57 protein-coding genes and 1 riboswitch (2 of these 58 running past the window's edge) are annotated in these 55,928 nt (G+C 59.9%); of the genes, 25 read left to right on the top strand and 32 right to left on the bottom strand.

Going from position 1 to position 55,928, the window contains the following annotated elements; all coding sequences use genetic code 11:
• A protein-coding gene (locus ACR0AM_RS06230) for a glycosyltransferase (RefSeq protein ID WP_480622416.1) crosses the window boundary here: on the top strand, positions 1-394 show its end. It extends 1,484 nt beyond the left edge of the window; only the last 394 of its 1,878 coding nucleotides appear in the window; the start codon falls outside the window, past its left edge; the stop codon is at positions 392-394.
• A gap of 3 nt (positions 395-397) precedes the next feature.
• On the opposite strand, the gene ACR0AM_RS06225 is transcribed toward ACR0AM_RS06230, so the two are convergent.
• Complete coding sequence (locus ACR0AM_RS06225; protein WP_267363400.1) at positions 398-1,045, bottom strand: GntR family transcriptional regulator; 648 nt, start codon at positions 1,043-1,045, stop codon at positions 398-400.
• Positions 1,046-1,145: 100 nt separating this feature from the next.
• On the opposite strand from ACR0AM_RS06225, the gene ACR0AM_RS06220 reads away from it, so the two are divergent.
• The 3 genes from ACR0AM_RS06220 to ACR0AM_RS06210 all read left to right on the top strand — a co-directional run bounded on the left by ACR0AM_RS06220 (position 1,146) and on the right by ACR0AM_RS06210 (position 3,397).
• The gene (locus tag ACR0AM_RS06220; protein WP_480622415.1) at positions 1,146-1,790 is read left to right on the top strand and encodes a pyrimidine 5'-nucleotidase; all 645 of its coding nucleotides are present in this window, start codon (positions 1,146-1,148) and stop codon (positions 1,788-1,790) included.
• A gap of 87 nt (positions 1,791-1,877) precedes the next feature.
• Positions 1,878-2,126, top strand: a complete 249-nt coding sequence (locus ACR0AM_RS06215; RefSeq protein WP_480622414.1) for a hypothetical protein — start codon at positions 1,878-1,880, stop codon at positions 2,124-2,126.
• Between the two features lie 74 nt (positions 2,127-2,200).
• Positions 2,201-3,397 (top strand): UbiH/UbiF family hydroxylase, encoded by a 1,197-nt coding sequence (locus ACR0AM_RS06210; RefSeq protein WP_480622413.1) that lies wholly within the window; start codon positions 2,201-2,203, stop codon positions 3,395-3,397.
• 12 nt (positions 3,398-3,409) lie between these two features.
• Here the strand turns inward: ACR0AM_RS06210 and ACR0AM_RS06205 are convergent, their stop codons facing one another.
• Entirely contained in the window at positions 3,410-4,537 is a 1,128-nt protein-coding gene (locus tag ACR0AM_RS06205) for an aminotransferase class V-fold PLP-dependent enzyme (RefSeq protein WP_480622412.1), read from the bottom strand.
• A 230-nt stretch (positions 4,538-4,767) separates the two neighbouring features.
• Between ACR0AM_RS06205 and ACR0AM_RS06200 the strand changes: the two genes are divergently transcribed.
• Entirely contained in the window at positions 4,768-5,469 is a 702-nt protein-coding gene (locus ACR0AM_RS06200) for a GntR family transcriptional regulator (protein WP_480493423.1), read from the top strand.
• Between the two features lie 6 nt (positions 5,470-5,475).
• Here the strand turns inward: ACR0AM_RS06200 and ACR0AM_RS06195 are convergent, their stop codons facing one another.
• Both ACR0AM_RS06195 and ACR0AM_RS06190 read right to left on the bottom strand, forming a co-directional pair.
• Positions 5,476-5,934, bottom strand: coding sequence for an Lrp/AsnC family transcriptional regulator (locus ACR0AM_RS06195; RefSeq protein WP_209504239.1), 459 nt, complete (start codon positions 5,932-5,934; stop codon positions 5,476-5,478).
• Positions 5,931-6,386, bottom strand: coding sequence for an Lrp/AsnC family transcriptional regulator (locus tag ACR0AM_RS06190; RefSeq protein WP_480476554.1), 456 nt, complete (start codon positions 6,384-6,386; stop codon positions 5,931-5,933). Before ACR0AM_RS06190 ends, ACR0AM_RS06195 begins: the two co-directional genes overlap by 4 nt.
• A 131-nt stretch (positions 6,387-6,517) precedes the next feature.
• On the opposite strand from ACR0AM_RS06190, the gene ilvC reads away from it, so the two are divergent.
• A complete protein-coding gene (gene ilvC / locus ACR0AM_RS06185) occupies positions 6,518-7,540 on the top strand; it encodes a ketol-acid reductoisomerase (protein ID WP_480476552.1) in 1,023 nt (340 codons plus the stop codon).
• A 52-nt stretch (positions 7,541-7,592) separates the two neighbouring features.
• Here ilvC and ACR0AM_RS06180 read toward each other — a convergent pair whose 3' ends face one another.
• Both ACR0AM_RS06180 and ACR0AM_RS06175 read right to left on the bottom strand, forming a co-directional pair.
• Positions 7,593-8,042 carry an SRPBCC domain-containing protein gene (locus ACR0AM_RS06180; protein ID WP_480516644.1) on the bottom strand — a complete coding sequence of 150 codons (450 nt, stop codon included), beginning with the start codon at positions 8,040-8,042 and terminating at the stop codon, positions 7,593-7,595.
• Entirely contained in the window at positions 8,039-8,338 is a 300-nt protein-coding gene (locus ACR0AM_RS06175) for an ArsR/SmtB family transcription factor (protein WP_480622411.1), read from the bottom strand. Before ACR0AM_RS06175 ends, ACR0AM_RS06180 begins: the two co-directional genes overlap by 4 nt.
• A 90-nt stretch (positions 8,339-8,428) precedes the next feature.
• On the opposite strand from ACR0AM_RS06175, the gene ACR0AM_RS06170 reads away from it, so the two are divergent.
• Complete coding sequence (locus ACR0AM_RS06170; protein WP_267363378.1) at positions 8,429-9,331, top strand: DMT family transporter; 903 nt, start codon at positions 8,429-8,431, stop codon at positions 9,329-9,331.
• Here the strand turns inward: ACR0AM_RS06170 and glmM are convergent.
• The 9 genes from glmM to ACR0AM_RS06125 form a co-directional block, all read right to left on the bottom strand.
• A complete protein-coding gene (gene glmM / locus ACR0AM_RS06165) occupies positions 9,328-10,671 on the bottom strand; it encodes a phosphoglucosamine mutase (RefSeq protein WP_480622410.1) in 1,344 nt (447 codons plus the stop codon). The two genes, ACR0AM_RS06170 and glmM, sit on opposite strands and share 4 nt — an antisense overlap.
• Positions 10,672-10,704: 33 nt before the next feature.
• The gene (gene folP, locus ACR0AM_RS06160; RefSeq protein WP_480622409.1) at positions 10,705-11,703 is read right to left on the bottom strand and encodes a dihydropteroate synthase; all 999 of its coding nucleotides are present in this window, start codon (positions 11,701-11,703) and stop codon (positions 10,705-10,707) included.
• Entirely contained in the window at positions 11,700-12,620 is a 921-nt protein-coding gene (locus ACR0AM_RS06155) for a dihydroneopterin aldolase (protein ID WP_480476542.1), read from the bottom strand. The genes folP and ACR0AM_RS06155 overlap by 4 nt, the downstream gene beginning before the upstream one ends.
• A 100-nt stretch (positions 12,621-12,720) precedes the next feature.
• Entirely contained in the window at positions 12,721-14,094 is a 1,374-nt protein-coding gene (locus tag ACR0AM_RS06150; RefSeq protein WP_480622408.1) for a multicopper oxidase family protein, read from the bottom strand.
• A 104-nt stretch (positions 14,095-14,198) separates the two neighbouring features.
• Complete coding sequence (locus tag ACR0AM_RS06145; RefSeq protein ID WP_480476538.1) at positions 14,199-14,840, bottom strand: cell wall hydrolase; 642 nt, start codon at positions 14,838-14,840, stop codon at positions 14,199-14,201.
• Between the two features lie 187 nt (positions 14,841-15,027).
• A complete protein-coding gene (locus tag ACR0AM_RS06140; RefSeq protein ID WP_480476946.1) occupies positions 15,028-17,568 on the bottom strand; it encodes a putative PEP-binding protein in 2,541 nt (846 codons plus the stop codon).
• Between the two features lie 89 nt (positions 17,569-17,657).
• Positions 17,658-19,877: a glycine--tRNA ligase subunit beta gene (gene glyS / locus ACR0AM_RS06135; RefSeq protein ID WP_480622407.1), complete on the bottom strand. Its 2,220-nt coding sequence runs from the start codon at positions 19,875-19,877 to the stop codon at positions 17,658-17,660.
• Between the two features lie 9 nt (positions 19,878-19,886).
• Complete coding sequence (gene gltS, locus ACR0AM_RS06130) at positions 19,887-21,134, bottom strand: sodium/glutamate symporter (RefSeq protein WP_480622406.1); 1,248 nt, start codon at positions 21,132-21,134, stop codon at positions 19,887-19,889.
• Positions 21,110-21,631 carry a DUF6446 family protein gene (locus ACR0AM_RS06125; protein ID WP_480622405.1) on the bottom strand — a complete coding sequence of 174 codons (522 nt, stop codon included), beginning with the start codon at positions 21,629-21,631 and terminating at the stop codon, positions 21,110-21,112. The genes gltS and ACR0AM_RS06125 overlap by 25 nt, the downstream gene beginning before the upstream one ends.
• A 78-nt stretch (positions 21,632-21,709) precedes the next feature.
• Between ACR0AM_RS06125 and ACR0AM_RS06120 the strand changes: the two genes are divergently transcribed.
• Positions 21,710-22,342 (top strand): MarC family protein, encoded by a 633-nt coding sequence (locus ACR0AM_RS06120; protein ID WP_480622404.1) that lies wholly within the window; start codon positions 21,710-21,712, stop codon positions 22,340-22,342.
• 5 nt (positions 22,343-22,347) lie between these two features.
• Here ACR0AM_RS06120 and ACR0AM_RS06115 read toward each other — a convergent pair whose 3' ends face one another.
• Positions 22,348-23,280 carry a glycine--tRNA ligase subunit alpha gene (locus ACR0AM_RS06115; protein ID WP_267363360.1) on the bottom strand — a complete coding sequence of 311 codons (933 nt, stop codon included), beginning with the start codon at positions 23,278-23,280 and terminating at the stop codon, positions 22,348-22,350.
• A gap of 207 nt (positions 23,281-23,487) precedes the next feature.
• On the opposite strand from ACR0AM_RS06115, the gene ACR0AM_RS06110 reads away from it, so the two are divergent.
• Positions 23,488-25,227, top strand: a complete 1,740-nt coding sequence (locus ACR0AM_RS06110) for a serine protease (protein ID WP_480622403.1) — start codon at positions 23,488-23,490, stop codon at positions 25,225-25,227.
• Positions 25,228-25,297: 70 nt separating this feature from the next.
• Here the strand turns inward: ACR0AM_RS06110 and ACR0AM_RS06105 are convergent, their stop codons facing one another.
• The 5 genes from ACR0AM_RS06105 to metZ all read right to left on the bottom strand — a co-directional run bounded on the left by ACR0AM_RS06105 (position 25,298) and on the right by metZ (position 31,843).
• Positions 25,298-26,872: a 5-guanidino-2-oxopentanoate decarboxylase gene (locus tag ACR0AM_RS06105; RefSeq protein ID WP_480622402.1), complete on the bottom strand. Its 1,575-nt coding sequence runs from the start codon at positions 26,870-26,872 to the stop codon at positions 25,298-25,300.
• Positions 26,872-28,320, bottom strand: a complete 1,449-nt coding sequence (locus tag ACR0AM_RS06100) for a TrkH family potassium uptake protein (RefSeq protein ID WP_480476522.1) — start codon at positions 28,318-28,320, stop codon at positions 26,872-26,874. The genes ACR0AM_RS06105 and ACR0AM_RS06100 overlap by 1 nt, the downstream gene beginning before the upstream one ends.
• A gap of 59 nt (positions 28,321-28,379) precedes the next feature.
• Complete coding sequence (locus ACR0AM_RS06095; protein ID WP_480622401.1) at positions 28,380-29,018, bottom strand: hypothetical protein; 639 nt, start codon at positions 29,016-29,018, stop codon at positions 28,380-28,382.
• A gap of 283 nt (positions 29,019-29,301) precedes the next feature.
• The gene (gene folE2, locus ACR0AM_RS06090) at positions 29,302-30,405 is read right to left on the bottom strand and encodes a GTP cyclohydrolase FolE2 (protein ID WP_480476518.1); all 1,104 of its coding nucleotides are present in this window, start codon (positions 30,403-30,405) and stop codon (positions 29,302-29,304) included.
• A gap of 247 nt (positions 30,406-30,652) precedes the next feature.
• The gene (gene metZ, locus ACR0AM_RS06085; RefSeq protein WP_480622400.1) at positions 30,653-31,843 is read right to left on the bottom strand and encodes an O-succinylhomoserine sulfhydrylase; all 1,191 of its coding nucleotides are present in this window, start codon (positions 31,841-31,843) and stop codon (positions 30,653-30,655) included.
• 61 nt (positions 31,844-31,904) lie between these two features.
• Positions 31,905-31,982: riboswitch (SAM riboswitch) on the bottom strand.
• A 123-nt stretch (positions 31,983-32,105) separates the two neighbouring features.
• On the opposite strand from metZ, the gene ACR0AM_RS06080 reads away from it, so the two are divergent.
• Together ACR0AM_RS06080 and ACR0AM_RS06075 are read left to right on the top strand one after the other, a co-directional pair.
• Complete coding sequence (locus ACR0AM_RS06080; RefSeq protein WP_480622399.1) at positions 32,106-32,804, top strand: glutathione S-transferase N-terminal domain-containing protein; 699 nt, start codon at positions 32,106-32,108, stop codon at positions 32,802-32,804.
• 133 nt (positions 32,805-32,937) lie between these two features.
• Complete coding sequence (locus ACR0AM_RS06075; RefSeq protein ID WP_480604157.1) at positions 32,938-33,894, top strand: calcium/sodium antiporter; 957 nt, start codon at positions 32,938-32,940, stop codon at positions 33,892-33,894.
• A 148-nt stretch (positions 33,895-34,042) separates the two neighbouring features.
• Here the strand turns inward: ACR0AM_RS06075 and ACR0AM_RS06070 are convergent, their stop codons facing one another.
• Together ACR0AM_RS06070 and ACR0AM_RS06065 are read right to left on the bottom strand one after the other, a co-directional pair.
• The gene (locus ACR0AM_RS06070) at positions 34,043-34,540 is read right to left on the bottom strand and encodes a hypothetical protein (RefSeq protein ID WP_480493454.1); all 498 of its coding nucleotides are present in this window, start codon (positions 34,538-34,540) and stop codon (positions 34,043-34,045) included.
• Between the two features lie 240 nt (positions 34,541-34,780).
• Positions 34,781-35,152: an OB-fold nucleic acid binding domain-containing protein gene (locus tag ACR0AM_RS06065; RefSeq protein WP_480622398.1), complete on the bottom strand. Its 372-nt coding sequence runs from the start codon at positions 35,150-35,152 to the stop codon at positions 34,781-34,783.
• A gap of 127 nt (positions 35,153-35,279) precedes the next feature.
• Here ACR0AM_RS06065 and ACR0AM_RS06060 point away from each other — a divergent pair, with 127 nt between their 5' ends.
• Together ACR0AM_RS06060 and ACR0AM_RS06055 are read left to right on the top strand one after the other, a co-directional pair.
• A complete protein-coding gene (locus ACR0AM_RS06060; protein WP_209504265.1) occupies positions 35,280-35,603 on the top strand; it encodes a 2Fe-2S iron-sulfur cluster-binding protein in 324 nt (107 codons plus the stop codon).
• Positions 35,603-36,346 (top strand): FG-GAP repeat domain-containing protein, encoded by a 744-nt coding sequence (locus ACR0AM_RS06055; RefSeq protein ID WP_480516608.1) that lies wholly within the window; start codon positions 35,603-35,605, stop codon positions 36,344-36,346. Before ACR0AM_RS06060 ends, ACR0AM_RS06055 begins: the two co-directional genes overlap by 1 nt.
• 134 nt (positions 36,347-36,480) lie before the next feature.
• Here ACR0AM_RS06055 and purD read toward each other — a convergent pair whose 3' ends face one another.
• Entirely contained in the window at positions 36,481-37,749 is a 1,269-nt protein-coding gene (gene purD, locus ACR0AM_RS06050; protein ID WP_480622397.1) for a phosphoribosylamine--glycine ligase, read from the bottom strand.
• Positions 37,750-37,825: 76 nt separating this feature from the next.
• Here purD and xseA point away from each other — a divergent pair, with 76 nt between their 5' ends.
• Positions 37,826-39,310 carry an exodeoxyribonuclease VII large subunit gene (gene xseA / locus ACR0AM_RS06045; protein WP_480622396.1) on the top strand — a complete coding sequence of 495 codons (1,485 nt, stop codon included), beginning with the start codon at positions 37,826-37,828 and terminating at the stop codon, positions 39,308-39,310.
• A 3-nt stretch (positions 39,311-39,313) separates the two neighbouring features.
• Positions 39,314-39,955, top strand: coding sequence for a glutathione S-transferase family protein (locus ACR0AM_RS06040; protein WP_480554673.1), 642 nt, complete (start codon positions 39,314-39,316; stop codon positions 39,953-39,955).
• Here the strand turns inward: ACR0AM_RS06040 and ACR0AM_RS06035 are convergent, their stop codons facing one another.
• Complete coding sequence (locus ACR0AM_RS06035; protein ID WP_480622395.1) at positions 39,956-40,336, bottom strand: hypothetical protein; 381 nt, start codon at positions 40,334-40,336, stop codon at positions 39,956-39,958.
• 155 nt (positions 40,337-40,491) lie between these two features.
• Here ACR0AM_RS06035 and ACR0AM_RS06030 point away from each other — a divergent pair, with 155 nt between their 5' ends.
• The 5 genes from ACR0AM_RS06030 to ACR0AM_RS06010 all read left to right on the top strand — a co-directional run bounded on the left by ACR0AM_RS06030 (position 40,492) and on the right by ACR0AM_RS06010 (position 44,727).
• Positions 40,492-41,130, top strand: a complete 639-nt coding sequence (locus tag ACR0AM_RS06030; protein ID WP_480516598.1) for a lysoplasmalogenase family protein — start codon at positions 40,492-40,494, stop codon at positions 41,128-41,130.
• Positions 41,131-41,188: 58 nt separating this feature from the next.
• Positions 41,189-42,331 carry a signal recognition particle-docking protein FtsY gene (ftsY, locus tag ACR0AM_RS06025; protein ID WP_480622394.1) on the top strand — a complete coding sequence of 381 codons (1,143 nt, stop codon included), beginning with the start codon at positions 41,189-41,191 and terminating at the stop codon, positions 42,329-42,331.
• Between the two features lie 89 nt (positions 42,332-42,420).
• Entirely contained in the window at positions 42,421-43,323 is a 903-nt protein-coding gene (locus tag ACR0AM_RS06020) for an EamA family transporter (RefSeq protein ID WP_480622393.1), read from the top strand.
• Between the two features lie 16 nt (positions 43,324-43,339).
• Positions 43,340-43,945: an inner membrane-spanning protein YciB gene (locus ACR0AM_RS06015; protein WP_480476490.1), complete on the top strand. Its 606-nt coding sequence runs from the start codon at positions 43,340-43,342 to the stop codon at positions 43,943-43,945.
• Between the two features lie 113 nt (positions 43,946-44,058).
• Complete coding sequence (locus ACR0AM_RS06010; protein ID WP_480476488.1) at positions 44,059-44,727, top strand: Crp/Fnr family transcriptional regulator; 669 nt, start codon at positions 44,059-44,061, stop codon at positions 44,725-44,727.
• A 218-nt stretch (positions 44,728-44,945) separates the two neighbouring features.
• Here ACR0AM_RS06010 and ACR0AM_RS06005 read toward each other — a convergent pair whose 3' ends face one another.
• From ACR0AM_RS06005 to rpiA, 6 genes are all read right to left on the bottom strand, one after another.
• Positions 44,946-46,439 carry a Do family serine endopeptidase gene (locus ACR0AM_RS06005; protein WP_480622392.1) on the bottom strand — a complete coding sequence of 498 codons (1,494 nt, stop codon included), beginning with the start codon at positions 46,437-46,439 and terminating at the stop codon, positions 44,946-44,948.
• Positions 46,440-46,566: 127 nt separating this feature from the next.
• A complete protein-coding gene (locus ACR0AM_RS06000; protein WP_480476484.1) occupies positions 46,567-46,761 on the bottom strand; it encodes a DUF2065 domain-containing protein in 195 nt (64 codons plus the stop codon).
• Positions 46,761-47,657, bottom strand: coding sequence for a protease modulator HflC (gene hflC / locus ACR0AM_RS05995; RefSeq protein WP_480476482.1), 897 nt, complete (start codon positions 47,655-47,657; stop codon positions 46,761-46,763). Before hflC ends, ACR0AM_RS06000 begins: the two co-directional genes overlap by 1 nt.
• Positions 47,657-48,799, bottom strand: coding sequence for an FtsH protease activity modulator HflK (hflK, locus tag ACR0AM_RS05990; protein ID WP_480476480.1), 1,143 nt, complete (start codon positions 48,797-48,799; stop codon positions 47,657-47,659). The genes hflC and hflK overlap by 1 nt, the downstream gene beginning before the upstream one ends.
• Positions 48,800-48,871: 72 nt before the next feature.
• Positions 48,872-50,230 carry a glutathione-disulfide reductase gene (gor, locus tag ACR0AM_RS05985; protein WP_480622391.1) on the bottom strand — a complete coding sequence of 453 codons (1,359 nt, stop codon included), beginning with the start codon at positions 50,228-50,230 and terminating at the stop codon, positions 48,872-48,874.
• A gap of 124 nt (positions 50,231-50,354) precedes the next feature.
• On the bottom strand, positions 50,355-51,143 hold the full coding sequence (rpiA, locus tag ACR0AM_RS05980) for a ribose-5-phosphate isomerase RpiA (RefSeq protein WP_480622390.1): 789 nt from the start codon (positions 51,141-51,143) through the stop codon (positions 50,355-50,357).
• 167 nt (positions 51,144-51,310) lie between these two features.
• Here rpiA and ACR0AM_RS05975 point away from each other — a divergent pair, with 167 nt between their 5' ends.
• The 4 genes from ACR0AM_RS05975 to ACR0AM_RS05960 are packed head-to-tail and all read left to right on the top strand — an operon-like array spanning position 51,311 to position 54,784.
• Positions 51,311-52,012, top strand: a complete 702-nt coding sequence (locus ACR0AM_RS05975; RefSeq protein ID WP_480622389.1) for a glutathione S-transferase family protein — start codon at positions 51,311-51,313, stop codon at positions 52,010-52,012.
• 1 nt (position 52,013) lies between these two features.
• A complete protein-coding gene (locus ACR0AM_RS05970) occupies positions 52,014-53,387 on the top strand; it encodes an L-serine ammonia-lyase (RefSeq protein WP_480476474.1) in 1,374 nt (457 codons plus the stop codon).
• Positions 53,388-53,407: 20 nt separating this feature from the next.
• Positions 53,408-53,824: a GFA family protein gene (locus tag ACR0AM_RS05965; protein ID WP_480622388.1), complete on the top strand. Its 417-nt coding sequence runs from the start codon at positions 53,408-53,410 to the stop codon at positions 53,822-53,824.
• A 45-nt stretch (positions 53,825-53,869) separates the two neighbouring features.
• The gene (locus ACR0AM_RS05960) at positions 53,870-54,784 is read left to right on the top strand and encodes a DMT family transporter (RefSeq protein WP_480516584.1); all 915 of its coding nucleotides are present in this window, start codon (positions 53,870-53,872) and stop codon (positions 54,782-54,784) included.
• Here ACR0AM_RS05960 and ACR0AM_RS05955 read toward each other — a convergent pair.
• Positions 54,729-55,436 (bottom strand): thiamine diphosphokinase, encoded by a 708-nt coding sequence (locus tag ACR0AM_RS05955; protein WP_480476468.1) that lies wholly within the window; start codon positions 55,434-55,436, stop codon positions 54,729-54,731. The genes ACR0AM_RS05960 and ACR0AM_RS05955 overlap by 56 nt on opposite strands.
• 123 nt (positions 55,437-55,559) lie before the next feature.
• On the opposite strand from ACR0AM_RS05955, the gene ACR0AM_RS05950 reads away from it, so the two are divergent.
• Positions 55,560-55,928 carry the beginning of a hypothetical protein gene (locus ACR0AM_RS05950; protein WP_480622387.1) on the top strand. It continues 1,335 nt past the right edge of the window, so only the first 369 of its 1,704 coding nucleotides appear in the window; the start codon lies at positions 55,560-55,562; the stop codon falls past the right edge of the window.

Below are 55,928 nucleotides of genomic sequence, written 5' to 3'. Positions count from 1 at the left end.
ACTGTGGCGTGACCTTGGTGCCGCTAAATTTCTGGGCCTTCAGGCGTTCTTTTTGGGCACGTTGGGGCAATTTCTGCTGGCGCCCGTTCTCTGGGTATTCTGGCTGTCAAGCCTGGGGCTGGCCAATCCGATGGATGATATCGTGCCGCATTCAACCTCTACCGCGCTGATCGGGCTGTTTTTGATGGCAGAGGGACTGAGTATCGGTGTTGGCCTGATCGCCGTTTCCGCGCGTGAGCGGCGGTTTCTTTTGCCTTGGGTTCCGACGATGTTTCTGTATTTCCCGCTAGGCGTGATTGCCGGTTACAAGGCGTTGTGGGAATTGGCGACCAACCCGTTTTTCTGGGACAAGACCCAGCACGGACAGGCCAGCGAAGACGAGCCGCTGACCTGATAATCACTTGTCGCGGCGACTTGCGTCCTGTTTCAGGCGCGTCATGAACGCGATCGAGATATGATCTTTGAGCGCCCGCCCCGCCGCCTCTTCATCGCGCGCGGCAATGGCTTCGACGATGCCTTTATGTTCGCTCTGGGCAATCTCTCCGCGCCCCTGCACGGCCAGCGACGTGGTCGCCATCAAGGCCATAGTCCGGTGCACCAGATCAAGCTGCTGGACAAGGTAGCGGTTGTGCGAGGCCAGATGGATCTGTTCGTGAAAGCGCCGGTTGGCACGTGACAGCGCCATCGGATCGCCCACCAGCTTGTCATCTTCGAGAACCATGTCCTGAAGAACCCTGATCTCTTCTTCGGTGGCGTGTTTGGCAGCCAGCCGCGCGGCGAGCCCTTCCAGTTCGCGGCGCACGATATAAAGCTCGGCCATCTGGTTGTGGTCCAGCGACGCCACGATCAGTGACCGACCGTCCCGTTCCAGCAGAGACTGGGTTTCCAGGCGTTGCAACGCTTCGCGGATCGGGGTGCGCGACACCCCGAACCGTTCTGCCAGCTCGCTTTCCACCAGACGATCGCCGGGCTTGTAGACGCCGACATCAATGGCTTCGAGTATCAGGCTATAGGCATCCTTGGTGGGGGATCGGGTCTGGCTCATGGGGTATTCTGTCTCCTCGTTCGGACATGTCTATCCGTCTCTGGGGGCAGCAATCAAGTACGGCATTGAAAACACCCCGCCCGCGCCCTAAACCCAAGCCATGGTCAAACCGTCCTTCAGTCATGTCACGCAATGGGTGTTCGATCTGGATAACACCCTCTATCCGCCGCATATGCAGCTGTTCGATCAGATCGAAGTTCTGATGACGGATTATGTGGTGCAGGCCATCGGCGTGGACCGGGCCGAGGCCGACAGGCTGCGCAGGCAATACTGGCGCCAATACGGCACCACGCTGGCCGGGTTGATGGCCGAACATGATCTGGACCCCGAGCCCTATCTGCACGCGGTGCATCAGGTGGATATGAGCCATATGGACCCGGATGCAGAGCTGGCCGATCACATTCGCGCCCTGCCCGGACGGCGCATCGTCTACACCAATGGCAGCGCGCCCTACGCCGAGCGGGTCTTGCAGGCGCGCGGGCTTTCGGGGCTGTTTGATGCAATCTATGGCGTCGAACATGCCGGGTATCGGCCAAAGCCCGAGAAAGCCGCCTTTGAAGCCATCTTTGCACAGGATGGCATTCAGGCTGACAAGGCCGCGATGTTCGAGGACGACCCGCGTAATCTGGCCGCCCCGCATGAGATGGGAATGCGCACGGTTCATGTCGCCCCGGACCCGCATGAGGCCGATCACATCCACCATCACACGGACGATCTGACCGCGTTTCTGGCCCGCCTGCGGTAGCCTGTCACACTGCGACGATCCGTACGTTCTGCACCCGCATGCGCAGCCCTATATGCGCTGGAGCGACGAACAGAACGGAGAAGCCCCATGAGCGCGATCGAAATGCCCGGACGCCTGCCGGTTTGGCAGCGCCTTTTCTTTGCAATTCCGGTTTTCGGGTGGCTGGCCCGCGACGCGGCCAACGGCAAGGCGGAGGACCTGTATTTTACCGTCGGCGCGGTCCTCAGCATGTGGGGCTGTTCCGCCATGGTGTTCGGCCTTCCCGGCCTTTACATCCCTGCCCTGATGATGGTGCCGGTGATGTTCCTGGTCCTGATCCTGATCTCGCGCGGCTGAGATACGGGACAGGATGTCACTTGGCGCAGGGGGTGGAACCGAACTAGGGTCTGCCCGAGATGATGAGAGGCGCCATGACTGACAGTTGTGACATCCTGATTTCCGGCGGTGGAATCGCCGGTCTGACCGCAGCGGCGGCGTTTGGAACCGCCGGGTTTGACGTGGTGTGCGTAGATCCCGCGCCACCGATCACCGAACGGGATGTGGACGGGTCCGACCTGCGCACCACCGCCTTTCTGCAACCTGCGCGCGGCCTGCTGGAGCAATGCGGCCTGTGGGCGCGGCTGGATGCCCATGCGGCCCCCTTGCAGATCATGCGTATTGTCGATGCCGGGGGGGACGTGCCCGAACCCCGCGTCGTACGCGATTTCAACGCCGCTGACATTTCCGAGCAACCGTTTGGCTGGAACCTGCCCAACTGGCTGTTGCGCCGGGAAATGGTCGCGCGGCTGGCAGAGCTGCCGAATGTCGATTTCCGCCCCGGCACCGGCACCGTCAGCCTGTTCACCCGCACTGCCGAAGCCCGCGTTGGCCTGAGCGACGGCAGCCGCATCCGCTGCAAGCTGGTGCTGGCCGCAGATGGGCGCAACTCTCCCATGCGCGCGGCCGCCGGTATCAAAGTGCATACAACGCGGTATGGGCAGAAAGCGCTGGCGTTCGCGGTGACGCATCCCGTACCGCACGAGAATGTCTCGACCGAGATACACAGGTCTGGCGGGCCGTTCACATTGGTTCCGCTGCCCGATTGGCAGGGGCAGCCCTCGTCCGCCATTGTCTGGATGGAACGCGGGCCAAATGCCGTTGACCTTTTGACCCTTGATGCCGAAGCGTTTGAGACTGCGATGACAGAACGGTCCTGTGGCCTGTTTGGCCCCTTGAAGCTGGCATCGCGCCGGACCATCTGGCCGATCATCAGCCAGTCCGCGGAACGGCTGGCGGGTGAGCGCATTGCCCTGATGGCCGAGGCCGCGCATGTGGTGCCACCGATCGGCGCGCAGGGGCTGAACATGTCATTGGGCGATCTGCGCTGTCTTCTGGATCTGGCGCAGTCCCGGCCCGAAGGCCTGGGCGACGCGCAGATGCTGGACGCCTATCACAAGGCGCGCCACACCGAGATCGAGATGCGGGTCAAGGGGATCGACCTGCTGAACCGCGCCTCGATGATCGAGGCGCGCCCGCTGCGGGATGCGCGCGCAATGGGGCTGAGCGCGCTGTATTCCCTGCCGCCTGTGCGCAAGACGCTGATGCAGATGGGCCTTGGCGTTCGCTAAGGCCCGGCCTGTTTACAGAACCTGATCCAGCACGCGTTTCAGGCGCGCGATGGTGGCGTCTACATCATAAAGCTTGTCCAATCCGAACAGGCCCAGACGGAAGGTGCTGAAGCCTTCGGGTTCGTCACATTGCAGCGGCACCCCGGCGGCAATCTGCATCCCCAGAGCGGCAAATTTCTTGCCGTTCTGGATTTCGGGGTCCGAGGTGTAGCTGACCACAACGCCGGGTGCGCCGAAACCGTCAGCCGCCACCGAGACTATGCCATACTCCTTCAACATCGCCCGCACGCCGTCGCCCAATGCCCATTGCGCCTTGCGCAGCTTTTCGAACCCGTATCCCCTAGTTTCTGCCATGGTGTCGCGGAAAGCCAGCAGCGCATCGGTCGGCATCGTGGCGTGATAGGCGTGACCGCCATTTTCATAGGCCTGCATGATCTGGCGCCACTTTTTCAGGTCGATGGCGAAACTGTCCGAGCTTGTCTGTTCCAGATGCGCTTCGCCCCGTTCGGACAGCATGACCAGACCGGCGCAAGGCGATGCGCTCCAGCCCTTTTGCGGGGCCGAGATCAGGACGTCGACACCGGTGGCTTTCATATCCACCCAGGCACACCCGGATGCGATGCAATCCAGCACCATCAATGCACCCACTTCATGCGCCGCGCTGGCCAGGGCGGTCACATAGTCATCCGGCAGGATGACACCTGCCGCCGTTTCAACATGCGGTGCGAACACAACACCGGGTTTCTGTTCGCGAATCGTTGCGACGACCTCGTCAATCGGTGCGGGCGCAAAGGGGGACGGGCTGGTATTGCCGGTCTCGCGCGCCTTCATCACGGTGGTCGAGCTGGTCAGGGCGCCGCTTTCGATGATCTGGCTCCAGCGGTATGAAAACCAACCGTTCCGAACCACAAGGACATCCGCCCCGCGCGCGAATTGCCGGGCGACCGCTTCCATCGCATAGGTGCCACCGCCCGGAATGACGGCCACCCCGTCTGCCTTGTACACCTCTTTCAGCATGGCCGAGATGTCGCGCATTACCCCCTGAAACTTTTGGGACATGTGGTTCAGCGAGCGATCGGTGAATACGACCGAGAATTCTTCGAGCCCGTTCGGGTCAACGTTTTTCAGCAAGGCAGGCATATGGCGTCCTTTCAATATCGTCAGTGCAGTCTTGGTCTCTTTACCTTGGCCAGTAAAGCCATTTCGCGACAAAAAGTGACGCCACGGAATGCGGGTAAAATCGGCCTGTTTGGTGCTGTAGGACGCTGGGAACACAAGAAAATGACGCCAACCAGTGTCACTTCCCCTTTACACTTCTGCTTGCTTCTGAACAGATGCGCACACTTTTTACTTGAAGGGATATTTTTCCTGTGACGATTCATAAGCGTATTAACTTCCAGTCCGTTCGAGATGAAGTAAAACGACGTATTGAAAGCCGCGTGTGGCCTCAGGGATCTTTGCTGCCGACCGAAACGCAACTGGCGGAAGAATTCAATTGCGCCCGCGCGACGGTGAACCGCGCCCTCAGGGAACTGGCCGATCAGGGTTTCATCGAACGCAAGCGCAAAAGCGGTACGCGGGTCAAGAAAGAACCCAGCAAACACGCCAAGCTGGAATTCTCGCTGGCGCGACAGATGGTCGAAAGCCAGAATGCCGCCTATCGCTATGCGCTGGTGGAACGGACTGTCGAGGCCTGCCCCCGCTGGCTGTCCTCTCAGCTTGATGTCCCCGCCGAGACGCGGGTTCTGCATGTCGTTTGCATGCATTACGCGGACAATCGCCCGTTCCAGCTTGAAGAGCGCTGGATCAATATCGGAACCGTCCCCGATGTGGAAAAGGCCGACCTGACCCAGCAAGGACCGCATGAGTGGCTGTTGAATGCCGCTCCATTCAACGATGCCGAGGTTGCGTTCTGCGCGATTTCCGCTGATGCAAGGCTGGCGGAATTCATGGGAACCACGGCGGGCGCGCCGATGATCCAGATGGAGCGCACCACATGGAAAGAAGACAAACCGATTACGTTTGCCCGCCTGACCCATCATCCCGGATATTACATCCGCACCAGATACTAAGGCAGGTCACCCAATCGGTCCCGGCAGCCGTTCCTCGCTCAGCAGAACATTCGCTTCGACATCGCCTGCGCCGGGCAGCGTCATGATCCGGCGCCGCAACACGCGTTCGAAATCGGACAGGTCCCGCGCCACGACGCGCAAACGGTAGTCGTACAGACCCAGAACATGCTCGACAGTCTGAACTTCAGGGATGGCGCTGACGGCGCGTTCGAAATCCTCAAGGCTGATCTGGCCCTTGCGCGCCAGCTTGACCCCCAGAAACACGGTCACGCCAAAGCCGAGCGCCTCGGCATTCAGGCGCAACCTTCGGCCCTTGATGATCCCGGCGTCCTCCAACCTGCGGATACGCCGCCAGGTGGCGGGTTGAGACAGATTGAACCTCCGACCCAGGGCACCTGCGCTTTGGGTGGCGTCCTGTTGCAGCGCACGCAGCAGACGGCGGTCAATCTCGTCCAGCTCGATCATACCGGCAACACCTCGTCCCGTTTGACCCGCGCGATATGCATCAGCGCTTCGATATCGGCGATATGCGGCAGGGTCAGGATCCGGTCCCGATAAAGCTGCTGATAGTGCTTCATATCCCGCGCTATGACCGACAGGCGGACATCCACCCGGCCCAGAAAGGTCTGGATTTCGATCACCTCGGCCACGTTGCGGGCCTCTTCCATGAACTCGTCAAAGGCGCGGGCCTGTGTCTTGTCCAAGGTGATCCGAAGCGAGACTTCGACAGCATAGCCCATCGCGGCCCAGTCGATCACCGCCTCCTGCCCTTCGATGATCCCGGCCGCCTGCATCTTTTCCAGCCTGCGCCAACAGACGCCAGCGCTGATCCGGCACAGATCGGCAAGTTCCGCGGTGGTCAGGCTTGGGTTGGCCTGAAAATGGCGCAAAATGCGCCGGTCGATATCGTCAAGCATGATTTTTACAGTTTTTTCCGCTTTCAAGAATTATTCTTCATCTTTTTCACAAATACTCAAGCCCAACCCTATCGCCAATCGGACGCCCGGCAGGTAGAACCGCCCCAACCAAACCAGAAAGGACCGGCAAAATGCGCGTCTATTACGATCGCGATTGCGACATCAACCTGATCAAAGACAAGAAAGTGGCTATCCTGGGCTATGGCAGCCAGGGTCACGCCCACGCGCTGAACCTGCGCGACTCGGGTGCCAAGAACCTGGTCATCGCCCTGCGCGAAGGCTCGCCCTCGGCCAAGAAAGCCGAAGCAGAAGGTCTGGAAGTGATGGGCATTGCCGAAGCGGCTGCCTGGTGCGACGTCATCATGTTCACCATGCCCGACGAATTGCAGGCCGAAACCTACAAGAAATACGTTCATGACAACATCAAGCCCGGTGCCGCCATCGCGTTTGCCCACGGCCTGAACGTCCATTTCGGCCTGATCGAGCCGAAGGACGGCGTTGACGTCATCATGATGGCCCCTAAAGGCCCCGGCCACACCGTACGTGGCGAATACACCAAAGGCGGCGGCGTGCCCTGCCTGGTCGCGGTTCACAACGATGCGACCGGCAAAGCGCTGGAAATCGGCCTGTCCTACTGTTCGGCCATCGGTGGCGGCCGTTCGGGCATCATCGAGACCAACTTCCGCGAAGAATGTGAAACCGACCTGTTCGGTGAACAGGCCGTTCTGTGCGGTGGTCTGGTCGAACTGATCCGCTGCGGCTTTGAAACTCTGGTCGAGGCCGGTTACGCACCCGAGATGGCCTATTTCGAATGTCTGCACGAAGTGAAGCTGATCGTTGACCTGATCTATGAAGGCGGCATTGCCAACATGGATTACTCGATCTCGAACACGGCTGAGTATGGCCAGTATGTCACCGGTCCGCGCATCCTGAAATACGACGAGACCAAAGCCCGCATGAAAGCGGTTCTGGACGACATCCAGCAGGGCAAATTCGTCCGTGACTTCATGCTGGAAAACGCCGTTGGCCAGCCGACCATCAAAGCGTCGCGCCGCGCCAATGACGAGCATATGATCGAAGAGACCGGCGCCAAGCTGCGCGGCATGATGCCGTGGATCTCGGCCGGCAAGATGGTCGACAAAGAAAAGAACTAAGTCTGACCGATGTCAGGCAAAGGGCGGCCCAAGCGGTCGCCCTTTTTCAGTTTCAGACCGCTTTGGCAAAGCATGCGCCCAGCACGAAATCCCATCCCGTATCGTAGCCGCCGCGCTTTTCGGGCGCTTCCCCTGCCCAGACGTCCCAGCCGGAATGCGTCAGGGTGACTTTGGCCTGCCCCGAACCGTAATCCTCAAAACGCACATCGACGCGCGTAGGAGACCCGCTGTTGGTGCCCGGATGCCAGGTGAATGCCACGGATTGGCCGGGATCAATTGCCAGCACCTGACCCCAGTCGGCACGGGTTCCGTCGAACATGACCTCATAGACCGCGCCTCCGATCCGGGGTTCAATAACCACGTCCCTTGCCGGTTGTCCCTGCGATGCGGAAACCGCGTGGCTGTCCAGCGGCCACCATGTCCCGATGCGGTTGACGAAGATGTCGAAAGCGCGCGCAGCTGAGGCACTTACGACAATCGTTTTGACAATCGGGTCAGTCATGGCCTCTCTCCCGCTCTGGTCACCTCATCTGCAAAGCTGTTCATCACGTCGGTCCAGTACCGGTCGAGCCATGCGCGCAGCTCTGCCAGCCCCTCGGGGCGCACCGCATAGATCCGGCGCGTCCCTTTCGCGTGGCATGTCACCAGCCCAGCATCAGACAGCACCTTGAGATGTTGTGAGACGGCCGGTCGGCTTACCGGCAGCTTTGACGCAAGTTCGCCCACTGCCTGAGGCTGGCTGGCAACGGCTTCGAACACCTGCCTGCGGGTCGCATCGCCCAAAGCTGAAAATGTCATATCGTAAGTCATTGCTTACGGTAAGTGAAAACTAACATAAAGTCAAGATCAGCCCGTGACACCGGCGCGCACGCGGGATAAGGGGATGGAATGGTTGAACAACCCACGAAGCAGGACTGGAGCGGCGTTTTCACGCTGGGGCTTATTTGGGGCGGCACATTCATGGTCGTCGCGATGGCTTTGGAAGGCTATGGCCCGATTACCGTGGCGACATCGCGCACCACTTTGGGTGCGGTGACATTGCTTGTTCTGATGCGGATCACCGGGCGCCGTATGCCGGTTTTGACACCCGCGCTGACAACATCAATCCTGCTGATTGGCGTGTTGTCGACTGCGGTGCCTTTCATGCTGCTCAGCTGGGGGCAGCAATATGTGCCCTCGGCCTTTGCAGGGCTGTCCATGGCCGCAATTCCGCTGATGGTGCTGCCGTTGGCGCATTTCTTTTCCGATGAGCCGCTGAACCTGCGTCGGTTTCTGGGCGTGTGCCTTGGGTTTTCCGGCGCATTGGTCCTGATCGGACCCGGTCTGGCAAAGCTGGGTCAAGGGACCGAGCCGCTGGCGCAGCTGGCCTGTATCTCGGCTGCCCTCTGCTATGCCTCGACATCGATCCTGACGCGGCGCTGCCCGCCGGTCGAGCCGCTGGCGCTGGCCGCGCTGACCCTGCTGGTCGGCGCTGTTCTGCTGGTGCCCATCATGCTGCTGGTCGAAGGTGTCCCTACTTGGCAGGGCAACCGCCCATCGCTGGCCCTGATTGTCCTCGGGCTGATCCCCACAGCTTTCGCCAATTTGCTGCGGGTTTCGATCACCCGCAGCGCCGGATCGGTGTTTTTGACGCTGGTGAATTATCAGGTGCCGATCTGGTCGATGGTGTTCGGGGCCTGGATCCTGTCCGAGGCCCTGCCCCTGCGATTCTACGTCGCCCTGGCCCTGATCCTGACGGGCATGGCCATCAGCCAGTGGTTCAGCCTGCGCAGGGTTCTGTTCGGGCGCTAGCCTGCGGCGGCTTCGACCTCGGCCACGATACTGTCGACGACCTGTAACAGCAGCGCGTCATCCTCGCATTCAGCCATAACGCGGATCAGCGGCTCGGTGCCGGATTTGCGGATCAGCAACCGGCCCTGCCCGTTCAGCCGCGCCTCGGCATCGGCAATGGCAGCTTTAACGCTTTGAACTTCAAGCGGAGTTTGACCGTTGGCATAGCGGACGTTCTTCAACAGCTGCGGCACGGTTTCGAACTGCTTGGACAGGTCCGAGGCTTTGCGACCGGACAGAACCATCTCGGCCAGGAAATGCAAGCCGGCCATCAGGCCATCGCCGGTGGTGGCATAATCGCTCATCACGATATGACCGGATTGTTCACCGCCCAGGTTGAAGCCGCCTTCGCGCATGCGCTCGACCACATAGCGGTCGCCGACAGCCGTGCGTTCCAGTCGCACGCCGTGTGACGAGAGGTGCCGTTCGAGCCCCAGATTGGACATCACCGTGGCCACAAGGGCATCGCCTTTCAACTGCCCGGATTTTTTCCAGGCCGTCGCCAGCAGCGCCATAAGCTGATCACCATCAGCGATCTGACCGGTCTCGTCGACGATAACAACCCGATCCGCGTCGCCATCCAGACAGACACCAACATCAGCGCCATGCGCCACGACGGTTTCGGCGGCCAGTTGCGGCTTGGTCGATCCGCAGTTGAGGTTGATGTTCTTCCCGTTGGGCGAAATCCCGATCGGGATCACGTCTGCACCCAGTTCCCAAAGAACCTCGGGCGCGGTGCGGTGGGCGGCGCCATTGGCACAGTCGATCACCACCTTGAGGCCATCCAGACGCACATCGCGCGGCAGCGAGGATTTCACACGCTCGCCATATCTGAACCGGGCGTCATCAACACGACGCGCCCGTCCGATATTCTGGGCCTGAGCAGGCCGGACACCTTCGTCGATCAGCTTTTCGATGTCGATCTCGGCCTGATCGGACAGTTTATAACCGTCGGGACCAAAGAACTTGATGCCGTTGTCCTCTGCCGGGTTGTGGCTGGCCGAGATCATGACACCCAGATCGGCCCGCATCGACCGCGTCATCAGGCCCACCGCAGGCGTCGGAACCGGCCCCAGCAACAGCACATTCATTCCCGTTGACGTCAGACCGGCGGTCAGCGCGTTTTCCAGCATATAGCCGGACAGGCGTGTGTCCTTGCCGATGACGACCCGGTGCACACCGGTCGCATCACGCCGGAAATAGCGCCCCACCGCAGCCCCGATGCGCAACGCCATTTCCGCCGTCATCGGATGCGTGTTGGCCGTGCCCCGCACCCCGTCGGTTCCGAACAGCTTGCGCATTGGTGTCACTCCGTGATTTTCCGTGAGACCGGATTACCGGACAGCGGCCCATAGGCGCAAGGCCTGAGCGGTCTCGGCGACGTCGTGAACGCGAATGATCTGCACGCCCTGAGACAATCCGGCCAAAGCCACAGCAATTGAACCCGGCGCGCGGGCAGTCTTGTCAGGCTCCCGTCCAATTGTTCCGATAAAGCCCTTGCGGGACACGCCCAGCAGGATCGGGCAGCCAAGCCCGTGAAACAGGCTGAGATTGCGCAGCAAGGTCAGGTTGTGATCCTCGGTCTTGCCGAAACCGATACCTGGATCGACGATGATCAGGTCGCGCCGAAGCCCCAAGTTTTCCAGCAGAGCGATCTGGGTTTCGAGGAAGTCATAAACATCCAGCAACACGTTGTCGTAGCTGGGGTTTTCCTGCATCGTGGCTGGATCACCCTGCATATGCATGACGCAGACCGGTGTGCCCTTGTCGGCGCAAAACGGTGCCAATTCGGGATCGAACGTGAACCCCGAGACATCGTTGACCAGCCCCGCGCCCGCCGCACACGCCGCTTTGGCGACGCTGGCTTTGCGGGTGTCGATTGAAATCAGGGCATCCGTTTGTGCGCGAATCGCCTCGATCACCGGGCGGGTGCGGGCAATTTCCTGATCTGCCGGAATGAAATCCGCGCCCGGGCGCGTTGATTCCCCGCCGATATCCAGAATGGTGGCCCCATGCGCCTCCATCCTTGCAGCGGCATCGCGGGCGGCCTCGACCGAGCTGTGAACACCCCCGTCCGAGAAACTGTCAGGCGTGGTGTTGAGAATGCCCATGATGTGCGGCACCTGCATATCCAGCCCGGCGATGGGTGCGCGCGGGCGGGTCAACCGCTCCAGCGCCCCACCGGGAATATCCGATGCTGCCATGATCTGCGGTGCGGTATCGCGCCCAAGCGCTTCGACATGGGTAAACCACAGGGGCTGACCGGCCAGAGAATACGCGCCAGCGGGCCGGGTCTGGCCGTGCTGAACCAGCGGTCTGAAATAGATGCTCACAATTCGGCCTGATCCACGGCCACAGCCCGCAGGGGGGTTTTGGGCGTTTTCGGCAATTCGCCGCCGATGACCATCATTTCACTGGCTTCAAAGGTCGCGGCAAACCATGCGGCCAAAGCCACGGCGTCGGATGGTGCGGCAGAAGGACCATCCACCGCGTCCAGAACGATCTTGGACGGGGCCCAGACACAGATCTGGCCGTTCTTCATGGCCCAGTCCAGTTCTGTCCGGGTTGAAACCACCTTGCAGCGGTGATCGCGCGCGGCCAGAACCCACGCGTTCTGCTCGATCGCCAGCAGGTCAATCCGGCGCTGTGTCATTGCGTGGCCGGTTTGCGGCGCAGCCAAGTCTGACGCCCCCACACACAGGATCAGCGGGCGCTGTCGGTTCTGCAATTGGTCGATCCACCCGGTCAGATTGTCCGAGGCGATGGCGTCATTCGACAAGTAGACCAGACGGGGATGCGGGCGATCTTCCTCGGTCACATCATGATGAACCGAGTCTTTCCCACGCACGATCTCGACCCCGAGAGCGCCCGGACCGCGATCCAGTTTTTCGATGCGAACAAAGACCCTTACAGCCTGTGGTTCATGCAAGATACGTTCGGCTACACGCTCGGCCAGGGTTTCAAGCAGGTTCAGACGCTCGGCCGCGAGTTCATAGGCAATGGATTCCGTCACCCGGTCATAAGACAGGATGCGATCCACATCGTCGTCAATCGGGTCGGTCAGGGGCCGGACTTCGACGACGATATTGAAACAGATCCGCTGGGTTGTTCCCCGCTCGGCCTGAAACGCACCGATTTCAACCTCGACAATATGGTCGCGCAGGGAAATGCGGTCCAGCGGCCCTCGGGGCGAGGTCGCCTCGGACCGTTCGGTCGGGTGCGCAAATGCCAGTCGGATTTCAGAACTCATGGGTCCGGCCTTTTCGGCTTGTTGCAGGGCTTGCCCTCTATAGGCGTTGCAAGGGCCTATAACATTCAAACAAACGCCATTCCAACCGCCGAATGCGGCGTCAGGTGACGCGAAACCAGCTCATCATACCCGAAGCGGCATGTCCCAGCATATGGCAATGCAACAGCCAGTCCCCCGGATTATCCGCGACCAGAGCGATCTGGCGGGTTTGTCCCCGATCAACCAAAACAGTATCGCGCCACGGGCCAAGCGATCCGTCCGGCTGGATCAGTCGGAAGTGGTGACCATGCAAATGCATGGCATGTGGAAAGACTGTTTCATTGACGAACTCGATCTTGTGAAGGCCTCCGGTCCGGGCGTCCAGAAACGGGTCGGGCGGGCGTTCCGCATAACCGTTCAGGGCCCAGAACCGGCCCAACTGCGCCAGTTCCTGGCCTGACAATTCTGTGTCCCCGATCCGGGCGCTGTCCAGCCAGCGCATCGCCCCGCCTTGCAGGGACATCCGGTGCAATGGTGCGGATGAGACATCCTCGATGACTGGCAAAGGGTTGGGCGGCAACGCTGACACGCCTTGTCGCGGCGCAGGTGCGAGAGGTTCGTCAACATCAAACCGAACGATGCCAAAGGCACCATCGCGCTCAACACTCACCAGACTTGCCGTATCGCCCGCAGCCACGACATCCACAACAAGATCGATGCGTTGTGCGGGGGCTATTGGGAAAGCCCCAGACAATGGGATCGGCGTTTCCAGTGGCATACCGTCAAGAGCGACGATCCAACCAGACAACCCGTCAAGATTCAGGTCAAAAATCCGCGCGTTGGAGGCGTTGATCAGGCGCAGCCGGAGACGGTCGTTCCGTCGCGCCTGAACGCGCGGGTCAAGGGATCCGTTGACAGTGATGATATTCCCCAGCCGACCAGCATGGCTGAGATCATGGCCATTGTCGAAATCATCCGTGATCTGAGCGGTTTCCGGATCAAGCCGCCAGTCGTCCAGCATCAGCACCAGATCCTGATCCACATCGGGGGCAGCAGTTTCTTCGACGATCAGCGGCCCGTAAAGCCCGCGCGCAACCTGTTCCATCGACTGGTTATGCGCATGGTACCAATAAGTCCCTGCGTCTGGAACGACGAAGGAGTAATCAAAGCTTGCGCCCGTCTCGACCGCATCCTGCGTCAGGCCGGGCACGCCGTCCATGGCGTTTTCGATGCGAATTCCGTGCCAATGGACCGACGTGGCTTGCGGAAGCTGGTTCATCAGGGTGCGCTGGATGCGGTCGCCCTGCCTGACACGCAGTTCAACGCCGGGGACAGACCCGTCATATGTCCAGACTTCCGTTTCAGGATAACTTGCTGGCGCGATCGGGTGTTTGGCTACACGCGCATTAAGCGGTGCAAAACCCGCGCTGGCCACACGCGGCATCAGCAATGCTGCGGCGGCGGATTGCAAAAGGTGTCTGCGGTTCAAAATCATCACGGGCCTCCTGGCCCGCAATATAAATCATCACGGGCCTCCTGGCCCGCAATATAGGGTGCAACCTGCCCCACGCCAGCAAGCTTCCAGCGCGGGTGCGTCAATCAGTTGCTCGCTGTCCGGTAGTTGTGACGGTAAAAAACATGCACGCCGATTTTCGCGGTCTGTTTATAGACCCGCGACCAGGACGGGCGCACCGACGTCGTGTGATAGTGTGTTGCCCCTTCGGTCAACTCATCCGCCACGCCATCAATGGCTGCCCGCGCGACTTTCGCCACACGCTCATACGCCTTTTTCTCGTGGATGACTTCCTTGCGGCCATCGCAGGTGTATGTGAACTGGCACTGGTATTTCTTGCCGGTCCCCTGATGGATCACGCCGCACAGGGAATCCGGGAAACGGCTGCTTTTGACCCGGTTCAGGATCACCTCGGCAACCGCGAACTGGCCGCGCACGCTTTCGCCGCGCGCCTCGAAGTACAGGGCTTCGGACAGGCATTTCCAGTTTTCACCACCGGAGGCCTTTGGTTGCTGGTCAAGCCAGTCTTTGGAGAAGGACACTTCGACAGGTTCAGCCGCCTTGCGGGGCTGGAACAACTTGAAATAGTCCCGAAAACTTTGCGCTGGCAGCTCGCTGCGGGCGACAAGTTCTTGTTTTGCAGTATCAGTCGCTTCCTTCTCAGCGAAGGATGCACTCGGCAGAACGGTTGCCGCCACTGCGGCAACAGCCAATATGTAACGTAGCATCAGATAACCTCGCACAGGCACATCACGCGCCTTACCCTCCCCCGGCGGGCGCGACGAGGCTGATACCCCAGACTGACGCAAAGGTCCAGTATCTTGAAAAAAGCAAGTGGAAAATCGCCCGTAGCGAAAATATTTTTCGCCTACGAGTGACCGTATAACCCACTATTCCTTGGGGTTCGGCGCGGTGTCAACCCCCAAGTCTGGAGGAAATCGCCAGTTGAGCGGCAGCCAGCCGAGCGACCGGAACCCGGAACGGTGAGCATGACACATAGTCGAATCCAAGATCGCGGCAAATGGCGATTGATTCGGGGTTCCCGCCGTGTTCGCCACAGACCGAAAGGGTCACATCCGGCTTCGCGGCACGCCCGCGTTCCGCCCCGAGTTTCAGCAGCTCGCCCACCCCGTCCGGATCAAGGACATGGAACGGATCTTCGGTAAAGACCCCCTGCCGCACGTAAGCGGACATGAAACGACCGGCATCGTCGCGGGACAGGCCGTAGGTCATCTGCGTCAGGTCGTTCGTTCCAAAACTCATGAAAGCAGTCTGTGGCGCGATCTCTTCCGCGCGCAGACAGGCGCGTGGCGTTTCGACCATGACGCCCAGCCGATATTCGAACTTCTGCCCGCGTTCCGATTCAACGGCGGCGGCGACCGAGTCGATGCGGGATTTGACCAGTTCAACCTCGCGCTTGGCGGATACCAGCGGGATCATCACTTCGGGCACCACCGGAGCACCGTTTTTTCGGGCGTCAAGCGTGGCTTCAAAAATCGCGCGCGCCTGCATGTCGTAGATCTCGGGTACGGTGACACCCAGACGAACGCCGCGCAGGCCCAGCATGGGGTTGTATTCGGTCATCGCCTCAACCCGGCGTTCGACGTCGGACACGGGCAGGTCCAGCGCCTCGGCCAACTCCCGTTGCCCGGTGCGCGTTGTCGGCAGAAATTCATGCAAGGGTGGATCGAACAGGCGGATGCAGACAGGCTGACCTTCCATGATCCTGAACAGCTGAACGAAATCCTCGCGCTGCATCGGAAGCAGGCGTTCCAGCACCGCCGCCCTGCCCGCCGAGGTTTGCGCAAAGATCATTTCGCGCATCACGATCAGACGACCGGGGTCAAAGAACATGTGTTCGGTCCGGCACAGACCGATCCCCTGGGCCTGAAAGTTCCGGGCCGTCTGCGCATCAGCCGGTGTGTCGGCATTGGCGCGGATTTCGATGTCACGCTCGGCATCGGCCCAGCCCATCAGCGTCTGGAAACAGTCATCCAACGCGGCCTCGAGCATGGCGGGCTGACCGGCCAGCACCTGACCCGAGCTGCCATCAATGGTGACAATATCGCCGGTTTTGAATACCCGGCCATCCGGTGCGGTCAGCATCTTGTCTTTCGTCTGAAACCGCATTTCCGAGGCCCCGACGATACAGGGCAGACCCAATCCGCGCCCGATCACGGCCGCGTGGCTGGTCATGCCGCCTTTTTCCGTCAGAACCGCAACGGCGGCGTGCATCCCGCGCACATCCTCGGGCGAGGTTTCCCGGCGCACCAGAACACATGCCTCGCCACGGGCGGCACTGGCCTGTGCTTCGGCCGAGGTAAACACGATCTTGCCGGTCGAGGCACCGGGGCTGGCACCAATGGCCGTGGTCAGCACATCGCGTTGCGCATCGGGGTGGACCTGACGGTGCAGTAGTTCGTTCAGCGCGTGCGGGTCGACACGCATCACCGCCTCTTGCGGCGGTATGATACCGTCTTCGGCAAGACGTACGGCAATGCGCATGGCCGCGCGGGCCGATCGCTGCACCCGGACACCATCGAGAATATGCACGGTGCCGTCCTGAATGACGAATTCGACCTGCATCTCTTCGCGCAGTTTCTCGCGCATCAGCGCGGCCTGAGCCTTGACCTCGGCGAAAGCATCTGGTGCGACCTCTTCCAGCGAGGGGCCGCGCGGGTCTTTTTCCAGAAACAGGGCTGCCACATCTTCACCCAGCGCATCGCGCCCCTGACTCTGGCTTAGATAGCGGCCGGTGATTTGTGGCATTCCGGTTGTGGAATCAACCAGTTGCAGAACGCCAGATCCGCATTCGCCTTTCCCGACGCCGGGGATCATCTCTTGGATGACCAACCCAAGCCCGGCATCTGCGGGTGCCCCCTTGGCCTGCCGCAGCAAGCGCGCGGACGTCCCGTCCCATGCACGCGCCATCGAGCGCAGAACACCGATCAGCTGTTCGCCCCTGTCCTGCGGAAAGACCTCGTCGGTTTCATCCTCGTAGGCGCGCAGCGAGTGGCGCAACCCCTCGCGGCCATCAGCTTCGATGTCATCGAACACATCCGCATCCAGCCGTGCCACGTGGATCGCATAGCTTTGAACGAACCGCAGATACAGAGCTGCGGCGGCCTCGGCGCCCATGGTGTCGGACAGGTCGACATAGCGCGCGTCGTTCATTCCGATATTGAGAACCGCGCCGGGGCCGCCCCAATCGGGATCTTCGGAACTGGGTCGGACGCATAGCAACGAGGTCGGGTCGAACTGTTCGAGGATCGCCGCAATATCCGGGATCGCCCCTTCTGCAATCTGGTGAACGGCATCAAATGACAGCGCAACGGTTCGGGGCACCGGCAGGTCCAGCCGGACCAGACGTTGCAGACATTTGGCCCGCCCGCCATGTGTATGGGCGGTGACAGGCGCGTCGGATGTAATGAGCGTTGTATTCGGATTATTCTGCACTGCAGCACCTTTTGGTTTGTCTGCAGCATAGGCGCTTGCGCCCTTCACGCAAGTGCGTTGTGGGCGCGCCTGCCAGTGCGCCCAGTCGTTTACCCTTCGATCCGGGTCAGATCGGCCACGCTGGAGCAGATCTGCCGGATCTGGCTGAGAAGGTTCAGCCGGTTGCGGCGAACAATGTCATTGTCGGTGTTGACCTGCACATCCTCAAAGAACGCATCCACCGGCCCGCGCAGCCCGGCCATGGCGGCCATGGCCGTGGGGAAATCTTCTGATTTCAGCGCGGGCTCGATTTGCGCCTGTGCTGCATCCAAAGCGGCAAACAATGCCTTTTCGCTGTCGGTTTCGGCGAATTTCACATCCGCACCGTAGGAATATTCCACCCCGTCCTTTTCTTCGGCCTGGGTCAGGATGTTGTTGGCGCGCTTGAAGCCCTGCACGAGGTTCTCGCCATCCTCGGTCGCGATCACCGCGTTCAGCGCGCGGGCGCGTTTGACCAGCAGGTTGAGATCATCATTTCCGTCCATCGCGATACAGGCATCGATGACGTCGTGACGGATGCCTTCGTCGCGGAGGAAGACCTTGAGGCGGTCGTGGAAGAACGAGAGGAGATCGTCGGATGCGTCGGGTATCTTCTTTTCAAGACTCAGGAAATCGGCACCCGACAATTCTCCCAGCCTTTCCTTGACAGTCTGGAAGGCTGCGCCAAACACGCCATGATCTGCGATTTCATCCAAAAGTTCGTCAACGTTTTCCGCCGCCAGCGCCTCGTTTGCAGCGCTTTCAGCACGCAGCAGCTGCCCGTCGAAAAACCGATCCAGATGCAGGCGCAGGTCATTGTCGAGCACCAACCGGATAACCCCCAGTGCCGCACGGCGCAGGGCAAACGGGTCTTTCGAGCCGGTAGGCTTTTCATCAATCGCCCAGAACCCCGCCAGCGTGTCCAGCTTGTCGGCCAATGCAACGGTCACCGACAGCGGAGCCGTGGGCACATCATCCGACGGCCCCAAAGGCGAGTAGTGCTCTTGCGCGACAGCAGCCACGGCAGCCTCTTCGCCTGCCGCTTCGATGTAATACCGCCCCATAAGGCCCTGAAGCTCGGGGAATTCGTAGACCATTTCCGAGCTGAGGTCGGCCTTGGCCAGGCGCGCGGATTTTTCAGCCTGATCAGCATCGGCTCCGGTCACTGGGGCCAGTTCGCGGGCCAGCGCGGCGATGCGCCCGATCCGGTCGGCCTGCGTTCCCAGTTTGTTGTGGAAGGTGACGTTTTCCAGCGCGCGGGTCCATTGTGCAATGTCCGATTTGGCAATGCGCAGGTCATTTTCCCAAAAGAACTTGGCATCGGCCAGACGGGCCGACAGCACTTTCTGATTGCCCGCCAGAATGGTCGCGCCATTGTCAGCCGTTTCGCGGTTCGCAACAGTGACGAACCGTTCAATCCGGCCCGTTTTGGGATTGCGGACCGAGAAGAACTTCTGGTGTTCTTTCATCGAGGTTTGCAGCACCTCGGGCGGCAGGTCGAGGAATTCGTCGTCGATCCGCCCCATCAGGACAACCGGCCATTCGACCAGACCGGCGACCTCGGCCAGCAGGCCCTGATCTTCGACCAGTTCAAGACCGGCGGCAAAGGCCATGTTCTGGGCGTCGTTCCAGATGTGCCGGGCGCGTTCCTCGGGGGACAGGACGACAAAAGCCCGCTTCAGCTTGGCCGCGTAATCGTCGAAGGACGTGACCGAAAACCGGTTGGGCGCCATAAAGCGGTGTCCTGCTGTGGTGTCGCCGGACGAAATGCCATCGACATCCATTGGTACGACCTGCGTCCCGGCCTCATCCGTCAGAATGGACAGGATCGAATGCAGCGGGCGCACCCAGCGCAAGCTGCCACTGCCCCAGCGCATGGATTTAGGCCAAGGGAAATTGCGGATGGTGGTTTCGAGCACTTCGGCAATGATCTCAGCCGCGGGGCGACCGGCCTTTTCGATGGTGGCGAAATAGATGGCCCCCTTGGGCGTTTCGCGTTCTTCCAGCTGATCACGGGTCAGGCCCGCGCCGCGCAGGAACCCTTCGATTGCCTTGTCGGGCGCACCGACCTTTGGGCCCTTGCGTTCTTCCCGGATGGTGGGGCTTTTCGCCAGCAGCCCCTCGACCGCCAGCGTCAGGCGGCGGGGCGTGGTCAGGGCGGCGGCGTTTGCATAGGTCAGACCGGCCTCGACCAGACCATCGGTAATCCGCTTTTTCAGATCCTCGCCGGCACGGGCTTGCATCCGTGCGGGGATCTCTTCGGAGAACAGTTCGATCAGCAGGTCGGGCATTGTCGGTCCTTAGAAATTGACGATCGTCTGAATGACGATGGCATTGGCGATATCCACAAAGAAGGCGGATACAAGGGGCAGCACGATAAAGGCAATAGGCGATGGGCCATATCGCTTGGTCACGGCTGTCATATTTGCGATAGCGGTGGGTGTGGCCCCCAACGCAAAGCCGCCAAACCCGGCGGCCAGTACGGCGGCGCGATAGTTGGACCCCATGACCGGGAACAGCACCCAGAGGACGAACAGCACCGCAAAGAGCGTCTGCGCTGTCATGATCACGGCAATGGCCATGCCCAGCTGCGCGATGGTCCAGAGTTGCAGGCTCATCAGCGACATTGCGAGAAACGCGCCCAGCGCAAATTCCGAAATCAACGCCAGCGATGGAGTGCGCGACACTTTCGGAGCACCGGGAAACAGCGCATCCCGCAGATTGGCGATCACGATGCCCATGATCAGGCAGGGCACGAACAGTGGCAGTTTCAGCCCGGCGGCGGCAATTGATTCATTCAGCGCATATCCCGAGATGATCGCAAGGTTCAGGTGCAGCAGGACGCGCATGACGATCAGATGATCGATGCTTGTGGTGTGCCCGTCATGCTCATCCGGCAATCCGACGCTGGGTTCTTCGTCAGGGCGGTCAGGCGTCAGGCCGCGCCGTTCGACCAGCAGGCGCGCAATCGGGCCGCCAACCAGCGCAGCAAGGACCAATCCAAGGGTGGCGACTGCCACACCCAGTTCGGTCGCGCCGTCAAGGCCCGTTGCCTGCGCCACATCCGGCGCCCATGCAATTGCCGTTCCGTGCCCACCGATCAGGGCAGCCGATCCGAACAACACACCGGCCTGTGCAGGATAGCCGAAGATCGCCGCCCCAGCCGCGCCGATCACATTCTGAAAGACAATCGTCGCCAGAGTGAGAATCAAAAGCAAGATTAACGGCTTACCACCAGCAATGAGGTCAGACAGGCGGGCGTTCAGGCCGATCCCGGCAAAAAACAGGACCAGCAGGAAATCGCGGGCTGTCAGGCCAAAGGACAGTTCGATCCCGAATACCAGATAGAGCATCAGAACCACCAGCGAGGCCAGCAGGCCCCCTGTCACGGGTTCGGGGATGTTGAAGTTGCGCAGGGTAGCGACACGGGCATTGATCTCGGCCCCGATCAGATAGACCGCAAACCCCAGTGTGGCCGTCAGGAAATCGGGGATTTCTATGACATGGCCCACGATCTGCTCCTTCAGTTTTCCGGGCGCGGCGGGCATTCCTCGCCCACGACGGTACCGTCATAGGCCTTTTCACCACAATTGTTCAACGCGTGCCAGACATAGCCCTTGCCATCCGCGGTGATCGCCACAATCCGGTCGACGCCGAAATGGATGTTCTTCACCCCCATGAACGCCCGCGCCTGCCCGGATTCAAGCGCATCCGCCAAAGACACCGCATCGTAGCATTCAAACCATCCCGGTGCGGTCAGGGGTTCGGAGTTTTCGACAGGCACGTATCCAGCCATCTGGTCCGGCGACAATTCGGTTTCGAAGCAGGCACGATACCGGATCGGCGAGCTGTCGGCGTCGATTGCCTGAAACCCGGAATAGGCGATGGACTCGGGCACACCGCCCGCATCCGTCATCAGGGCAACGTCCTGCCCCGGCTGCGGTTCGACCTCATAATAATAGCCGTAGACCTGTAGATAATACATGCCGACGCCTGCCACGATGGCCGACAGCAGCAGCAGAATTGTCAGCAGTTTTCCCGTCATCTTTCAGGCCGCCTCTTTCAAGTTCTTGTAAAATAGGACAGGTTTCATCCGGGGACAGGCAGAAACGAGGTCAACACGATGGAATCCACCCTTGCCGTCGGATTTTTCGGCGCATTGTTTGCGATCATGAACCCGGTCACCAACCTGCCGGTGTTTCTGAGCGTCACTCAGGACCTGTCCGCCGCCGAACAACGCAAGATTGCTGTCAAAACAGCGGTTTACTGCCTGATCCTTGGCGGTGCCTTTGCCTTGGTCGGTAGTCAGGCGCTTGGCCTTTTTGGCATCAGCGTCAATCATCTGCGCGTCGCCGGTGGTCTGGTTGTCATGATGATCGGCCTTAACATGCTGAACGGACACGAAAGCACCTCTCATCACGGGACGAAGGGGGAGAAGGACGCTTACCCCGAACCCGACACCGTCGCCTTTTATCCGCTGGCCTTTCCCGTTTTGGTCGGCCCCGGCACGATCACCACGCTGATCCTGTATGCACACCATATCAAGAAGCCCGTAGAAGCCATTGTTTATGCTGGTGTATTCCTTGCCATTGTTGGCCTGCTTCTGATCACGTTCTGGAACGCGGCCTGGCTGGCCCAACGCCTGTCCGACACCGCGCGCGTGATCATGAGCCGCTTTATGGGGATGATTCTGGCGGCTATCGCCGTCAGCATGATCGCGGACGGCCTGAAAGCCCTGTTGCCGGGGCTGGCCTGATCGCCTCATCCGGCGCTGAACCCGGCGGCCTCGGTCTGCACAAAGGCATCCGCGCATTGCTTGGCCAGCGCCCGCACGCGCCCGATATAGGCCTGCCGTTCGGTGACCGAGATCACGCCCCGTGCATCCAGCAGATTGAAGATGTGTGACGCCTTGATGCATTGGTCATAGGCCGGATGCGCCATGATGATACGCTTGCCGGTTTTCGGGTCGTCATGTGCCTGCGCCAGGATAGTGGCGCATTCAGCCTCGGCCTCTTCGAAATGGCGCAGCAGAACCTCGGTATTGGCCACGTCAAAGTTCCAGCGGGCGTATTCCTCTTCCGTCTGTTTGAAGATGTCGCCGTATTTCAGCGGGCTGGGCGATTGCGGATCGTTGAACGGCATGTCCATCACGTGGTCGATGCCCAGCACATACATCGCCAGACGCTCGAGCCCATAGGTCAGCTCGCCCGAGACAGGCGTGCAGTCATGGCCGCCGACCTGCTGGAAATAGGTGAACTGGCTGACTTCCATTCCGTCACACCAGACTTCCCAGCCAAGCCCCCAAGCGCCCAGCGTGGGGCTTTCCCAGTCGTCTTCGACAAAGCGGATATCATGCAGGTCCATGTCGATGCCGATGGCCTGAAGGCTGCCCAGATACAGCTCCTGCAAATCCGGCGGGCTGGGTTTGATCAGCACCTGATACTGGTAGTAATGCTGAAGCCGGTTGGGGTTTTCGCCATAGCGCCCATCCGTGGGACGGCGCGACGGTTGAACATAGGCTGCGGCCCATGCCTTGGACCCCAGCGCCCGCAAAGTGGTAGCGGGATGGAACGTCCCTGCCCCGACCTCCATGTCATAGGGTTGCAGAATCGCGCAGCCTTTCGAGGCCCAGTAGGACTGAAGCCTAAGGATGATTTCCTGAAATGAACGCGGTGCGCTGGTCGGTTCGGTCATGACATTCCCTCTGGGCGCCCCGTGCGCCCGGTTCCGGTCGGTTTGGCCCTTCCTATGCAAGGGGTCGAGGGGCGTCAACGGGGCTTTGGGCTGTGGCTGTATCTGCGCGGCCACACCACAAATTCCCCGCATTCACAGCATGGTATTTGGCAAATGAAATCGCGTATTCTGCACCTCAGTACAAACACCGCATAACACGGGCAGACTATGACACGCGTATTTTCAGCTATTCTTTTGTTTCTTCTGGTCGGCCTGCGCGCCGCGACCGCTCAACAAGACCCCGGCGTCTGGGTTCAGGTCGAGGCGCAGCCGTCGCTGCGCGAAGCGCAGGACCGGGCGCAAGCCTATGCCAGCACCCTGCCCGATGTGAACGGGTTTCGGCTGAACAGCGGCTGGTATGCCATCGTCATTGGCCCCTATTCGCGCGGCGATGCCGAGCAGGTTTTGCGCGTATACCGGGCCGAGGGGCAGATCCCGCGTGACAGCTTTGTCGCGTTTTCAAGCGCGCTGGGGCAGCAATTCTGGCCGGTCGGCGAAAACGCGGTGAACCGCGACGTTGTTAGCGTGCTGACAGAACCGGCAGCACAGGCGGAAGAACCAGTGGCGGTTACGACCGCACAGGATTCGGATGAAACCCGCGAACAGGCGTTGCAATCCGAGCGCCTTTTGACGGCGCAGGAACGGAAAGACCTGCAAACAGCCCTGCAAGCGGCGGGTTTCTATAATTCGACCATCGATGGCGCTTTCGGTCAGGGAACCCGCCGGTCGATGGGCGATTGGCAGCGGTTCAATGGTTATGAGGCGACGGGCATTCTGACCACAGTGCAACGCAAGGCCCTGATGGATGAATACAACGCGCCGCTGATCTCGGCCGGGATGGACCGGTATTCCGATGACGCGGCCGGAATTGCGCTGGACATGCCGTTGGGTACAGTCAGCTTTGACCGCTATGAGGCACCGTTCGTGCATTTCAAAAGCGCCTCGGACCTGAACGCCCAGGCCCTTTTGATCAGTCAGGAGGGTGACAAGAACACGCTGCGCGCCCTTTACGAGGTGATGCAGTCGCTTGAGATTGTACCGCTGAACGGCCCGCGCGAGCTGGGCCGCGACCAGTTCACCCTTGAAGGGCGCGGCAATGGGATCGTGTCATTCACGCAGGCGCGGCTGGATGATGGAAAGATCAAGGGCTTTACACTCGTCTGGCCCGAAGGGGACGAAGCGCGCCGCCTGCGTGTTCTGGCTGCGATGGCGACCAGCCTGAGCACAACGGACGCGGTTCTGGATGCCGCCGCCGGTGCGGATGCGGAACAGCGCATCGATCTGGTCTCGGGTCTTCAGATCCGCAAGCCCCGGTTGTCGCGGTCGGGCTTTTTCGCTGGTGCGGACGGCACGGTTCTGACGGTGTCCGAAGCCGCCGAAAGCTGCACCCGGATCACTCTGGAAGGGGATCAGGAGGTTCAGCTGGCGCTGACGGACCCGGAGCTTGGTGTTTCGGTTCTGCGTCCTGCAAAAGCTCTTGCCCCTATGAGTGTTGCTGCTTTCAGCACCACCCAACCGCGCATCCAGTCCGAAGTGGCCGTATCCGGCTTTTCCTACCAGGGGGCTTTGGGCGCACCGACGCTGACCTACGGCCAAATCGCGGATATCCGTGGCCTGAACGGCGAGACGGGTGTCAAACGGCTGGCGCTGAACGCACAGCCCGGCGATGCGGGCGGGCCGGTCTTCAACGACAGCGGCAACGTGGTTGGCATGCTGCTGCCCACACCGTCCGAGGGGCGCACCCTGCCCGCGTCAGTCAGCCTTGCGGCAACGGTCGAGCGGTTGACAGAAATCCTGACGAAAGCCGGTGTTTCCGGTCAGTCGAGCGAGGAAACCACCCGGATTTCCCCCAACGAGCTGAACCGGCGCGCGACCGGAATGACGGTTCTGGTGCATTGCTGGGATTGAACGCGCGCAGATATTGAAACCAGACATTGAAACATCAAAGCGCCGCATGAACCTGCGGCGCTTTTATTTGTTACAGAATGTCCGGGGTCACGTGGATCAAGGTCGGGACAGGTGCATCGAAAGCCGCGCGAACCGCGCTCTGCATCTCAGCCAGAGATGAAGGGGCTGAGGCGCGCGCGCCAAAAGCTTCGGCCAGCTTGCAGAAGTCCGGGTTATGCGCCACCACTGCATTGGGCGCGATCTGGCTGCGGACCATGCTGTCTTCGATTTCTTTCAGTTTGCCATTGTCCCACAGGATGATCGGCAGCGACAAACCCAGTTCGACCGCAACACCCAGTTCCTGCATCGTATAGTGGAACCCGTAATCCCCGGCGATAACCGCCGTTGGTTTGCCGCGCCGCGCCACCGCGCCGCCAATTCCGGCCGGTAGACCATAGCCCAGCGTTCCGAACCCGGTCGGATGGTGCCAGTGATGCGGATGGGCCATGTCCCACACCTCTTTCGCGACATAGGCGAATTGGGTCATGTCGGAATAGATCATGGTATCAGCGGGCATCGCGGCGCGCAGCGCATCGGCCACTGCTGCAATTCCGGGCCGTTCGGCATCCACCTCGGCCCGCCACCGGGCGCGGGTTTCGGATATTTCGTCGGGCGACCAGCCGGTTGCCGGTTTCAGGTTTTCGGTCGCCTGCCACAAGGCGCGGGCAAAGCTTTCGCTGTCGGTTTGCAGTTTGATCGCGGCGCGATGGTGGTCCGACAGGACTTCGGGATCAAGGTCAACGCGGATCAGCGTTGACGAATGCCCAAGGTCGCTGCGCCACAGATCGACCTCGCCCAATTCGGCGCCGACCGCGATGACCAGATCCGCAGAGGCGATAACCTCGGCGCTGCCTGGGCGCGGCAGCGACGCGCCGAAATCCAGCGGATAGTTTGCGCCCGGCAGCCCGCGCCCTGCATATGTAGTAAAACATGCAGCCCCAAGCTGTGTCAGAATCTGCCGCCAGTCGTTGGACTTGCAACCGCCCCCAAGAATGAACAGCGGCCTGCGCGCAAGGTTCAGCATCGAGACAACCGGCGATACGTCAGGCGGCAACGCCTTGGTGCGCAACGCAGGCTGGTTGGGGAAAGGTGCCGGGTCAGCCTCGGCCTGCAACTGCGCGATTGGCACTTGAATGTGCTTGGGGCGCGGGCGCGACAGCTCGAATTCTTCAAAGGCGCGTTCGACCAGCGCATAGGCGGCCTCGGCGGTGTTGGCCTGTGCCGACCAGTGTGCAACGGTTCCGGCCGCAAGGCGCTGGTCCTTCATCTGGTGCAACTGGCCGCGCAGCGCCTGTGTTTCATCAAGGCAGGACGACACCACCAGCATCGGCACCGAGTCGCTGTAGGCCTGCCCGATCGGCGTCATGATGTTGCACAGGCCGGGCCCGGTGATCACATAGGCAACCCCCGGCTTGCCGGTTGCGCGGGCATACCCATCGGCCATAAACCCCGCCCCCTGTTCGTGACGGGCCAAAACATGTTGGATGCCAGCCTCTTCGATGCCGCGATACATTTCCTGATTGTGAACGCCGGGTATACCGAAAATCACGTCCACGCCACGATCCTTGAGCATATGCGAAATCTGCGCGCCAAGGGGTCTTTTCATCAGCCTCTCCAGAATTGAACAGTGAAGATCGCGTAAACGGCCAACAGCTCGAGCCGCCCGACCAGCATCCCGATTGTCAGCAACCATTTGGCCGTGTCGTTGAGATTTGCGAAATTGCCCGCTGGTCCGATCTGATCGCCCAGACCGGGACCGACATTGGCCAGCGCGGTCGCTGCCCCGGAAACGGCTGTGATAAAGTCCAGACCGGTCAGCGCCAGCGCCCAGGACAGCACGCCCATCGACAGGACAAAGAACATGAAGAAGCTCATCACCGAGGTCAGAATACCCTGCCCCACAGGCCGCCCATCATAGAGCGGCACGAACACGCCATGCGGAGACCTGATCCGTTTGATCTGACTTTTGATCGAGGCAAACAGCAGCTGATAGCGGAATATCTTGATCGAACATGCCGTCGATCCCGCGCAGCCGCCAATCAGGCCGATCAGGAAGAACATCATGATCGGAAAGCTGCCCCAGCCCATGTAATCGACACTGGCATAGCCGGTCCCCGAGATGATCGAGGTGATGTTGAACAAAGATTCCCGAAACGCCTGTTCCCAGTGATGCGGAAAGACCGATGTCAGGAAAATCGACATGATGATGACCAGAACCAGAATGGTCGCCAGAAACACGCGAACTTGACTGTCTTTCCACAAGGACGCTGTATGGCCGTTTGCCAGCTGGACGTAGCGCACAAAAGGAAGCGCCGCCAAAATCATGAAGACCGACGCCGCATATTCGGCGGGCCCCGAGAAGGTTCCGAACGAGGCGTCATAATTCGAGAACCCGCCGGTCGAAAGCGTTGTCAACGCATGTACCAGGGCGTCGAAAAAGTTCATTCCCAGACCGGCGTAAACCAGCGCGCAGACAAGTGTCAGGAAAACATAGATGAGCGAAATCTGACCCGCGATCTCTTGCGCGCGAGGCAGGATTTTTCCCATTGTTTCAAAGCCTTCCGAGCGGAAGATTTGCATGCCACCAACGCGCAGTTCGGGCAGGAATACCATGGCGACAACGATGATCCCGATGCCCCCCAGCCATTGCAGGATACCGCGCCACAGCAAAAGCCCCTGCGGCAGGGTGTCCAACCCGGAAATCACTGTTGAACCTGTTGTTGTCAGGCCGGACATCGCCTCGAAATACGCATCGACAAAGCGCAGCTCGGTTTCACCGAACAGAAACGGAATTGCGCCAAACAGGGGCAGCGCCGCCCAAACACCGGTTGTCAACAGGAAGGTCTGGCGGATGGTCAGCCCTTCGCCCACACCGTTCGAGCAACTCATCGCCAGAACGGACCCGGTCAGCGTCGTGATAATCGCGCTTTCCAGAAACACGTGCCATTCCCCGCGCCCCTCGATCAGGTCCGCGAGCATAGGCAGCAGCATGGTCGCCCCAAGAATGGCGACCAGCAAGCCAATCACATATCCGACCGGGCGAAGATCCATCATGACGCGCAGGGTTGGCGTGCCAACCCGACCGTGTCAAGCAGATGATCCCGGTTTACCCGTCAGTTTTTGGCATCTGCTCCGGGCATCACGGGTGGTTTGGACGGGGCACGAGTTTTTCGCGCCTGCGGTTTGCGCGGCTCTGTTGCCGGGGCAGATTTCGCCTGCACCTCAGCCGGGGCAGGATCGGCCGGTGTCGGCTTAACCTGCGTTGCCTGAACAGGCGCCGGTTTTGCAGGGGCGGGCTTGGGCGTTACGGGCGACACGGTTGCGGTCGCAGGTGTCACCGTAGATTCAACAGGTTTTACTGCTATTTCATCCCTAACCGCTGGTGTCGGTTTGGCTGCCGCCGGGGGTGCTGCCGTGGGCCGCGGACTGGCTGAGAACTCAACCGGTGTGGCCGCCGGCTTGGACGGTGCAGGTTTGCGGGCCAGCTTTTTCTTGGGCGTTGACGATTTCACCGGTACGCGTTTCGCACGGGTCGCGGCGGGTTTGGGTTTGGCCACCGGTTTTTCCGCCGGTGTTTCCACCACAGGAACCGGTGCTGATGCTGCCAGGTGCAGGGCGTGGACCGGCACCATCGGCAGTTCAAGTGCCGAACGGGTCATGATCTGTGCGATCTTGATCTGGTTGACGATCGCATAGCCAGCCATGCGTATAGCTGCGGCCTGAAGCTCTAGCGGTTGGGTAATAGGATTCATTCCATAGATCTCCTCTGAAAACGATGCAGCCCGAAGAGTGAGGGTAAAGCGCCCTGCCCGCTCGGGGGGTCCGGGCGGAGGTTGGGGTCTTGCAGTCCAAGGCGTCTCACGTCTCGGCTTCCTTTCGGGTGACACACCATTGAGCGCGCCGGTGTGCCGAAGCTGCATTCCCCGTCAGGATACAGGAAGTCTTCACGCAATTGCAGCATTTTTGCTGCACTGCGGCGAATGAGCGCCGATCAGATAAATCTCTGATTAAATTCTAGCCACTTACCCGAGACGTTCAGCCAACGTGAAACAGGGTCGTAAACAGTTTCGGGTCCAGGCTGGACGCGGTGAAGGTTGGGCCTTCGGTCAGAATCGACACGGCGTCATGGCTGTGCAGGCTCTCTTGATGGCTTGCGACAACGCGAAAATCGCCAACGTGATGATCTGCCAGAAGCTCGGCGCAGAACAGGCGCGCGGCATCTTCGACAAAGATCGGATTGGCTGCGTTCAGCTCGGCAAATGCCTGTTCATCTTCGCGTTTCACCATGACCTGAGTTTCCGTCGGAACCGCACGGCGGCACAGCGCAATCAGGTCTTCAAACCACAGGCAATCCGCATCGCAATCCACGACAACCGAGATCCGTGCGACGGAGCGCTGCGAATGCGGCGTCGCCAGCTGACCGCGCATCGACCGGGCATGTTCGCTGAGTTCCAAAGAACATGGGCAGGTCGAGGAATAGACATAGTCAAGGTGCATGATCTTTAAACGCACACCGTTCTGTTCGACCAGTTCCAGCGCTATATCGTAATACTGGTACCCTTCAAGGCCCGAGCGCAGGCTTTTGATCCTATCCGGGTAAGAAAAGCGCATCTGGATACGGGCGTCGAAACTGTCCAGATCGGACATGTAATCATCCAGAGCGGATTCCATGACCTCAAAGCTGAACGTCCGTTCCGCATGTTTGTAGAAAGACCGCATGATCCGGGACATATTGATGCCCTTTTTCTCGGCCTCGAGGCTGACCGTGCCGGTGATCGAGGTTTCCAGCGTCAGGTCTTCGCCCTCTTTCCGGTGGAACCGGATCGGCAGGCGGAAGTTCGAAATACCCACATGTTGAATCTGCTGTTTGGCCCCTCGGATCAGGCTGGACGGGCCGTTCTGCAAATCCGGCAAGGATGCGCGGTACGCCGCATCGACGGTAAAGTCATCGGGGTAAGCGCGCGAAAAGGGCGGATAGTTGCCCGCCGCCAGACCGGGCAGCAGCCGGGCCACAGCCGGGTCAAGCTGGTTTATCTCGGCTTCCGAGGCGGACTTTGCCCATTGCCGCAAAACGTTCAAAGCCTCGGCAGCCTTGTCCCGATCCGGTTTTTCATCAATGTCGCGCGGGTGAACGTTCATCAGCGGCAGTTCCTTGGTTGGTCGTCGGACTATATATGACTGATGGTCTAATACCAGTCTAACCCGATACGTCGGCAATAGCAGCCCGGATTGAAAAATCCGGCGCAAAACCGTCATCTCGCAACAGTTAGCGCCTTTTGAAGGCGGGAACAGCGGGTGGTGCGCCTGGCTGCCGCCCGAAACAGAGTGGCCGCATGGGCAGGCAGCCAGCCCCCACGCACGAAAAGGGCGCGCGGGGGGCTTTGGTTTATTTCTGCGAGGCTTCCAACGCTTGCTGAAGGTCGGCCAGCAAGTCACCGGCATCCTCAAGCCCGACGGAAAAGCGGATCAGACCTGGTGTAATGCCCAGCTGGTCCTTCTGCACGTCACTAAGACGCTGGTGCGTTGTTGTCGCCGGGTGCGTCGCGATGGATTTGGCATCGCCCAGATTGTTCGAAATCACAGGAATGGTCATTGCGTTCAGGAAGGCAAACGCCGCATCCTTGCCGCCCTTGATGTCCAGCGACAGCACGGTTCCGCCCTTGCCGCGCAACTGGGTCTGAACTAGCGCGTTCTGGGCATGGGTTTTCAGACCGGGATAAAGTGTACGTTCCAGCGCCGGGTGCCCTTCCAGCGCCTCGGCAATCTTTTGCGCGCTTTCGGCTTGAGCATTGACCCGCAGCGCCATCGTCTCAAGACCCTTGAGCATGATCCACGCATTGAACGGGCTCAGCGCGCCGCCGGTATGCTTGAGATAGGGTTCAACGGTTCCGCGGATGAAGTCCTTGGTTCCGATGATCACACCGCCCAGCGCACGGCCCTGCCCATCGATATGCTTGGTCGCTGAATAGACGACCACATCCGCACCCTGCTGGATCGCGCGCGAGAACACCGGGGTCGAGAACACGTTGTCCACCACGACAACGGCTCCGACCCCATGGGCCAGATCGGCCACGGCGGCGATATCGATCACCTCAAGCGTGGGGTTCGACATGGATTCAAAGAAAACGGCCTTGGTGTCCGGGCGGATCGCAGCCTTCCACTGTTCCAGATCGGTGCCGTCAACAAAGGTCACGTCCACGCCATAGCGGCTCAGGATGTTTTCAAGGATATAGAGGCACGAGCCGAACAGCGCCTTGGCCGAAACGACATGGTCCCCGGCCTTCAGCATCGAGGTCAGCGCGCCGTTGACGGCGGCCATACCCGAGGCCGTCGCAAACGCATCTTCGCCGCCTTCCAGCGCCGCGATGCGTTGCTCGAACATGGACACGGTCGGGTTGCCGTAACGGGCATAGATGAACTCGTCCGGGCCACATTCCAGAAATCGGGCCTCGGCCTGTTCAGCGTTTTCGTAGACGAAACCCTGCGTCAGGAAAATCGCCTCGCTCACCTCGTTATACTGGCTGCGACGGATGCCGCCATGGACGGCTTGGGTGCGTTTGTTCCAGTTCTCGCTCATCTCAATCCTTTCAGCCTCGGGTGGAGGCAAACAAAAAACCCCAGACGCGGCCAAGCGAAAGGGGTCTTTCATCCTGACCTTTTAGCGGTGTTGTTTAGCGTGGCCCGCAATCCGGTAACAAATCGCCACGTAGCTTCAGGATCGCAATACGCCTCGGGCGGTTCTCGGTCAAGCCCGGCCTGCGGTTCGGTCACGCTTTCGTAAGCGGTACTTGCCGAACCGGCAGAAACCCGCATGATCCCCGTCAACATCAGGAGAACACATGGCTGACCCGATTGATCTGTATTTCTGGCCGACACCGAATGGCTGGAAAGTTTCCATCGCCTTGGAAGAGATGGAGCTGCCCTACACCACCCATCTGATCAATATCGGCAAGGGTGACCAGTTCGACCCCGGTTTCCTGAAGATCGCGCCCAACAACCGGATGCCCGCCATCGTCGATCCCGACGGGCCGGACGGCGCACCTATTTCGGTTTTCGAAAGCGGCGCGATCCTGATGTATCTGGCCCGCAAGACCGGGCGGTTCTATGGCAGGACCGAGCGCGACCGGATCGCGGTCGAGGAATGGCTGATGTGGCAGATGGGAGGCGTTGGCCCGATGGCGGGTCAGGCGCATCACTTCCTGAAATACGCCCCGCAACTGGACCCGCCACAGGACCTGCCCTATGCCAAGGACCGCTACCGCGCCGAGGTCGCGCGCCTTTACGGCGTACTGGACCGGCGGCTGGCCGAAAACGAGTATGTCGCGGGCGATTTCTATTCCATCGCCGACATGTCGATCTGGGGCTGGGCCAGCCTGTGGGAAGGTCAGCAGCAGGTGCTGGAGGACAAGCCGCACTTTGCCCGCTGGCTGGAGACCGTCAGCGCCCGCCCAGCCGTTCAGGCCGGACGCGCGCTTTATGCCGAGTTGCGAGGGGATCACCGGGACAAGCTGGCGCAGAGCGTTTTGTTCAAGCGGTAGGCTTGTTCCATGGCCGGTTTTGAGGTCAATCTTACGTATGCTGCGTGATGCGCGAATATCCGCCTTTGCTATTGTATAGGTTTGGCAAATCATTACATGAGCGACGGAAATCCTTCAGAAAGACCCACTCAAGATGTACGCGGCATTATTTGTCGTTTTTGGCCTTGTTGGCTTAGTGGTCGGTGGCGAATTGGTGGTGCGCGGATCGGTTTCTGCTGCCAAGTCGTTCGGTATTTCACCGATGGTCATTGGACTGACACTGGTTGGCTTCGGAACGTCAACACCGGAACTGGTTACAAGCTTGCAAGCCGCGCTTTCCGGTTCTTCAGGCATTTCAATTGGGAATGTTGTTGGCAGCAACATTGGGAACATTCTTCTAATACTCGGCATCGCAGCACTCATCGCACCTATCGCCGTGAACCCGAGAGCACTCCGCCGGGACGGCACGGCGGTCGTGATAGTAACTCTCCTTTGTTTAAGCGTAGTTCTATACGGCGAAATCAGCCGGCTGATCGGCGCAGGGCTCGTCGTCACCTTAGCGGCCTATCTGGGCTTCACACTGTGGTCTGAGTATAGGTCCGAAGGCACGCCAGCCGCAGCTGTCTACGAGAACGAAGCAGAAGCCGTAGTCGGCCCAGAAACATCACTTGCCGTGTCGTTACTGATCACCGTTGCAGGGCTGGCGATCACCATATTTGGGGCAAAGCTCTTGGTGACAGGTGCCGTGTCTCTTGCCGAGACAGCGGGGCTTTCGGAGACGGTAATTGGGCTGACAATTGTTGCAATCGGAACCTCAATGCCGGAACTCGTCACTTCAATCATCGCAGTTCGGAAAGGTGAGGGAGATGTCGCACTCGGGAACGTCTTGGGCAGTAACATCTTCAACATCTTGGGTATCCTTGGCGTAACTGTTCTGGTGCAACCTATGGTCATTCCTGGCGAGATTATTCGTCTCGATATCTGGGTTCTGTGTGCCTCAACGCTTGTCCTTATCGGGTTTGCCCGAAGCGGCTGGTCAATCAGTCGGCGCGAGGGCGGGCTCTTTGTGCTCGCTTACGTTGTCTATCTTGGTGTGCTTCTGGCTCGGTAAGCGTTCACTCGGATAGCCTAGCTGTCTAATGAAGCGGACCTTTACAGCGGTGCAGCTATGGCCCGCTTTGTCCCCGTACCAGGTTACTCCGCCCCGCACCAACACGACCAGCACCCCCGGCGGCGAATCCTTGGCGCGGGGCGACCTGTCAGCGAAACTGGAATTCAGGTTCCGCGGGGAAAGACATGGAAATACCTGTCCAGTGCCCATTGCGCAGCCTTGCAACGTTCCGCCCGTCAACGCGCATCCGGGTTGTCAGGACAAATGTGGCCTGCCCTTTGTTCGCTCCGGCTTTCTGGGCTGCGCCGTCAGAACGCTCTGCCCTTTCGAAAAGCATCCCATCGGGTTTTGCCGACCGACGGGACCGAAAGCTCGGGATCAAATGCGGCTTTCGATCCGCTTTCTCCGCCGAGCGCGACGCCTCCATCCGCTTGAGTTGCTGCAACTCCGACCGAAGCCTTTTTGCAGTCTCAACCTGCCTGCGTTCAAAGGAATAAGCGCTCAACGCCTCATCGATCATTCGGGCGGTATGAACATATCCCGCTGAACGCGTGAGTTCCGAGAGCTCAGCCAGACGGTCGGAAATCCGGCTTTCGTCCAGAGAGACGGTATTTTGGAGCGATCCTTGGTGTGTTGCGTTGGGCATCCGAACTGACTCTGAAAAGACGTTGAGTGATGCGCAATCCGGCCCGAGCTTTGACACAAGCCGATGCGCAAAGATGCGTGTCACTACTCGCCCGGTGCCAAAGAGTCGACCATCCCGCGTTCAAGTGGCGGAAAAGCGCCTTAATCGCGCATTTGGGGCATAGAAAACATATCGCCCGCCCTTCAGGCGCGGGTTTGCGGCACTGCGACGGACAATGTCGGATTGATCCGCACAGCAGGCCTAACCCTGCCCCTGCACCAGCAGGTCCAGCATGCCCGAGATATCCTCGATCTCTTCCGCGATCACATGGGTCACCGAATGCGCCCGCTGCATCCGGCCCGTCACCTTCAGCAACCGCCCCGAGATCACCGCACGGCGGAAGCGTTCGTAGATTTTGCGCCAGACCACCACGTTGACGATCCCGGTCTCATCCTCAAGCGTCAGAAAGATCACGCCTTTGGCTGTCCCCGGCCGCTGCCGCAAGATCACCAGCCCGGCCACGGCCACACGCGCCCCTTCGGGCGGGGCCGCCAGCTGGGCGGAGGGCAGACAGGACGGCGGTCGCGGCCAGTCCCGGTTTGAAATCGCGCGGTGAAAAGGGGCAGTAAACATAAGAACAAAAATAGAACAAAATACAGGAAAGTCCAGACACGGCGCAAGGAGTCGCAAATGAGGCTGGAAACACCTAACTCCCTTCACTAAGGAAGGTTTCGAACATCGCAAAAGGAAGATGCACGCAATGGCAAAGATCACCTATGTCGAGCATGGCGGTACCGAGCACACTGTCGAGGTCGCCAACGGACTGACTGTCATGGAAGGGGCCCGAGACAACAATATTCCCGGCATCGAGGCCGATTGCGGCGGTGCCTGCGCCTGCTCGACCTGCCATGTCTATGTCCACCCCGACTGGGTCGAGAAGATCCCGGCCAAGGACGACATGGAAGAGGATATGCTGGATTTCGCCTATGAGCCCGACCCGGCCCGCTCGCGCCTGACCTGCCAGATCAAGGTGACCGACGCGCTGGACGGTCTGATTGTCCAGATGCCCGAAAAGCAGATCTGATGCTGTCCAAAGCGCCGCGTCAACCCGCCCGCCTGTGGCAATGTCGGGTGCGCAGCGCTTTGCTCCCTTTTGGCATGTGGTGCGCGCTGCCAATCGCAGTCCCGGCGGACACCATCACCGACGCTCGCTTCACGGAACCAACCACGCGATACGCGCATGGTGTTTTGGGCGACAACATCGAATACGGCGCGCTGGAACTTGTGGTCAATGACACAGTCGTAACGGTTCGCCTGCCACAGGACCGTGTATTCGAAGACCTCGCGCCGCGTCTGGCAGACATCGACAGGGACGGCGCGGTTGAAGCAATTGTCGTTGAAACGCAGGACACAACAGGCGCTCAGCTTGCGATCTACAACGCCGCTGGCGAAAAAATCGCGGCCACACCTCATATCGGCGCACGTTTCCGCTGGCTCGCCCCGGTCGGTGCTGCTGATCTGGACGGTGACGGCAATATCGAAATCGCCTATATCGACCGCCCCCACCTGGCCAAAACCCTGCGCATCTGGCGCTTCAAAGATGGCGGCCTGACCGAAATCGCCGCTCTGCCCGGCCTGACCAACCACAAGATCGGTGAGGATTTCATTTCCGGCGGCCTGAGGAGCTGTGGTGAACCCCCTGAGATGATCCTCGCAAGCGCCGACTGGTCGCAGATCATCCGTGTTTCCTATCAGGATGGCTGGCATCTGACGGACCTGGGCCCGCTCAAACACCGTGACAGTCTCACATCAGCCCTGAAGTGCTGATCCGCTTCTTCATCTGGCCAAAAATATCCTGGGGGTGAGCGGTTGAAAGGAAATCGTCCAGTGGACGATTTCGACCGCGAACGCGCGCAGCGTCGGGAGGCCGCAAGGCCGAGGGGGCAAAGCCCCATGCCCGATCATCCCTCCAAAGCGCGCCAGCCGATATCGCTACGATAGAACCCTTCGGGCCAATCCACGGCATCAACCATCTGATACGCCCGGTCGCGCGCCTCTTGCAGCGTTTTTCCGCGCGCGGTCACGTTCAGAACGCGCCCGCCGAAAGCCTGCACCTGCCCCGCAGCCTCGCTAGTGCCGGCATGAAACACCATATTGCTGCTGTCCTCGGGCATGCCGTCCAATCCTTTGATGACCGTGCCCTTCTCGTAGGTTCCCGGATAACCTTTGGCCGCCATCACGACCGTCATCGCGTGATCATCAGCCCAGTTGACCCGCATCTCGCCCAGCCGCCCTTCGGCGGTGGCATGCAACAGGTCCATCGCCTGCGCGCCCAGACGCATCATCAGGACCTGACATTCCGGGTCCCCAAAACGGACGTTGTATTCCACAAGGCGCGGCTGGCCGTCCTTGATCATCAGCCCCGCATAGAGAATTCCCTGAAACGGTGTGCCCCGGCGCTTCATTTCGGCAATGGTGGGGCGCACGATTTCTTCCATCGCGCGCGCTTCAACTTCCGCACTCAGAACCGGCGCCGGAGAATAGGCACCCATCCCCCCGGTGTTCAGGCCGGTATCCCCTTCGCCCACCCGCTTGTGGTCTTGTGCCGTGCCGATGGACAGGATGTCTTGACCATCGCACAGAACAAACAAAGACGCTTCTTCGCCGTCCATAAACTCTTCGATCACGACCTCGGCCCCCGCGCCACCAAAGGCACCTCCGAACATGTCGTCAATGGCGTCAAGCGCCGTGTCTTCGTCCATGGCCACGATCACGCCCTTGCCGGCGGCCAGACCATCGGCCTTGACCACGATGGGCGCGCCCTGTTCGCGGATATAAGCCTTGGCGGGTTCGGGCGCGGTGAACCGCGCATAAGCGGCGGTGGGGGCATGTGCCGCGTCGCAGATTTCCTTGGTAAAGCTTTTCGAGGCTTCCAGCCGGGCCGCTTCGGCAGACGGTCCGAAAACCAGCACCCCGGCTTCGCGCAGGCGATCCGCCACTCCTGCTGCCAAGGGGGCCTCGGGGCCGACAATCACGAAATCAATCGCGTTTTCCTCGGCAAAGCTGACGACGGCCCCGCCGTTTTCGATATCCAGAGCGGCACAATCCGCGATCTGAGCGATCCCGGCATTGCCCGGCGCCACGATCAGACGGTCGCATTTTGGGTTTTGCATCACCGCCCAGGCCAGGCTGTGTTCGCGCCCGCCGCTGCCGAGAATAAGGATGTTCATGGGGTCGTCTCCGATCTGCTTGGCCTCGCCTGCGCGGCGTTCTAAGCTGGGTGAGCATTTGAAACAAGGCGCTGAAATGTCCGACCTGCTTGATGACCCGATTCCGGGCCAAAACACCCCTGAATACACGGTTTCCGAGGTCTCGGGCGAGGTAAAACGCACGCTGGAAGGCGCGTTCGGGCGAATCCGCGTGCGCGGCGAAGTTGGCCGCGTGTTCAAGGCCCGATCCGGGCACCTGTACTACGACATCAAGGACGACCGGAACGTTTTGGCCTGCACGACATGGAAAGGTCAGGTTTCCAGCCTCTCGGTCGTGCCAGAGGAAGGGCTGGAGGTTGTCGTCACCGGTCGCCTGACCGCTTTTGGCGCGCAATCCAAATACAACCTGAATGTCGATGAAGTTGCCGTTGCCGGTCAGGGCGCGCTTATGGCCTTGCTGGAAAAGCGCAAGAAACAGCTTGAGGCCGAAGGTCTGTTTGCGCCCGAGCGTAAGAAGCCCCTGCCGTATCTGCCGCAGATCATCGGCGTCGTGACATCGCCTTCGGGCGCGGTGATCCGTGACATTCTGCACCGGCTTCGGGACAGGTTCCCGCGCAAGGTGCTGATCTGGCCCGTAGCCGTGCAGGGCGCAAACTGCGCCCCCGAGGTTTCCCGCGCCATCGAAGGGTTCAACCAGTTTACACCCGGTGGCGCACTGCCCCGTCCTGACCTGATCATCGTGGCCCGTGGCGGTGGGTCGATCGAAGATCTTTGGGGCTTCAACGAAGAAAGTGTCGCGCGCGCCGCCGCCACATCGGAAATACCGCTGATTTCGGCCGTCGGGCATGAAACCGACACGACCCTGATTGATTTCGTCTCGGACCGCCGCGCGCCTACACCCACAGCTGCGGCAGAGCTGGCCGTGCCGGTCCGCATCGAACTGCTCGCCTGGACCGGAGAGCAAGGCGCCCGTCTGTCGCGCGCGGCAACGGACGCGGTGCAGCGCCGTTCGCAAAGGCTGCGCGATTTGTCCCGCGCCCTGCCGCGCCCTGACAGTCTGTTGAACTCCCCCAGACAACGCCTTGATTTGATTGCAGATCGCCTGACCCCGGCTTTGACGCGAGGAGTACAAAACCGTCGCCTGCAAGTGGTGGAACTGTCGGCTCATCTGCGCCCGTCAACTCTGCGCGGTCTGGTCTCGGCCCGGCAGGAATCACTGCGCAACCTGTCTTCGCGCCTGTCCCTGCGACCGATTCAACGCGAGATCGGCCAGCATGCTCAAAACCTTGCCCGGCTTGGTGACCGGCTGAACGCGGCGCAGACCACGCGGCTGGATCGTCTGAAACATCAGCTTGAGGCCACCGACCGCCTGCGCGAAACGCTCAGCTACAAGGCCACGCTGGAACGCGGATATGCTGTGGTCCGCGCAGATGGGAATGTCATCACGACCAAAGCCGAGGCCGCGAAACATACGGCGCTGGACATCGAATTCGCCGATGGCATTCTTGGCGCCGGGACAGCCGCAAAGCAGCCCAACCGGAAAACCAAACCGGATGCACCAGATCAGGGATCGTTGTTCTAAGCCATGCTGACAATCTGGGGCCGCAAAACGTCATCGAATGTTCAGGCCCTGATGTGGTGCGTCGGAGAGCTAGGGCTGCGCTTTCATCGCCACGATGCAGGGCATAGGTTCGGTGGGCTGGACACCGATGCCTTTCGCAAGCTGAACCCGAACGGCACCATCCCAGTACTCCAGGATGGTAATCACCCACCGCTGTGGGAGACCGGCGCAATCCTGCGCTACCTGGCGAATGCCTATGGCGGGAATGCGTTCTGGCCGCGCGACCCGGTCCAACGGGCCGAAGTCGACAAATGGGCGGAATGGGCCAAGATCAACATTGCGATGGATTTCACGGTACCCGTGTTCTGGCAGGTTGTGCGAACTGCTCCGGCGCAGCAGGACCAACACGCGATTAAACAGGCCGTTGCCGCACTGGAAAGCAAACTGGCACTTGCCGATACCCGGTTATCAGAAAACACCTACCTGTGCGGGTCCGATCTGACGCTGGCCGATATTCAGCTGGGACATATCCTCTATCGCTATTACGACATCGCCATATCCCGCAGGGTCCTGCCCAACCTGCGGCGCTATTACGAAAAGCTGACAGAAAGACCTGCATATCAGGAGCATGTCATGCTCAGCTATGATGAGCTTCGGGTGATCTAGTCAGACACCGACGTCGGGGCCATAACACACCATTTCTTCGCCGATATCTTCCGCCTCGTACAGTTCGGTCGCCTGCGGGTCGCCTTCAAACTGCGCGACGAGGCCACCGCCGGATCGCGTAAAAACCCAGCATTGCGGATCAAACCGGTCTTCGTAGATGAAACAAATCTGCTCATCCTGCTGATACCAGACACCTTCCTTGCAATCGCCATCCAGAAAAGACCAGATCACCCGGCGGTTGGGCAAATAGCGTTCGACCCCGTAAACCTGCCCTTCGAACCCGTAAAACAGGGTCTTGCCCCGCGTATAGGTGTCGAATTCGGGGCCGGACAAAGGGGCCTGGGCCACAGCGGGCGGTGCGGCAAAACAGGCGAGAATCATCAGCGCTCGGAACATACGCCCATTGTGTCAGATGCGATCCGGAGACGCCATTCACCCTTTGGCCGAGGGTTGGCGAAACACGCTTAACTCCACGTAAGCGCTTGATTATTTGCCCCACTCGGGATGATGGTATTCGAAAACCGCGGTGAGGTGACATGACAACCCTTCTCTTCTGGATCGCCCTTGGCTGCGCATTGGGATACCTGCCCCTGACGGTCCGACCAGCCAGTTCCTTGCGCACTGTGCTGAAAACCACCTCGGTCGCCGTGTTGGCAGTCATTGCGGTTCTGCAGGGCGGCCCATGGATGCTGGCCGTTGCGCTTGCACTGTGCGCGACCGGGGACGCGCTGTTGTCGCGTGAAACGGATGCCACGTTCATGGCTGGTATTGCCGCTTTTGCCGCCGGGCATCTGGCCTATATCGCCTTGTTTCTTTCGCATCCCGCCAGTTCCGCCAGCCTGATCTGGGACGCCCCCGCGATCGTGTGGTCTCTGATCATTCTGGGCATTGTCATGGCCACCTTGCTTGCCTCTCGGGCCGGAGATCTCAAAGGCCCTGTTCTGGCCTATATACCGATCATCCTTGGCATGGGGATCACCGTGCTGGCGCTGCCCCAGACAGGTGCCCTGCGATGGGCGTTTCCGGCTGCAATCGCCTTCATCGCGTCCGACCTGATCCTTGCAACGGAAAAGTTCCTGCTGCCTGCGAACCATCCCGCCCACAAGCTGACTCCCTATCTGATCTGGCCGCTCTACTGGGGCGCGCAATTTGGGTTCGTCTTCGCTTTTGCGTGACCCTTTGCAACTGCCGCAAATCCGCATTAGGTGAAAGGAACACCTGCGGAGACCAAATATGGCGTTTTTCTCAAAGCTAAAGGACAAGCTGTTCAAATCCTCATCCCGCCTCGAACAGGGGCTGGACGCCATCATCGAGGATGGTGGCGAGGAAATCGCCGCACCCGACCCAGTCCTCCCCGAACCAGAGCCCGAGCCGCAACCGGTCCCGGAAATTCCGGCCCCTGAACCGGCGCAGGAACCGTCTGAACAACCTGCCCCCGCGCCGGCAGACCCCAAGCCCATTGCCCCACCGCCGGAAATTCCCGAATCCAAAGGCATCCTGAACCGCCTGTTCAGCCGCGGCGGCGACGCCACTGAAATGCGCCGCACGCTGGATGACGACATGCTCGAGCAGCTCGAAGAGCTGCTGATCGCTTCTGACATGGGCGTCGACACCGCCCTCCGTGTCACCTCGAACATGGCCGAGGGGCGCTTTGGGCGCAAACTCTCGACCCGGGAAATCAAACAGCTTTTGGCGCAGGAAGTGTCCCGTGTGATGGAGCCCGTGGCCAAGCCACTGCCGATTTACCCCAAACGCCCGCAAGTGGTGCTGGTCGTCGGTGTCAACGGCTCGGGCAAGACCACGACCATCGGCAAACTGGCCAGCCAGTTCAAGCAGGCTGGAAAAAAAGTCGTCATCGCCGCCGGTGATACCTTTCGTGCTGCAGCCGTCGAACAGCTGCAAGTCTGGGGCGACCGCGCCGGGGTTCCGGTTCTGACCGCGCCCGAGGGCTCGGATCCCGCCAGCCTCGCCTTTGACGCGCTGACCCGGGCACAGGCCGAAGGCGCGGACCTGCTGATGATCGACACCGCCGGACGCCTGCAAAACCGCACGGATCTGATGGAGGAGCTGGCCAAGATCGTCCGCGTCATCCGCAAGGTTGACGAGACCGCGCCGCACAACACCTTGCTGGTCCTCGATGCCACCACAGGCCAGAACGCGCTGAGCCAGGTGGAAACTTTCCGCAAGCTGGCCGATGTCTCGGGCCTGATCATGACCAAGCTGGACGGAACCGCCAAGGGCGGCGTGCTGGTCGCTCTGGCCGACAAGTTCGGCCTGCCGATCCATGCAATCGGGGTGGGAGAGCAGATTGATGACCTTGCCCCCTTCGACCCCGAAGAATTCGCCGCCGCCCTGACCGGGCTCGACAAGGGCTGATCCGCCACTTCATCTGGCCCTAAATATCCTCGGGGGTGTGGGGGCAGACAGCCCCCCACACCTCTCCGCCCGGCAAAAGGTTTGCGTATTTGAGCGACTGGCTGATCTCACTTGAAGGCACCGAAGCCGGTCACCAACTGGCGCTGGCACTGGCGTTGATGGCTGCCTTCCTGCACGCCGCGTTCGGGGCGCTGCAGAAAGGCCGCCATGATCCATGGCTGTCCCGCGGCGCCATTGACGCCAGCTATGGCCTGATGGCCGCCCCGTTTGCCTTTTTCGTGGTGCCTTGGCCTGAACCACATATGTGGCCGATCTTCGCCCTCGTCTGGATGATCCACATTGCCTACAAGACGCTGCAGGCCGCGGCGTACACCAAGGGGTCCTACACGGTCGTCTATCCCGTCGTGCGCGGGACAGGCCCGCTGTTTACGGTCATTGGTGCCTATCTTCTGTTCGGTGAAACATTCTCGACCGTGCAGTGGCTGGGCGTCGCAACCCTGCTGGCCGGGATATTTGGGTTGGCCGCCTACAACTTCAGGTTCCTGGAAACCAACAGGGATACGCTGGGCATCGCGTTGACACTGGCGATCATCACGGGCCTGTTTGTGGCGCTTTACACCACCTATGACGCCTATGGCATACGCGCCACCGCCGACCCGTTCACATTTCTGGCCTGGTTTTTCATGATCGACGGCGCGGCGATGCCGGTCTACGCCTTCCTCAGATGGCGCGCGATGACACATCGCCCTGCACCCGGTCCGCTGATGCTGCGGGGCCTGGCCGGCGGTATCATCGCGCCTTTGTCCTTCGGGTCGATCATGCTGGCCACACGGCTGGACAAAGTCGGTGAAGCCGCCGTGCTGCGCGAAACCTCAACCGTCTTTGCGGCGCTGATCGGCTGGCTTGTCCTGAAGGAGACCGTTGGCCCAAGACGCATTGCATTGATGGCATTGATTGCACTCGGCGCCGTAATAGTTGAAATGGGCGGGTAAGCAGCAGGACATACCGATGACAGGCAAAAAAGATATCAACCCATTTCTGAAACAGGTGCTGGAGCTTGGCCCGCCGCTGGCCTTCTTCTTCATCTACCTGCGCTTGCGTGATGACAGCTTTCTGATCGGTGGCACCGAGTATTCCGGCTTTATCATCGCCACGATTATCTTCGTCCCCCTGATGCTGGGGGCAATGGGTATCCTGTGGTATCTGACCGGCCAGCTTAGCCGGATGCAGATTTTCACGGCCTTCATGGTCATTTTCTTTGGTGGCCTGACCGCATGGTTCAATGACGAGCGGTTTTTCAAGATGAAAACCACGCTTGTCTATGGCCTGTTCGCCCTGATCCTTGGCATCGGGTTGCTGCAAAAGAAATCTTATCTGGCCTACGTACTGGATGAATTGCTGCCGATGAAGCACGAAGGGTGGATGATTCTGACGCGCCGCCTTTGCGCCTGTTTCGCCGTTCTGGCCGCCGCAAACGAGTTTGTCTGGCGCACCATGTCGACCGACCTTTGGGTCAAAATCGAAACCTTCGGATTTCCCATCGCGCTGATGGCCTTCCTGATGCTGCAATTCAGCATCCTGCAACGCTATATGGACGACCCGGAACAGAAATAGCTGCCCTGACGTCGCAATACCTGCAAAACAAACAAAATTCTTGGCTTAGCCGCCGAGCTATGGGAAGTTGTGTCACCACCCACACTCACACCTTACCCAAGATCGGTGTATACATGACGGCCTTTCCCACCAGCGGCTTCCTTTCGGAGGCCTCCGACGGGCTTAGAGAGATGCTTTCGGCGCAGGCGACCGACATCTCGCTGGCTCAAGGCGAAACCCTATTCGAACAGGGCGATGAAGGCGATTCGCTCTATGCCATTTTGGAAGGCACGCTTGAAGTGTCCTTTCTGGCGATGAGCGGGCGAAAGCTGACGCTGACCCTGATGCGCCCTGGCGAAGTCTTTGGCGAAATTGCACTGTTTGACAACGGCCCGCGCACGGCGACTATTGCGGCGGCCGAGCCATCGCGCGTTTTGCGCGTACGTCGCAATGACGTCATGAACCAGATCAGAAAACAGCCTGATCTTGCCGTGGATCTGATCCGGTTGGCCGGGGTGCGTATGCGATGGATGGGGTTGCAGCTGAACGAGCAGGTCTTTTTGCCCATGCCCATTCGATTGGCCCGAAAGCTGTTGCATCTGTCGGAATTGCAGGACGACCCAACGCAGCGCATCACCTTGTCGCAGAGCGAACTGGCCGAATTCGTCGGGGCCACACGCGAGGCCGTTTCCAAGACGATCTCGATCTGGAAACGCGACAATATTGTCGAATCCTCGCGCGGCGGATTGCTGATTCAGGATTTCGACGCTTTGCGGGAACTGGCCGATTCCGAACTTATCTGACCCAGTGTGATCTGGTTCACATACGAAGAGGTCGGCGTTGACCTAAGGTGAAGTTGTTACCGTAGGAGGTCAGAGAATCATCCCCGATATCTGTCCACTGATCTCTCCCTGTATCTGAGCCATACGCAATTACCGCGTATGGCTCATTTTCTTTCTGCATGCCTCTTCAGGTGTTCAGGCAATGAAAAAGGCCGGGTGCTTGTCCCGGCCTTTTCTAATCACTCTCCCAGGCTTAGCGCCACAAATCGCGGCTCGCCCCCCCTGCGGACCAAAAGCAGCAGGGATTTCCGCCCAGCCTCTCGCGATTGGTCCATTCGGGCCTCCAGATCCGCGATGGTTTCCACTTTCTGCTGACCCGCTTCGGTAATCAGGTCACCAGCGCGCAACCCTTTCGCGTAGGCCTCAGACGCTTCGTCGACATTCGAAATCACCAGACCTTCGGCATCTGCATCCAATCCCATATCCGCGCGCAGCGTATCTGTGAGCGGGGAGATAGTCAGCCCGAGAATATCGGCGTTTTCTTCGACCGGAGCATCTTGCGTTTCTTCTTCGTCATCCTCTTTGCTTTCTGCGTCTTCGCGGCGTCCCAGCGTGACCAGAATTGTCTGCGTGCCGCCATCGCGATGCACAATGACCCGGACAGCTTTGCCGACTTCTGTTTCGCCAACCTGACGGACCAGACCACGGGTGTCTTCGACTTCGACACCGTCAAAGCTGATGATCACGTCGCCTGCTTTCAGACCGGCCTCCTGGGCGGGGCCTTCAGGAACATCGCTGATCAGCGCGCCGCCGGGCTTTTCCAGCCCCATGGCCTCGGCCATGTCCTCGGTCACGTCTTGAATGCGGACACCCAGCCAGCCGCGCCGGGTTTCACCAAACTCGCGCAGCTGATCGACAACCTTCACTACCACGTTCGACGCCATCGAAAAGCCGATGCCGATCGAGCCACCGTTGGGCGACAGGATGGCGGTGTTCACGCCGATCACTTCGCCGTCCATGTTGAACAACGGACCGCCCGAGTTGCCCCGGTTGATCGCCGCATCCGTCTGGATGTAGTCGTCATAAGATCCGCTGAGCGCCCGGTTGCGGGCGGATACGATACCAGCGGATACAGAAAAGCCCTGACCAAGCGGGTTGCCCATGGCAATAACCCAATCACCCACACGCGCCACGTCGCTGTCGCCGAATTGCACGTATTTCAAGGGGCCGGACGCTTCGACCTTGAGCAGCGCGATATCGGTTTTCTCATCGGTTCCGATGACCTTGGCCACCAGTTCTTTTTTGGGCTGCCCGTCGCCGGGGAAGAATTCTATGAGGATTTCATCAGCTTCCGCAATGACGTGATTGTTGGTGACAATAAAGCCATCCTCGGAGATCACAAAACCCGACCCAAGGGCGTTGCTGCGTCGGGGCGGGCCGTTGTCATTGCCGCCGTTGCGATCCTGAAACTCGCGAAAGAAATCCTCGAACGGAGACCCCTCGGGCACGATGCCCTGCGGACCTGTCTGACCTTCGATCAGGGTGCTTGTGGTGATGTTCACCACGGCCGGGCTGATCTTTTCCGCCAAGGGCGCAAGGCTTTCGCTTCTGGCCTGAGCGGAAACCGACTGCGCCAGCACAAGCAGTGTACCAGCAAAGGCCAGCCACATTAGCCGCATCCAAACACTCACGTCGTCCCATCGGACGGATAAACTGCGCGCTTTTGCCTGCACTTGAGCTCTCCTTGTCGACAATCTTGCCAAGGCCTGTATCGGCCTTTCTTAGTTTCCAATGTAGTCAGTTTAACCCGGTGAGCAACTCGGGATCGCAGCGAAATCACCCGCACGTGAAACCGCCTCGTCAAAAGCCCAGTTGATATGCCCCCCAGAGCAGGATCAAACCACTGACAACACAAAGCAACCCGGCCAGACGCCGGGCCTGTACGGGCATGGCGCGCAGCGCCTCCAGCATCCGTTCGATAAGCGAAGGGGCCAGCGCATAGGCCAGCCCCTCGACAATCAGTACCAGCCCGAAGGCCAGAAGGATCATGCCCATTATTCAGAGACCGGAGCCGCCGGAACACTCCGCCCTGTGGGTGAACCCAGGTAATTGAAAAATTCGGAATCCGGGCTCAACACCAGCGAGCTGTTACCGCCTTGCAGCGCATTCTGATAGGCCGTCAACGAGCGGTAAAACTCAAAGAACTCCGGATCGGCGCTATAAGCTTCGGCAAAGATCGCGTTGCGTTCGGCGTCGGCTTCACCGCGGGTGATCTCAGCCTCACGGCGCGCATCCGACACCAGTTCAACCACAGTCCGGTCAGCCTGCGCGCGCACACGTTGCGCCGCCTCGTTACCACGTGCGCGTTCATCTGTCGCTTCACGTTCCCGCTCGGCCTTCATCCTGTCAAATGTGGCCTCAAGGTTGGCCTGCGGCAAGTCGGTCGCTTTCAAGCGCACGTCGATTACGGTGACGCCTAACGCCTGCGCTTCGGCAATCGCGCTATTTCGAATGCGCAGCATCAAGGCTGCACGGTCCGAGCTGAGAATGTCACGCGAGGAAACCGAACCCAGTACTTCGCGGGTTTCAGCACGCAGAATGCGGTCCAGACGATCCTCGGCCACCGGGATACCACCGACGCCAACGGCCTGACGGAACTGTTCCAGATCAGAAATTCGATAACGCGCAAACGCATCAACCACCAGACGACGATCATCCAGCGGAGTAACTTCCAGCGGGTGGACATCGATGGACAGGATGCGGTTGTCATAGCGCACTACTTCTTGAATCACCGGTATCTTGAACGCCAGACCTGGCTCCTCCTTCACCGCGACAACGCGGCCAAATTGTAAAACCAGAGCACGTTCGCGCTCGTCCACGATGAAAATCGAGGAAAGAACACCGACTACCGCGATGAAAACGATCGGCAAAATAAATGTCGTCTTACGCATCAGTTGCTCTCCCCAGAAGGACTACGGCGCAGCTCATTCAGTGGCAGGTAGGGCACGACGCCCTGCCCTTGTCCACTCGAACTCGGGTCTAGAATGATCTTGTCGACGTCACCCAAAATCTGTTCCATCCGCTCCAAGTACAGACGCTTGCGAGTCACGTCCGGTGCCTTGGAGTATTCTTCCAGAACCGCGCTAAAGCGGCTGGCCTCACCTTGGGCACTATTGATTTGTTGGGCGCGGTACCCTTCAGCCTCTTCCAGAATCTGTGCGGCTTCACCACGTGCCTCGGCCAGCACACGGTTGGCATAGGCGTCTGCCACGTTCTGCAACCGGTCACGTTCTTGCGCGGCAGCCTGGACATCGCGGAAGGAGGCGATCACGTCCTGTGGAGGGTCGGCTTTGTCAAAGTTGACGCGAATGATGTTCACACCCGAATCGTAGCTGTCCATTGTATCCTGAATCAGCACCTGCAAACGATCGGCGATTACGCCGCGATCACGGTTAAGGATCGGTGCAAGCTCGCTTTGTGCAATGATCTCACGCATCGCGGATTCGGACACGGCTCGGATCGTCTGGCGCGGATCACGCAGATTAAACAGGTACTTGGCCGGGTCGTTGATGTTCCAGACAACCTGATAATCTATGTCGACCACATTCTCGTCGCCGGTCAGCATCAGGCCATCGTCGCTACCACGCGCGCCACCCATGTCTTCGTTCTGTTCGCGGGTCACCGGAATAACCTCGGCGGTTACAAACGGCCATGGCGCAAAGTTCAGGCCCGGATTGCCGACGGCCGAGAATTCACCCAGAAACAGTTCGACAGACTGTTCTTCGGGTTTGACAGTATAAAAGCTCGCAAGCCCCCAGACTACTGCAGCTGCAACAAGGCCAATCGCAACTGTGCCCTTGGTAAAGGCCGGACCGCCACCGCCCTGACCACCGCTACCGCCACGGCCACCGCCGCCACGGCCGCCCATGAGGACGCGCAGCTGTTCCTGGCCTTTTTTCATCAGTTCATCGATCTCGGGAATATGCGGGCCATCGCTTTCGGGAGGCTTGCGCCCGTTCCCGTTGTTACCCTGATTTCCTCCGCCACCGGATGAGCCTCCGCCCCCCCAGGGGCCGCCGCTGTTGCCCGCCATATGTATCTTTTCCTTCGTTTTGGACCGTGTGATCACGGGTTCCCTTGTAACCTGTGTGCGCGCGCTTGCAAATCAAGCCGTGCGCACAGGTTGCCGCATTGTCACCAGTTCTTCGGCCATGACCGGGTGAACTGCAACCGTGCGGTCAAAATCTTCCTTGGTCGCGCCCATCTTTACGGCGATTCCCGCCAGCTGGATCATCTCGCCGGCACCGGGGGCGACAATATGGCAACCCAGCACCTTGCGCGTGGCCTGAGAGACGATGAGTTTCATCAGTACCCGCTGCGTGCCGCCAGCAAAAGATTTCTGCATCGGCTTGAAAGATGTGGCATAGACCTCGATCGGTTCCTGTTCTGCTGCCTCTTCTTCGCTGAGGCCGACAGTTCCCATCTCGGGCTGAGTGAAGATCGCAGTCGGGATCAATTCGTGATCTACCGGTGTCGGATTGCCTTTGAACACGGTTTCCACAAAGGCCATCCCCTCGCGAATCGCGACCGGGGTCAGGTTCACCCGGTCGGTCACATCGCCAATGGCAAAGATCGAGGGAACGGCGGTCTGGCTGTATTCATCCACGATGATCTCGCCTTTACGGCCGCGTTCAACGCCCAAAGCCTCCAGCCCAAGGTTATCGGCATTCGGCGCACGGCCCGTGGCATACATCACCACATCAAAACTCTGCTCGGAGCCGTTGGTGGCCTTGACCCAGATCTTGTCGCCTTGCTTTTTCATCTCAAGCACATTGGTGCCCAGATGCAGGTCGATGCCGTTCTGGCACATTTCTTCGCTGATCAGTCCACGCGCCTCGTCATCAAAACCCCGAAGAATCTGTGCGCCGCGATAAAATTGAGTCGTCCTGACCCCCAGCCCGTTCATGATCCCGGCAAATTCACAGGCGATATAACCGCCCCCTACGATCAGGATGCTTTCTGGCAGCTTGCCCAGATGGAATATCTCGTTCGACGTAATCGCCAGTTCCGAGCCCGGAAAATCCGGAACAACCGGGCGACCGCCAGTGGCGATCAGAATGTGTTTGGCGGTTTTGCGGGTTCCATCGGCCAGCTCGACCGTGTGGGCATCCACAAGGCGCGCACGCTGGTCAAAGCTTTCGACGCCGTTGTTCTTCAGGATATTGCGATACACCCCTTCCAACCGATCAAGCTCGGCCACCAGCTTGCCGTGGAAGGTGTTCCAGTTGAACGCGCCGGGCTGAATGTCCCAGCCATAGGCCTGCGCATCCCCGACCATGCCCGAGTATTCGCTGGCAAAGACCATCAGCTTCTTTGGCACGCAGCCCCGGATCACACAGGTGCCGCCATACCGGTCTTCTTCGGCCAGCGCGACCTTGGCACCGGTTTCGCCCGCCGAAACACGCGCCGCGCGGACCCCGCCCGAACCTCCGCCGATGACAAAAAGATCATAGTCAAAGCTCATGCCGGGTTCCTTCGTTCAACTTTCAAAATTCTCTGGATATCTGGGCGTAAAAAAGCCTGTGCCAACCCCCGACGCGGAAAATTCGAACTTTCATAGCCACTTGCCGAACGGAACTGCACGAAACTCAGTCCGAAAAATCGGAAAACAGGTTATCGCGCGATCCGCTGAGCAGCTGATCCATCGCAACTGTGCCCGCGTTGATATCCCGCAGCTCGACCCGGCCATCGCCATGGCCGATCACGACCTTGTCGCAGATGTCGATGAACAGGCCATTTTCCACAACACCGGGCACCTGGTTCAGGATCAGCGCCATCTGGCGCGGGTTGCCGATGCGCTTGAGGTGCAGGTCAAGGATGTGGTTGCCCTCATCGGTTACAAACGGGGCCTCACCATTCATGCGCAGCGCCGAGGATGTCCCAAGCACATCCATTGTATCCAGGGCTTCCTCGATCAATGTGCGCGTTGTCTGCCAGCCAAAGGGAATGACCTCGACAGGCAGTGGAAAGGCCCCCAGAGTTTCAACTTCTTTGCCTGCATCGGCGATGACGATCATCTGATCGCTGGCCGTGGCCACAATCTTTTCCTGCAAATGCGCACCGCCGCCCCCCTTGATCAGGTTCAGGTCCTGATCGAACTCATCCGCGCCGTCGATGGTCATGTCCAGCCAACCGGCCTGATCCAGTGAGATGACCTCGATGCCAACCTCGCGGGCAAGCTGCGCCGTGCGGGTCGAGGTTGGAACACCCTTGATCCGCAGTCCGTCTTCGCGCACCCGTTCACCCAGACGGCGCACCAGCCAGGCGGCTGTCGATCCTGTGCCAAGGCCCACGCGCATCCCGTCTTCGACCATGTCGGCGGCACGGTACGCGGCAACATATTTCGCGGTGTCGATTGGCGACAGATCTCTGGTCATGGCAGCTTTCCCAGTTTATTCTGACGGAGTTATAGGGAATGCGTCAGACGACTGCGACCCCATTTTGCGATCCGACAGGTGTTAAGATGTCTCAGGACTACGCGTTTCCTGTCGGAAAAGTCGCAATCATGTCTTACACCCACATCTTTGCGCTGTAAGTTGCGCGCATGTTGACCCCGTACCGCCTGCACTATGCCCCTGACAACGCCTCGCTGGTGATCCGGCTGGCGCTGGACGAGATGGGCGTGGCTTATGAAACCGTGCTGGTGGACCGCCGCCAGAACGAGCAGGACAGCGACGCGTATCGGTCGCTTAATCCCAACGGGCTGATCCCGGTTCTGGAAACGCCGCAGGGCCCGATCTTTGAAACTGCGGCGATCCTGCTTTGGCTGACAGAGCGCCATGGTCAACTGGCCCCGGCGGTGGATGATCCTGAACGCGCCGGATATCTGAAATGGCTGTTCTTCGCGTCCAACACGTTGCATGCGGATCTGCGCATCCTGTTCTACGCTGAAAAATACATAGACGCCTTTCAGGCCGACACGCTGCGCGCGGGCATCCGACCCCGGTTGCTGCAGCACTTGCGGCTGCTGGATGCGCTGGCGCAACGCGGGCCTGAGTGGTTTCGCGCAGGTGTCCCATCGGTTCTGACCTATTATGTCGCCTGCATGATGCGCTGGATGGCCCTGTACCCCGTAAGTGCTGACCGTAGCTGGTATCAACTGGCCGACACGCCGCATCTGCAGAAAGTGCTTCTGCACCTTGAGACATGCCCCGCCACCCGTTCGGCAATCGCTGCGGAAGGTTTGGGCGTTACACCCTTCACATCCCCTACTTACGCTAATCCCCCGGAAGGCTCGGCTATCTGATATGTTCCTATCTGTCTTCGATATGTTCAAAGTGGGCATTGGCCCGTCTTCATCGCACACAATGGGCCCGATGGTGGCCGCGGCGCGCTTTTTGGACATGATGCGCGCCTCCCCCTTTGAATTTACAGGCCTGAAAGGATCGTTGCACGGCTCGCTTGCCTTCACCGGTGTCGGTCACGCGACCGATCGGGCGACCATTCTGGGTCTGGCGGGTTTTGTTCCTGACACCTATGACAATGAAAAGGCCGAGGCCGCGCTGGCTGATATCGCCCGCACGCACACGGTCACGCCCGAAGGCCTGCCGACGCTTCATTTCGATCCCAAGGCGGATCTGATCTTTGACTACGACAACAATCTGCCCGGACACGCCAACGGGATGATCCTGATGGCCACCGACGCACAGGGCGATGTGATCCTGCGGCAGGTGTTCTATTCGATTGGCGGCGGCTTTGTCCTGACCGAGGAAGAACTGGCCGAGGGGAAAGACACCGACGAAGGCGACCCGGTCCCGTTCCCGTTCAAATCCGCCGCAGAAATGCTTGAGATGGCCAAATCCAGTGGCAAAAGCATTGCCGGGATGAAGCGCGCAAACGAGATCGCGCGGGGCTGCGCCGACAGTTTCGCGAAAGGCTCGGCCCGTTTGTGGGACGTCATGAATGCCTGTATCGAACGTGGCTTGACCACTGACGGCATCCTTCCGGGCGGGTTGAAAGTGCGCCGCCGCGCGAAAGGCATCTATGATGCGCTGATGGCCGAGCGCGGCATGAACCTGACCGCGCCGCACACGATTAACGACTGGATGAGCGTCTATGCCATGGCGGTCAACGAGGAAAACGCGGCGGGCGGGCAAGTTGTCACCGCGCCCACCAACGGGGCCGCAGGTGTTCTGCCCGCTGTTCTGCGCTATTATCTTGATCATGTACCGGGCGCGTCCGAAAGTCATATCGAGGATTTCCTGCTGACCGCGGCGGCCATTGGCGGGTTGGTGAAATACAACGCCTCAATCTCGGGTGCCGAAGCGGGATGTCAGGCCGAAGTTGGCAGCGCGGCCGCCATGGCGGCAGCCGGGCTTTGCGCCGTGATGGGGGGAACCCCCGAACAGGTGGAAAATGCCGCCGAGATCGCGCTGGAGCATCATCTGGGCATGACCTGCGACCCTGTTGCCGGGCTGGTTCAGGTTCCTTGTATCGAACGAAACGGGCTGGGGGCCATCAAAGCGGTCTCAGCGGCCTCGCTGGCCTTGCGCGGAGATGGTCAGCATTTCGTGCCGCTGGACGCGGTGATCGAGACGATGCGCCAGACCGGCCATGATATGCATGAGAAATACAAGGAAACGTCGCTGGGTGGTCTGGCTGTGAACGTACCGAACTGCTGAAACCGAAAGTGAGGGACGACATGCGTGGACATTGTCTGTGCGGCAAGATCCGGTTCGAGGTCGACCCTCCGGTACTGTCATGCGTCAGCTGCCATTGCGACAGTTGCCGTCGCCAGTGCGCAGCGCCGATGACAACGTATTTCGGAGTTCACGATGGCCATTGGCGGTGGACCGGTGAAGAGCCCAAGCGTTTCAACTCCTCTCCCGGTGTCGAGCGCAGCTTCTGCCCGCACTGCGGCACGCCAATGTCCTTCCGTTCAACCGCCATGTCGGATGTGATGCACCTTTTTGTCGCGACGCTGGACTCTCCTGAAGCGCTGGAACCTACGTTACATGTCGCGCATGAAGAAAAGCTGAAATGGCTGAAATTGGAGGATGGTTTGCCTACCTGCAACGGGCCGGATTACACCAAGTTTCATCCCCTGGCCGACCGCTGACAACAGCGCTTCCCTCTGCGTTGCGAAACAGTTAGCGTCGCGCTCATGACTCAGGACAGACCCGTCTTTGGCATCTTTTTGATGCTCGGTTTTTGCGTGCTCGCGCCCTTGGGGGATGCGATGGCGAAGCTGTTGGGCGAGACCACGCCGCTGGGTCTGCTGGTCACGGTGCGTTTCGCGGTGCAAGCGGTGATCCTGATCCCGCTGGTTGCGGTGACGGGGCGACCCTGGCGGATGCGCGGACGGATCCTGCGGCTGACCCTGCTACGGGCGCTGCTGCATATCATCGGCATTTCGGCCATGTTCAGCGCGCTGCAATTCCTGCCCTTGGCGGACGCCGTTGCTATTGCTTTCGTCATGCCATTCATCATGCTGCTGCTGGGCAAATATGTTCTGGAGGAAGAGGTCGGTTCCCGCCGTCTTGCCGCCTGCATCGTCGGGTTCATTGGCACATTGCTGGTCATTCAACCCAGCTTTGCCGAGGTGGGTGCACCTGCGTTGCTGCCACTGATCGTTGCCGTAGTCTTTGCCTTGTTCATGCTGGTCACACGGCAAGTCGCGAAAGAGACCGACCCGGTGTCGTTGCAAGCCGTGTCCGGCGTATTTGCGACAGTCCTTCTGGCTCCGATCCTTCTGATTGGCACGCAAATGAACATTCAAGAGCTCTCGATGACCCTGCCGTCCAGCGACCTGAACTGGCTGCTGATTGCGATCGGGGTGTTGGGTACGGTCGCCCATCTGCTGATGACCTGGTCGCTGCGCTATGCGCCCTCTGCTACACTGGCCCCGATGCAATATCTGGAAATCCCGGTTGCAACCCTGATAGGATGGGTGATCTTCAGCGACCTGCCCGACGGATTGGCTGCAGTTGGCATCGTCATTACCATTGCCGCAGGCCTGTACGTCATTCTGCGCGAGCGGGCCAGCGCCCGGTCTGCCCCGACAGAAACACCTGCATAAGCGGATCGAGTGCAGCGCGCGGGATCATCACCAGCAAGCCCGGCCCATCCATCTTCAGCTCGACAGGTGCCAGTGCGCGGTTGGATGTTCCCACCTGCCCGTCCGGCCGAAAGGCCAGATCGTCAATCGGCCATTCCAGCCCGGTACTACGCCCCGTCACTGGCTGCATCGGAAACAGCGAGACCACATCGCCGGGCGCAACCGGCAGCTTGATCTCTGGCGGTGCGTGAAAAACCAATTCACGTTCGCCCAGCAATATGCAGGCCTGATCCTGCCGCCGGACCAGAACGTTCAGAACGGCCAGTTGATGATCAAGCCGCCCGCCAAGAAACCCAGCCCCCAGAACCAGCGGAGCGTGCAGATTGCGCAGAGCCTTGTCGAAATCGGTACTGTCCTGTTCGCGGATGGCAAACAGGCGATCCGCGGGAATTTTCGCTTGCGTCGCTTTGCTCAGCGAATCGAAGTCACCAATCACCGCATCGGGAATCCGGCCTGATTCTGTCAAAACGTCCGCTCCGCCATCGGCGGCAACGACCGAATTGACGCGATTCAGCACCAGATTCAGGTCTCCAGATCCGATAAATCCACCTCCGAACAGCCCAATTGGATCGGCAGAGCGTACAATTGGCTTGATTTTCCTAAGATTGGCCATTTTTCCCGGATTTGGACACATTAAGACCACAAAATGATAGGTTCATGCATAAAGTTCAGAGCCTTCGTGTGCTCCCGATTCCGGGTAAGTGGGCTCTCGTAGTTTGTAAAGGACGTGCGTCTGATGGTACAGAATAACAAGGTATTAACCGTTTCATATGGAACCTTCTCCTGCACTTTGGAAGGATTTGATGATTCCTTTGAAACGATGAAAGCCATCGCCGAGTATTTCCGCGATCTCGCAGCGGATGACCGCTACTTCGGCTCAGAACCCCCGCAACCGGATGCCGAAATGCTGACCCGCATCGCCCGGCGCGATGCATCACAGCGCGTCGAAGCCCGTCAGAACGAATCCGGCCTGTTGCTGCGCGCCACTCAGACCACCGAAACTCCTGTCGCTGCTGAAGAACCGGCCCCGCACACGGCCGCTATCAAGGCTGCCGAAACTCCCGCTCATGTTCAGCCGCATACGGCCCCCGCGCAGACCGGGTTC

It is taken from the genome of Ruegeria sp. AD9 (assembly GCF_056542305.1).
Note: the sequence above shows the minus strand (reverse complement) of the source record. Positions and strands in the feature narration are given on the sequence as shown.

Coding starts and splice junctions, on each gene's coding strand:
- ACR0AM_RS06095 (WP_480622401.1), bottom strand. CDS start 29,018: ATGAATCCTATTACCCAACCGCTAGAGCTTCAGGCCGCAGCTATACGC.
- ACR0AM_RS06225 (WP_267363400.1), bottom strand. CDS start 1,045: ATGAGCCAGACCCGATCCCCCACCAAGGATGCCTATAGCCTGATACTC.
- ftsY (WP_480622394.1), top strand. CDS start 41,189: ATGGCGTTTTTCTCAAAGCTAAAGGACAAGCTGTTCAAATCCTCATCC.
- folE2 (WP_480476518.1), bottom strand. CDS start 30,405: ATGAACGTTCACCCGCGCGACATTGATGAAAAACCGGATCGGGACAAG.
- ACR0AM_RS06035 (WP_480622395.1), bottom strand. CDS start 40,336: ATGATTCTCGCCTGTTTTGCCGCACCGCCCGCTGTGGCCCAGGCCCCT.
- ACR0AM_RS06105 (WP_480622402.1), bottom strand. CDS start 26,872: ATGAAAAGACCCCTTGGCGCGCAGATTTCGCATATGCTCAAGGATCGT.
- ACR0AM_RS06075 (WP_480604157.1), top strand. CDS start 32,938: ATGTACGCGGCATTATTTGTCGTTTTTGGCCTTGTTGGCTTAGTGGTC.
- ACR0AM_RS05975 (WP_480622389.1), top strand. CDS start 51,311: ATGTTGACCCCGTACCGCCTGCACTATGCCCCTGACAACGCCTCGCTG.
- ACR0AM_RS06080 (WP_480622399.1), top strand. CDS start 32,106: ATGGCTGACCCGATTGATCTGTATTTCTGGCCGACACCGAATGGCTGG.
- rpiA (WP_480622390.1), bottom strand. CDS start 51,143: ATGACCAGAGATCTGTCGCCAATCGACACCGCGAAATATGTTGCCGCG.
- ACR0AM_RS05970 (WP_480476474.1), top strand. CDS start 52,014: ATGTTCCTATCTGTCTTCGATATGTTCAAAGTGGGCATTGGCCCGTCT.
- ACR0AM_RS06155 (WP_480476542.1), bottom strand. CDS start 12,620: ATGAGTTCTGAAATCCGACTGGCATTTGCGCACCCGACCGAACGGTCC.
- glyS (WP_480622407.1), bottom strand. CDS start 19,877: ATGCCCGACCTGCTGATCGAACTGTTCTCCGAAGAGATCCCCGCACGG.
- ACR0AM_RS05960 (WP_480516584.1), top strand. CDS start 53,870: ATGACTCAGGACAGACCCGTCTTTGGCATCTTTTTGATGCTCGGTTTT.
- ACR0AM_RS06220 (WP_480622415.1), top strand. CDS start 1,146: ATGGTCAAACCGTCCTTCAGTCATGTCACGCAATGGGTGTTCGATCTG.
- ACR0AM_RS06060 (WP_209504265.1), top strand. CDS start 35,280: ATGGCAAAGATCACCTATGTCGAGCATGGCGGTACCGAGCACACTGTC.
- ACR0AM_RS06015 (WP_480476490.1), top strand. CDS start 43,340: ATGACAGGCAAAAAAGATATCAACCCATTTCTGAAACAGGTGCTGGAG.
- ACR0AM_RS05955 (WP_480476468.1), bottom strand. CDS start 55,436: ATGGCCAATCTTAGGAAAATCAAGCCAATTGTACGCTCTGCCGATCCA.
- ACR0AM_RS06030 (WP_480516598.1), top strand. CDS start 40,492: ATGACAACCCTTCTCTTCTGGATCGCCCTTGGCTGCGCATTGGGATAC.
- hflC (WP_480476482.1), bottom strand. CDS start 47,657: ATGCGTAAGACGACATTTATTTTGCCGATCGTTTTCATCGCGGTAGTC.
- purD (WP_480622397.1), bottom strand. CDS start 37,749: ATGAACATCCTTATTCTCGGCAGCGGCGGGCGCGAACACAGCCTGGCC.
- ACR0AM_RS06120 (WP_480622404.1), top strand. CDS start 21,710: ATGGAATCCACCCTTGCCGTCGGATTTTTCGGCGCATTGTTTGCGATC.
- gltS (WP_480622406.1), bottom strand. CDS start 21,134: ATGCCCGCCGCGCCCGGAAAACTGAAGGAGCAGATCGTGGGCCATGTC.
- ACR0AM_RS06055 (WP_480516608.1), top strand. CDS start 35,603: ATGCTGTCCAAAGCGCCGCGTCAACCCGCCCGCCTGTGGCAATGTCGG.
- ACR0AM_RS06000 (WP_480476484.1), bottom strand. CDS start 46,761: ATGGGCATGATCCTTCTGGCCTTCGGGCTGGTACTGATTGTCGAGGGG.
- ACR0AM_RS05965 (WP_480622388.1), top strand. CDS start 53,408: ATGCGTGGACATTGTCTGTGCGGCAAGATCCGGTTCGAGGTCGACCCT.
- ACR0AM_RS06040 (WP_480554673.1), top strand. CDS start 39,314: ATGCTGACAATCTGGGGCCGCAAAACGTCATCGAATGTTCAGGCCCTG.
- glmM (WP_480622410.1), bottom strand. CDS start 10,671: ATGCGCAAGCTGTTCGGAACCGACGGGGTGCGGGGCACGGCCAACACG.
- ACR0AM_RS06205 (WP_480622412.1), bottom strand. CDS start 4,537: ATGCCTGCCTTGCTGAAAAACGTTGACCCGAACGGGCTCGAAGAATTC.
- ACR0AM_RS06175 (WP_480622411.1), bottom strand. CDS start 8,338: ATGACATTTTCAGCTTTGGGCGATGCGACCCGCAGGCAGGTGTTCGAA.
- ACR0AM_RS06100 (WP_480476522.1), bottom strand. CDS start 28,320: ATGATGGATCTTCGCCCGGTCGGATATGTGATTGGCTTGCTGGTCGCC.
- gor (WP_480622391.1), bottom strand. CDS start 50,230: ATGAGCTTTGACTATGATCTTTTTGTCATCGGCGGAGGTTCGGGCGGG.
- hflK (WP_480476480.1), bottom strand. CDS start 48,799: ATGGCGGGCAACAGCGGCGGCCCCTGGGGGGGCGGAGGCTCATCCGGT.
- ACR0AM_RS06195 (WP_209504239.1), bottom strand. CDS start 5,934: ATGATCGAGCTGGACGAGATTGACCGCCGTCTGCTGCGTGCGCTGCAA.
- metZ (WP_480622400.1), bottom strand. CDS start 31,843: ATGAGCGAGAACTGGAACAAACGCACCCAAGCCGTCCATGGCGGCATC.
- ACR0AM_RS06115 (WP_267363360.1), bottom strand. CDS start 23,280: ATGACCGAACCGACCAGCGCACCGCGTTCATTTCAGGAAATCATCCTT.
- ACR0AM_RS06145 (WP_480476538.1), bottom strand. CDS start 14,840: ATGCTACGTTACATATTGGCTGTTGCCGCAGTGGCGGCAACCGTTCTG.
- xseA (WP_480622396.1), top strand. CDS start 37,826: ATGTCCGACCTGCTTGATGACCCGATTCCGGGCCAAAACACCCCTGAA.
- ACR0AM_RS06190 (WP_480476554.1), bottom strand. CDS start 6,386: ATGCTTGACGATATCGACCGGCGCATTTTGCGCCATTTTCAGGCCAAC.
- ACR0AM_RS06210 (WP_480622413.1), top strand. CDS start 2,201: ATGACTGACAGTTGTGACATCCTGATTTCCGGCGGTGGAATCGCCGGT.
- ACR0AM_RS06215 (WP_480622414.1), top strand. CDS start 1,878: ATGAGCGCGATCGAAATGCCCGGACGCCTGCCGGTTTGGCAGCGCCTT.
- ACR0AM_RS06125 (WP_480622405.1), bottom strand. CDS start 21,631: ATGACGGGAAAACTGCTGACAATTCTGCTGCTGCTGTCGGCCATCGTG.
- ACR0AM_RS06010 (WP_480476488.1), top strand. CDS start 44,059: ATGACGGCCTTTCCCACCAGCGGCTTCCTTTCGGAGGCCTCCGACGGG.
- ACR0AM_RS06150 (WP_480622408.1), bottom strand. CDS start 14,094: ATGATTTTGAACCGCAGACACCTTTTGCAATCCGCCGCCGCAGCATTG.
- ACR0AM_RS06070 (WP_480493454.1), bottom strand. CDS start 34,540: ATGCCCAACGCAACACACCAAGGATCGCTCCAAAATACCGTCTCTCTG.
- ACR0AM_RS06180 (WP_480516644.1), bottom strand. CDS start 8,042: ATGACTGACCCGATTGTCAAAACGATTGTCGTAAGTGCCTCAGCTGCG.
- ACR0AM_RS06065 (WP_480622398.1), bottom strand. CDS start 35,152: ATGTTTACTGCCCCTTTTCACCGCGCGATTTCAAACCGGGACTGGCCG.
- ACR0AM_RS06170 (WP_267363378.1), top strand. CDS start 8,429: ATGGTTGAACAACCCACGAAGCAGGACTGGAGCGGCGTTTTCACGCTG.
- ACR0AM_RS06110 (WP_480622403.1), top strand. CDS start 23,488: ATGACACGCGTATTTTCAGCTATTCTTTTGTTTCTTCTGGTCGGCCTG.
- ilvC (WP_480476552.1), top strand. CDS start 6,518: ATGCGCGTCTATTACGATCGCGATTGCGACATCAACCTGATCAAAGAC.